This window comes from Streptomyces sp. NPDC054842, assembly GCF_053611025.1.
In genome coordinates this window covers 57,672-112,311 of sequence record NZ_JBSGZN010000027.1, presented here as the reverse complement: position 1 = coordinate 112,311, position 54,640 = coordinate 57,672, and the positions used below count along the sequence as shown (strand labels likewise).

Annotated in this window: 55 protein-coding genes and 1 pseudogene (2 of these 56 only partly in view); 25 read left to right on the top strand and 31 right to left on the bottom strand. The window is 73.0% G+C overall.

The window, feature by feature from the left end:
- The 11 genes from ACWGIS_RS21935 to ACWGIS_RS21885 form a co-directional block, all read right to left on the bottom strand.
- A protein-coding gene (locus ACWGIS_RS21935) for a GvpL/GvpF family gas vesicle protein (protein WP_453364125.1) crosses the window boundary here: on the bottom strand, positions 1 to 558 show its 5' end (the start). It extends 606 nt beyond the left edge of the window; 558 of the gene's 1,164 nt are visible here — the first part of the coding sequence; the start codon lies at positions 556 to 558; its stop codon lies off the left edge, out of view.
- On the bottom strand, positions 555 to 908 hold the full coding sequence (locus ACWGIS_RS21930) for a gas vesicle protein (protein WP_453364124.1): 354 nt from the start codon (positions 906 to 908) through the stop codon (positions 555 to 557). The genes ACWGIS_RS21935 and ACWGIS_RS21930 overlap by 4 nt, the downstream gene beginning before the upstream one ends.
- Positions 909 to 923: 15 nt before the next feature.
- A complete protein-coding gene (locus ACWGIS_RS21925) occupies positions 924 to 2,042 on the bottom strand; it encodes an SRPBCC family protein (protein WP_453364123.1) in 1,119 nt (372 codons plus the stop codon).
- A 6-nt stretch (positions 2,043 to 2,048) separates the two neighbouring features.
- Positions 2,049 to 3,365, bottom strand: a complete 1,317-nt coding sequence (locus ACWGIS_RS21920) for a histone H1-like repetitive region-containing protein (RefSeq protein WP_453364122.1) — start codon at positions 3,363 to 3,365, stop codon at positions 2,049 to 2,051.
- On the bottom strand, positions 3,362 to 3,643 hold the full coding sequence (locus tag ACWGIS_RS21915) for a gas vesicle protein GvpG (RefSeq protein WP_453364121.1): 282 nt from the start codon (positions 3,641 to 3,643) through the stop codon (positions 3,362 to 3,364). The genes ACWGIS_RS21920 and ACWGIS_RS21915 overlap by 4 nt, the downstream gene beginning before the upstream one ends.
- A gap of 4 nt (positions 3,644 to 3,647) precedes the next feature.
- Positions 3,648 to 4,397: a GvpL/GvpF family gas vesicle protein gene (locus tag ACWGIS_RS21910; protein WP_453364120.1), complete on the bottom strand. Its 750-nt coding sequence runs from the start codon at positions 4,395 to 4,397 to the stop codon at positions 3,648 to 3,650.
- Positions 4,398 to 4,399: 2 nt separating this feature from the next.
- The gene (locus ACWGIS_RS21905) at positions 4,400 to 4,918 is read right to left on the bottom strand and encodes a gas vesicle structural protein GvpA (protein ID WP_453364119.1); all 519 of its coding nucleotides are present in this window, start codon (positions 4,916 to 4,918) and stop codon (positions 4,400 to 4,402) included.
- A 37-nt stretch (positions 4,919 to 4,955) separates the two neighbouring features.
- Entirely contained in the window at positions 4,956 to 5,282 is a 327-nt protein-coding gene (locus ACWGIS_RS21900) for a gas vesicle protein GvpO (RefSeq protein ID WP_453364118.1), read from the bottom strand.
- Between the two features lie 369 nt (positions 5,283 to 5,651).
- Entirely contained in the window at positions 5,652 to 6,131 is a 480-nt protein-coding gene (locus ACWGIS_RS21895) for a hypothetical protein (protein WP_453364117.1), read from the bottom strand.
- 50 nt (positions 6,132 to 6,181) lie between these two features.
- Positions 6,182 to 6,880 (bottom strand): pyridoxamine 5'-phosphate oxidase family protein, encoded by a 699-nt coding sequence (locus ACWGIS_RS21890; RefSeq protein WP_453364116.1) that lies wholly within the window; start codon positions 6,878 to 6,880, stop codon positions 6,182 to 6,184.
- A 463-nt stretch (positions 6,881 to 7,343) separates the two neighbouring features.
- Positions 7,344 to 8,309 (bottom strand): pirin family protein, encoded by a 966-nt coding sequence (locus ACWGIS_RS21885; RefSeq protein WP_453364115.1) that lies wholly within the window; start codon positions 8,307 to 8,309, stop codon positions 7,344 to 7,346.
- A gap of 151 nt (positions 8,310 to 8,460) precedes the next feature.
- On the opposite strand from ACWGIS_RS21885, the gene ACWGIS_RS21880 reads away from it, so the two are divergent.
- On the top strand, positions 8,461 to 8,808 hold the full coding sequence (locus ACWGIS_RS21880; RefSeq protein WP_453364114.1) for a tetratricopeptide repeat protein: 348 nt from the start codon (positions 8,461 to 8,463) through the stop codon (positions 8,806 to 8,808).
- A 256-nt stretch (positions 8,809 to 9,064) separates the two neighbouring features.
- The gene (locus tag ACWGIS_RS21875; RefSeq protein WP_453364113.1) at positions 9,065 to 9,721 is read left to right on the top strand and encodes a peptide deformylase; all 657 of its coding nucleotides are present in this window, start codon (positions 9,065 to 9,067) and stop codon (positions 9,719 to 9,721) included.
- 236 nt (positions 9,722 to 9,957) lie between these two features.
- Here the strand turns inward: ACWGIS_RS21875 and ACWGIS_RS21870 are convergent, their stop codons facing one another.
- Positions 9,958 to 11,391 (bottom strand): dihydrolipoyl dehydrogenase family protein, encoded by a 1,434-nt coding sequence (locus tag ACWGIS_RS21870; protein WP_453364112.1) that lies wholly within the window; start codon positions 11,389 to 11,391, stop codon positions 9,958 to 9,960.
- A 152-nt stretch (positions 11,392 to 11,543) separates the two neighbouring features.
- Between ACWGIS_RS21870 and trxA the strand changes: the two genes are divergently transcribed.
- Complete coding sequence (trxA, locus tag ACWGIS_RS21865; RefSeq protein ID WP_453364111.1) at positions 11,544 to 11,942, top strand: thioredoxin; 399 nt, start codon at positions 11,544 to 11,546, stop codon at positions 11,940 to 11,942.
- Between the two features lie 24 nt (positions 11,943 to 11,966).
- On the opposite strand, the gene ACWGIS_RS21860 is transcribed toward trxA, so the two are convergent.
- Positions 11,967 to 13,145, bottom strand: a complete 1,179-nt coding sequence (locus tag ACWGIS_RS21860) for a 4-hydroxybenzoate 3-monooxygenase (protein ID WP_453364110.1) — start codon at positions 13,143 to 13,145, stop codon at positions 11,967 to 11,969.
- Between the two features lie 18 nt (positions 13,146 to 13,163).
- A complete protein-coding gene (locus ACWGIS_RS21855; RefSeq protein WP_453364109.1) occupies positions 13,164 to 14,210 on the bottom strand; it encodes a LacI family DNA-binding transcriptional regulator in 1,047 nt (348 codons plus the stop codon).
- Between the two features lie 176 nt (positions 14,211 to 14,386).
- Here ACWGIS_RS21855 and ACWGIS_RS21850 point away from each other — a divergent pair, with 176 nt between their 5' ends.
- The 4 genes from ACWGIS_RS21850 (at position 14,387) to ACWGIS_RS21835 (ending at position 18,283) form a co-directional block, all read left to right on the top strand.
- The gene (locus ACWGIS_RS21850; RefSeq protein ID WP_453364108.1) at positions 14,387 to 15,811 is read left to right on the top strand and encodes an amidase; all 1,425 of its coding nucleotides are present in this window, start codon (positions 14,387 to 14,389) and stop codon (positions 15,809 to 15,811) included.
- A gap of 55 nt (positions 15,812 to 15,866) precedes the next feature.
- Positions 15,867 to 16,085, top strand: a complete 219-nt coding sequence (locus ACWGIS_RS21845) for a hypothetical protein (RefSeq protein ID WP_453364107.1) — start codon at positions 15,867 to 15,869, stop codon at positions 16,083 to 16,085.
- A 135-nt stretch (positions 16,086 to 16,220) separates the two neighbouring features.
- Positions 16,221 to 17,708, top strand: coding sequence for an SPFH domain-containing protein (locus tag ACWGIS_RS21840; protein WP_453364106.1), 1,488 nt, complete (start codon positions 16,221 to 16,223; stop codon positions 17,706 to 17,708).
- A 131-nt stretch (positions 17,709 to 17,839) separates the two neighbouring features.
- Positions 17,840 to 18,283: a type II toxin-antitoxin system PemK/MazF family toxin gene (locus ACWGIS_RS21835; protein ID WP_453364105.1), complete on the top strand. Its 444-nt coding sequence runs from the start codon at positions 17,840 to 17,842 to the stop codon at positions 18,281 to 18,283.
- Positions 18,284 to 18,326: 43 nt separating this feature from the next.
- On the opposite strand, the gene ACWGIS_RS21830 is transcribed toward ACWGIS_RS21835, so the two are convergent.
- Positions 18,327 to 19,157 carry a TIGR02452 family protein gene (locus tag ACWGIS_RS21830; protein WP_453364104.1) on the bottom strand — a complete coding sequence of 277 codons (831 nt, stop codon included), beginning with the start codon at positions 19,155 to 19,157 and terminating at the stop codon, positions 18,327 to 18,329.
- A 257-nt stretch (positions 19,158 to 19,414) separates the two neighbouring features.
- On the opposite strand from ACWGIS_RS21830, the gene egtA reads away from it, so the two are divergent.
- Genes egtA through egtD form a run of 4 tightly spaced genes read left to right on the top strand, consistent with a single transcriptional unit; the run spans position 19,415 to position 23,776 of the window.
- Positions 19,415 to 20,689, top strand: a complete 1,275-nt coding sequence (egtA, locus tag ACWGIS_RS21825) for an ergothioneine biosynthesis glutamate--cysteine ligase EgtA (protein WP_453364103.1) — start codon at positions 19,415 to 19,417, stop codon at positions 20,687 to 20,689.
- Positions 20,686 to 22,008, top strand: a complete 1,323-nt coding sequence (gene egtB, locus ACWGIS_RS21820) for an ergothioneine biosynthesis protein EgtB (RefSeq protein ID WP_453364102.1) — start codon at positions 20,686 to 20,688, stop codon at positions 22,006 to 22,008. Before egtA ends, egtB begins: the two co-directional genes overlap by 4 nt.
- On the top strand, positions 22,008 to 22,817 hold the full coding sequence (egtC, locus tag ACWGIS_RS21815; RefSeq protein WP_453364101.1) for an ergothioneine biosynthesis protein EgtC: 810 nt from the start codon (positions 22,008 to 22,010) through the stop codon (positions 22,815 to 22,817). The genes egtB and egtC overlap by 1 nt, the downstream gene beginning before the upstream one ends.
- On the top strand, positions 22,814 to 23,776 hold the full coding sequence (gene egtD / locus ACWGIS_RS21810; protein WP_453364100.1) for an L-histidine N(alpha)-methyltransferase: 963 nt from the start codon (positions 22,814 to 22,816) through the stop codon (positions 23,774 to 23,776). Before egtC ends, egtD begins: the two co-directional genes overlap by 4 nt.
- Positions 23,777 to 23,956: 180 nt before the next feature.
- Here egtD and ACWGIS_RS21805 read toward each other — a convergent pair whose 3' ends face one another.
- A complete protein-coding gene (locus tag ACWGIS_RS21805) occupies positions 23,957 to 25,228 on the bottom strand; it encodes an extracellular solute-binding protein (RefSeq protein ID WP_453364099.1) in 1,272 nt (423 codons plus the stop codon).
- 173 nt (positions 25,229 to 25,401) lie between these two features.
- A complete protein-coding gene (locus tag ACWGIS_RS21800) occupies positions 25,402 to 26,817 on the bottom strand; it encodes a cellulose binding domain-containing protein (protein ID WP_453364098.1) in 1,416 nt (471 codons plus the stop codon).
- A 208-nt stretch (positions 26,818 to 27,025) separates the two neighbouring features.
- Here ACWGIS_RS21800 and ACWGIS_RS21795 point away from each other — a divergent pair, with 208 nt between their 5' ends.
- The gene (locus ACWGIS_RS21795) at positions 27,026 to 27,844 is read left to right on the top strand and encodes a GntR family transcriptional regulator (RefSeq protein WP_453364097.1); all 819 of its coding nucleotides are present in this window, start codon (positions 27,026 to 27,028) and stop codon (positions 27,842 to 27,844) included.
- A 38-nt stretch (positions 27,845 to 27,882) separates the two neighbouring features.
- Complete coding sequence (locus ACWGIS_RS21790; RefSeq protein WP_121407380.1) at positions 27,883 to 28,098, top strand: dodecin; 216 nt, start codon at positions 27,883 to 27,885, stop codon at positions 28,096 to 28,098.
- Between the two features lie 48 nt (positions 28,099 to 28,146).
- Here the strand turns inward: ACWGIS_RS21790 and ACWGIS_RS21785 are convergent, their stop codons facing one another.
- Genes ACWGIS_RS21785 through ACWGIS_RS21775 form a run of 3 tightly spaced genes read right to left on the bottom strand, consistent with a single transcriptional unit; the run spans position 28,147 to position 30,450 of the window.
- The gene (locus tag ACWGIS_RS21785; RefSeq protein ID WP_453364096.1) at positions 28,147 to 28,635 is read right to left on the bottom strand and encodes a phosphatase domain-containing protein; all 489 of its coding nucleotides are present in this window, start codon (positions 28,633 to 28,635) and stop codon (positions 28,147 to 28,149) included.
- Between the two features lie 37 nt (positions 28,636 to 28,672).
- Complete coding sequence (locus ACWGIS_RS21780) at positions 28,673 to 29,443, bottom strand: TIGR03943 family putative permease subunit (protein ID WP_453364095.1); 771 nt, start codon at positions 29,441 to 29,443, stop codon at positions 28,673 to 28,675.
- A complete protein-coding gene (locus ACWGIS_RS21775; RefSeq protein ID WP_453364094.1) occupies positions 29,440 to 30,450 on the bottom strand; it encodes a permease in 1,011 nt (336 codons plus the stop codon). Before ACWGIS_RS21775 ends, ACWGIS_RS21780 begins: the two co-directional genes overlap by 4 nt.
- 226 nt (positions 30,451 to 30,676) lie before the next feature.
- On the opposite strand from ACWGIS_RS21775, the gene ACWGIS_RS21770 reads away from it, so the two are divergent.
- Complete coding sequence (locus ACWGIS_RS21770; RefSeq protein WP_453364093.1) at positions 30,677 to 31,696, top strand: LLM class flavin-dependent oxidoreductase; 1,020 nt, start codon at positions 30,677 to 30,679, stop codon at positions 31,694 to 31,696.
- A 40-nt stretch (positions 31,697 to 31,736) separates the two neighbouring features.
- Positions 31,737 to 34,097 carry an ATP-binding cassette domain-containing protein gene (locus ACWGIS_RS21765; RefSeq protein WP_453364092.1) on the top strand — a complete coding sequence of 787 codons (2,361 nt, stop codon included), beginning with the start codon at positions 31,737 to 31,739 and terminating at the stop codon, positions 34,095 to 34,097.
- Positions 34,098 to 34,246: 149 nt separating this feature from the next.
- Here the strand turns inward: ACWGIS_RS21765 and ACWGIS_RS21760 are convergent, their stop codons facing one another.
- The 5 genes from ACWGIS_RS21760 to ACWGIS_RS21740 all read right to left on the bottom strand — a co-directional run bounded on the left by ACWGIS_RS21760 (position 34,247) and on the right by ACWGIS_RS21740 (position 39,724).
- Positions 34,247 to 35,266 (bottom strand): lysophospholipid acyltransferase family protein, encoded by a 1,020-nt coding sequence (locus ACWGIS_RS21760; protein ID WP_453364133.1) that lies wholly within the window; start codon positions 35,264 to 35,266, stop codon positions 34,247 to 34,249.
- Positions 35,266 to 36,057 (bottom strand): GNAT family N-acetyltransferase, encoded by a 792-nt coding sequence (locus ACWGIS_RS21755; RefSeq protein WP_453364091.1) that lies wholly within the window; start codon positions 36,055 to 36,057, stop codon positions 35,266 to 35,268. Before ACWGIS_RS21755 ends, ACWGIS_RS21760 begins: the two co-directional genes overlap by 1 nt.
- A gap of 262 nt (positions 36,058 to 36,319) precedes the next feature.
- Positions 36,320 to 37,069, bottom strand: coding sequence for a succinate dehydrogenase/fumarate reductase iron-sulfur subunit (locus ACWGIS_RS21750; protein ID WP_402375162.1), 750 nt, complete (start codon positions 37,067 to 37,069; stop codon positions 36,320 to 36,322).
- Complete coding sequence (locus ACWGIS_RS21745) at positions 37,066 to 39,015, bottom strand: fumarate reductase/succinate dehydrogenase flavoprotein subunit (protein WP_453364090.1); 1,950 nt, start codon at positions 39,013 to 39,015, stop codon at positions 37,066 to 37,068. Before ACWGIS_RS21745 ends, ACWGIS_RS21750 begins: the two co-directional genes overlap by 4 nt.
- Position 39,016: 1 nt before the next feature.
- A complete protein-coding gene (locus ACWGIS_RS21740) occupies positions 39,017 to 39,724 on the bottom strand; it encodes a succinate dehydrogenase (protein WP_453364089.1) in 708 nt (235 codons plus the stop codon).
- 85 nt (positions 39,725 to 39,809) lie between these two features.
- On the opposite strand from ACWGIS_RS21740, the gene ACWGIS_RS21735 reads away from it, so the two are divergent.
- Entirely contained in the window at positions 39,810 to 40,691 is an 882-nt protein-coding gene (locus tag ACWGIS_RS21735) for a LysR family transcriptional regulator (protein WP_453364088.1), read from the top strand.
- Between the two features lie 201 nt (positions 40,692 to 40,892).
- Here ACWGIS_RS21735 and ACWGIS_RS21730 read toward each other — a convergent pair whose 3' ends face one another.
- From ACWGIS_RS21730 to ACWGIS_RS21720, 3 genes are all read right to left on the bottom strand, one after another.
- Positions 40,893 to 43,028: a putative bifunctional diguanylate cyclase/phosphodiesterase gene (locus ACWGIS_RS21730; protein ID WP_453364087.1), complete on the bottom strand. Its 2,136-nt coding sequence runs from the start codon at positions 43,026 to 43,028 to the stop codon at positions 40,893 to 40,895.
- Complete coding sequence (locus ACWGIS_RS21725; protein WP_453364086.1) at positions 43,025 to 43,837, bottom strand: SAM-dependent methyltransferase; 813 nt, start codon at positions 43,835 to 43,837, stop codon at positions 43,025 to 43,027. Before ACWGIS_RS21725 ends, ACWGIS_RS21730 begins: the two co-directional genes overlap by 4 nt.
- A gap of 358 nt (positions 43,838 to 44,195) precedes the next feature.
- Positions 44,196 to 45,134 (bottom strand): SCO0930 family lipoprotein, encoded by a 939-nt coding sequence (locus tag ACWGIS_RS21720; protein ID WP_453364085.1) that lies wholly within the window; start codon positions 45,132 to 45,134, stop codon positions 44,196 to 44,198.
- 674 nt (positions 45,135 to 45,808) lie between these two features.
- Between ACWGIS_RS21720 and ACWGIS_RS21715 the strand changes: the two genes are divergently transcribed.
- The 3 genes from ACWGIS_RS21715 to ACWGIS_RS21705 all read left to right on the top strand — a co-directional run bounded on the left by ACWGIS_RS21715 (position 45,809) and on the right by ACWGIS_RS21705 (position 47,579).
- The gene (locus ACWGIS_RS21715; RefSeq protein ID WP_453364084.1) at positions 45,809 to 46,003 is read left to right on the top strand and encodes a hypothetical protein; all 195 of its coding nucleotides are present in this window, start codon (positions 45,809 to 45,811) and stop codon (positions 46,001 to 46,003) included.
- A 15-nt stretch (positions 46,004 to 46,018) separates the two neighbouring features.
- Positions 46,019 to 46,783, top strand: a complete 765-nt coding sequence (locus tag ACWGIS_RS21710) for a bestrophin-like domain (RefSeq protein WP_453364083.1) — start codon at positions 46,019 to 46,021, stop codon at positions 46,781 to 46,783.
- A gap of 262 nt (positions 46,784 to 47,045) precedes the next feature.
- A complete protein-coding gene (locus tag ACWGIS_RS21705) occupies positions 47,046 to 47,579 on the top strand; it encodes a hypothetical protein (RefSeq protein ID WP_453364082.1) in 534 nt (177 codons plus the stop codon).
- Positions 47,580 to 47,668: 89 nt separating this feature from the next.
- Here ACWGIS_RS21705 and ACWGIS_RS21700 read toward each other — a convergent pair whose 3' ends face one another.
- Positions 47,669 to 48,160: a hypothetical protein gene (locus ACWGIS_RS21700; protein ID WP_453364081.1), complete on the bottom strand. Its 492-nt coding sequence runs from the start codon at positions 48,158 to 48,160 to the stop codon at positions 47,669 to 47,671.
- Positions 48,161 to 48,492: 332 nt separating this feature from the next.
- On the opposite strand from ACWGIS_RS21700, the gene ACWGIS_RS21695 reads away from it, so the two are divergent.
- Entirely contained in the window at positions 48,493 to 49,161 is a 669-nt protein-coding gene (locus tag ACWGIS_RS21695; RefSeq protein WP_453364080.1) for a class F sortase, read from the top strand.
- Between the two features lie 66 nt (positions 49,162 to 49,227).
- On the opposite strand, the gene ACWGIS_RS21690 is transcribed toward ACWGIS_RS21695, so the two are convergent.
- Positions 49,228 to 50,073, bottom strand: coding sequence for a polysaccharide deacetylase family protein (locus ACWGIS_RS21690; RefSeq protein WP_453364079.1), 846 nt, complete (start codon positions 50,071 to 50,073; stop codon positions 49,228 to 49,230).
- Between the two features lie 176 nt (positions 50,074 to 50,249).
- Here ACWGIS_RS21690 and ACWGIS_RS21685 point away from each other — a divergent pair, with 176 nt between their 5' ends.
- Both ACWGIS_RS21685 and ACWGIS_RS21680 read left to right on the top strand, forming a co-directional pair.
- Positions 50,250 to 50,714 carry a universal stress protein gene (locus tag ACWGIS_RS21685; protein ID WP_453364078.1) on the top strand — a complete coding sequence of 155 codons (465 nt, stop codon included), beginning with the start codon at positions 50,250 to 50,252 and terminating at the stop codon, positions 50,712 to 50,714.
- Positions 50,715 to 50,968: 254 nt separating this feature from the next.
- Positions 50,969 to 51,556, top strand: a pseudogene (locus tag ACWGIS_RS21680) (APC family permease); the annotation flags it as partial.
- On the opposite strand, the gene ACWGIS_RS21675 reads toward ACWGIS_RS21680, so the two are convergent.
- Positions 51,543 to 52,697, bottom strand: coding sequence for a CapA family protein (locus tag ACWGIS_RS21675; RefSeq protein WP_453364077.1), 1,155 nt, complete (start codon positions 52,695 to 52,697; stop codon positions 51,543 to 51,545). The pseudogene ACWGIS_RS21680 and the gene ACWGIS_RS21675 overlap by 14 nt on opposite strands.
- A gap of 311 nt (positions 52,698 to 53,008) precedes the next feature.
- Between ACWGIS_RS21675 and ACWGIS_RS21670 the strand changes: the two genes are divergently transcribed.
- The 3 genes from ACWGIS_RS21670 to ACWGIS_RS21660 all read left to right on the top strand — a co-directional run.
- A complete protein-coding gene (locus ACWGIS_RS21670) occupies positions 53,009 to 53,557 on the top strand; it encodes a sigma-70 family RNA polymerase sigma factor (protein ID WP_453364076.1) in 549 nt (182 codons plus the stop codon).
- 136 nt (positions 53,558 to 53,693) lie between these two features.
- Positions 53,694 to 54,209: a hypothetical protein gene (locus ACWGIS_RS21665; protein ID WP_453364075.1), complete on the top strand. Its 516-nt coding sequence runs from the start codon at positions 53,694 to 53,696 to the stop codon at positions 54,207 to 54,209.
- Positions 54,210 to 54,366: 157 nt separating this feature from the next.
- Positions 54,367 to 54,640 carry the start of a zf-HC2 domain-containing protein gene (locus tag ACWGIS_RS21660; RefSeq protein WP_453364074.1) on the top strand. It continues 377 nt past the right edge of the window, so 274 of the gene's 651 nt are visible here — the first part of the coding sequence; the start codon lies at positions 54,367 to 54,369; its stop codon lies beyond the right edge, outside the window.

Below are 54,640 nucleotides of genomic sequence, written 5' to 3'. Positions count from 1 at the left end.
GTGGGCCCTGGCACAGCGTTCGAGCTGGTAGGGGTCGTTGAACCGGTCCGTCAGGGCTTCCTCGCCGAACGACTCGGCGGGTACGTCCTGGACGACCAGGGCGAGGGCCCCGGCCCGCAGGACGCGCAGCGGACCGCCGCCCTCGTGCCCGGCGGCCTCCGGCGGCAGGGTGTCGGACGAGGGCGTGCGGGTCACGGCGAAGACGTAGGTGACGGTCGCCTCGGGCGGCCGACGTCCGGCGACCGCGCGGGAAACCGGGCCGGTGACGACGGGCTCCACCCGGGCCTGCCCGGTGACCGCGCGCGCAGCGGGACCGAGGACGCCGGGGGCAATCCCGGCCGGTCCGGCGACCGTGCGGAGAGCCGGGCCGGTGACGCCGGGCTCCACCCCGGCCTGTCCGGCGACGGCGTGCGGGGTCCCGTCCAGGGCGGCGGGCGCTTCCGAGGGCCGGCCGGCGGGGCCGGGCCCGGGGGTACGGCACGGTGGCGTGCCGGTCCCCGGTCCCGTCTCCGGAAGCGGCCGCCGGGGAGCGGGGCGCGGGTGGGGAGGCCGGCTCATCGGGTGCGCTCCTCTTCCGGTTCCGTGTCGTCGTCGCCGCTCTCCAGCGCCTCCAGCCGCTCGCGCAGCCGCGCGTTCTCCTCCGCGAGGGCGTCGCGGTAGGCCCGGGAGGAGAGGGCCGGGTCGGTCTCCCACCAGTCGATGCCCGCCTTCTTGGCGGTGTCCACCGAGGCGATGAACAACCGCAGCCGGATGGTGAGCAGTTCGATGTCGAGCAGGTCGATCTTGATGTCGCCCGCGATGACGATGCCCTTGTCGAGGACACGTTCGAGAAGGTCGGCGAGGTTGCCGGTCGTGGGCCCGGTGGACTGCAGGCCCGGGCCCGTGCTCCAGCTGCTGACGTCGGTCACAGTGCTCCCAGGTGATCAGCGGCGCGCGCGGGACCGGGGACGGGCCTGGTCCTCCTCGTCCTCTTCGTCCTCGTCGTACTCGGCGTACTCGTCCTCGTCGGCCCCGCCGGCGTCCTCTGCCTCCTCGTCGTAAGGTTCCTCGTCCTCGTCGTACTCGGCGTCCTCGTCGTAGCCGGCGGCCTCGGTGTCCTCGCCGCCTTCCTCGTCCTCGTCCTCGTCGTAGGCGCCCTCTTCGTCCTCGGCGCCCTCTTCGTCCTCGTCCTCGTACGCGTCCTCGGCGCCCTCTTCGCCTTCCTCGCCTTCCTCTTCCTCCCGGCGGCGCTCTTCCTCCTCCACGGCGTCCTCGTGCGAGGTGACGACCTCGCCCTCGCGGATCTCGCCGCGCCAGCCCTCCAGCTCGTCGTCGCCGTGCAGGGTGACGTGGCGGGCGAAGTGCTTGAGGTCCAGCCGGATCCGGCGGCCCACGGCGCGCCAGATGTTGCCCGTCTTCTCGAAGAAGCCGGCCGGGTAGTACTCGATGACCAGGACGATCCGCGTCAGGCTGGGCGCCAGTTCGTGGAAGGTCACGGCACCGCGGGTGCTGCCCTTGGCTCCGTCGGACGTCCAGACGATCCGGTCGTCGGCGACCTGCTCCTGGACGGTCGCCTTCCAGCCGCGGCTGGACGGGCCGATCTTGGCCTTCCAGTTCGACTCCGTGTCACCGGACTTGCTGACGCTGCGGACACCCTTGGTGAAGCTGCTGAAGTCCTCGAACTGCGTCCAGTGGTCGTAGGCGGTGCGCAATGGGACACCGACGTCCACGGCCTCCACGATGTTCGTGGCCTTGATGCTGCTGCCCTTCTTGGAGCCGCCGCCGCCCTTCTTGCCGGTGAACTTCTCGACGATGTTGTCCTTGACGCTCTTGCCCTTCTCCATCACCAGGGCCTTCACCGGCGATTCGCCGCTCATGACCCGTTTGGCGACCCCGCCCAGCAGACCGGCGCCCGATCCCTGCGCGGAGTCCGAGAGGTGGCCGGTCAGTTCACCGACCTTGTCCTGCGCCTTGTCCGCGAGCTTGCCGCCCATCGCGCCGAGATAGCCCGTCAGGGCGTCCTTCAGATCGTCGACGGGTGTCTTCTCCTGCGTTTCAGCCATCTCCGCTCACCTCCCCCGCCGCGCGCCGGAACCCCGGCCGCCGCCGGCGGATCTGCTCGTCTGACGCGACTGGTTGCTTCCGGACGGGCGTGCGGACTTCTTCGCCGCGCCTCGCCCGCTGGTCTTCTTCGCCGGCGCCGTCTTCTTGGCGGCGGACTTCCTGGCGGGCGCCTTCTTCGCGGGCGCCTTCTTGGCCGCGGCCTTCTTGGCGGGCGCCTTCTTCGCGGGCGCCTTCTTCGCCGCGGTCTTCTTCGCGGGCGCCTTCTTCGCAGGCGCCTTCTTCGCCGCGCTCTTCGCGGGCGCGGCCTTCTTGGCCGGTGCCTTCTTGGCGGGCGCCTTCTTCGCCGGCGCCTTCTTGGCCGCGGCCTCCTTGGCCGGTGCCTTCTTGGCGGCCTTCTTGCCCGCCGTCTTCTTCGCCGGGGCCGAGCCGGAGGACTTCTTGGCCGCCTGCCCTGACGACGTCTTGCGGGCAGCGGCCTTCTTGGCCGGAGCCTCCTTGGCCGGGGTCCTGCCGGCCGCCCTCTTGCGCGGGGGCGGAGGCGCCGCCTTGCGGCTCACGGAGCGCTTCTCGGTCCGCGACCTCCTGCGCTCCTCACGCCCGGGCCGCCGCTCCGCGCCGCGCTTCCTGGCGGGCGTCTCCTCCTCGTCCCGCTCCGCGCCCTCGTCCTCTTCCGCCGCGGCCGGCTCGCCCTCGTCCTCTTCCTCTTCCTCGTCCTCGTCCTCGTCGGGACCCTCTTCCTCTTCCTCCAGGTCCGCGTCCTCGTCGGGGCCCTCTTCCTCCTCGTCGGGCTCCTCGTCCTCGGCCCGGCCCCGCCCTTCGCGCTTCCGGGCGCCCTCGTCCTCGTCCTCGTCCTCTACGTCTTCTTCGTCCGCGCCCTCTTCGTCTTCTTCGTCTTCTTCGTCCTCTTCAGCTTCGTCGGCTTCGCCGGTTTCGTCCTCGTCGTACTCGTCGGATTCGTCGTACTCGTCGCCCTCCTGACCGTCTTCGTCGTCCCGGCCCTTGCCGGTGGAGTCGAGGAGTGCGTCCGTACGGTCGCGCAGCATGTCGGTGAACGTCGACAGGCGGCGGTTGGCGGCGGCCGAGACCGCCGAGCGTCCGACGTTCAGCAGCTCTCCGCGCACCTGCTCGCTGAGACCCTGGAACTGCGGCGTCTCCTGGAGCTTCGACAGTCCCTGGGAGAGCAGTTGGCCCGGCGAGAGGCTGAAGCGGCGTCCCGCGAGATAGGTGCCGATGGCGAACGCCACCTTGGCCTTCTTGGTCCGTCCCAGGACGTATCCACCGGCGACGGCGGCCGCCACGGCCACTTTGCAGCTGTCGTTCATGCGTGCCTTCCAAGCGATGAGGTCGTGGTGGGGGGTGCGCAGCCCATGTAGCGAACCGGGTGTTCGAGGAGTTCGAGAAGCCGCTCCTCCTCCTGCTCGAAGGTCGCCTCGTCGATGACGCCCTCGTCCAGGTCGCGATTGAGCGCGGCCAGGCGGGCCTGCACGGCACGTGGGTCGTGAGCCTGCCGTTCGGCCTCCTGGAGGAGGTGGTCGGCGACCCAGAGGGTGGCGCGCACCGGTGCCAGCGGAAGCAGCAGGACGCCGCTCACGAGCCCCACGGCGTCACACTCCGGCCGCGGCGGGCGCGGTGTCGACGAAGCTGTAGCAGGGCAGCGGGCCGGTGACGCTGAGCGCCAACCGGTCCCCGAAGCGGTGCGCCTGCTCGGCGACCGCCTCCCGGAAGCGCTTCTCGTCGGCGGCGCGCAGCAGGAACGACGTGCTCAGCACATGGGTGTCGTCCAGCGTGCCCTGGACGGTCCGTTCGGCGAACGGCGACAGCCGGGCCAGCACCTCGCGTGCCGCGCGCTGCGCCTCCAGGTGTACCGCGCGGGCGATCGCCTCGCCCAGCCGCACGTTGGCGTCGTAGTCCGGTCTGCGCCGGGTCCGCCGGGCCAGGTTGCGGAGCCCCTCGTCCTGGTGGACGAGCCGCTCGAAGTAGCCGGGTACGGTCGCGCCCTTGACGTTCATCTCGACGCGTCCTCTGAGGCCGTCGAGCTGCGCCGACAAGTTGGCCTCACCGGAACGGAGTTGGTCCCGGACCGCGTCCGCGTCACGGGTGAGGACGGCGAACTGCATGGGGATCACGGGGCCCTGCGCCGACAGTTCGGCGAGTACGGCCTGGTGGGCCATCAAGTCCCGTCTCCGAGCCCGAAGTTGCGTGGGGGCCGCCGAAACGGCCGCGCACAGTCCGGACTCGGTCAGCAGCTCGACCGGGGCGCCGCCGACACCCGGCGTACGCGGTGTCTTCAGGGGCGCGGGGGCGATGCCGTAGACGTACAGCGCGTCGAGCGCCGCGGAGGTCGTCGCGGTCACGGTCAGTCCTCCTCGTCCGTGTGACGGCGCGAGCGGGAGCGGGGACGTTCCTCGTCCCGGGCACGGCCGGCGCCGGTCTTGCGGCGCTCACCGGCGGGGCGGCGGCGCGGGCGCTCGTGCCGCTGCCCGCGCTCGTCCTCGTCGTCATCGTCGGAGTAGGCGTGCCCGTCGTCCTCGTCACCGGGGCTCAGCGCGCCCTTCACGCGGTCGGTGAGCGAGCGCGCCGTCTTCTTCGCGCCCGCCTTGCCGACGGCGCCGCCGATGCCGCCGAGCAGGTCGGGCACGGTCTTGCTGCGGGCGTCGTACTCCAGGTCGAGGCGGTTGCACGCCTCGGCGAACCGGAGATAAGTGTCGACACTGGCCACGACGATCCGGGCGTCGATCTTGAGGATCTCGATGCCGACCAGGGAGACACGGACGAAGACGTCGATGACCATGCCGCGGTCGAGAATGAGTTCCAGCACGTCGTAGAGGGTCCCGGCGCGCGGCGCGCACACGACCTCGTCGCTGTAGGTGGTCATGCGGCGGTCCTTCCGAGTTGCGGGGCCGGCTGGCCGGTCACTGGTCTTGAGCGCCGCGCCGGTAGCGGGCGATCCGTCGGTACTGCAGCAGTTCTCCCGACGGGTCCAGTTCGACCTCGTAGGTGGCGAGCAGGCTGGTGGTGTCGGGGATGCGCTCCACCTCCAGCACGTCGACGTTGACGATCCAGCCGTCGTCCTCGGCGCGGGAGACCGCGGACACGCCTTCGAGGCGGTGACGGATGAGTTCGGTCAGCGCCTCGGCGGCGCGGTGCGCGGCGTCCTGCGCACCGCGCACCTTGCGTCCGCGGGATTCACGTGTCGTGGAGGAGGCCGTGCTGCGCCGCCGCTCGCCGGTTTCTGCCATGCCTCCACTGTTGACGCAGGGACGCCGTCGGCGCGTGCTCAGTTAGTCCATCCGGGCAGGCGGGCGCACGGAGGAGTCGTCGCCGCGGTGCGTCGCGCAGGGGTTGCGGGCGCCGGGAAGCCACGGTCGGGGCGGGCGCGGGCGGCGCGGCGGAAACGGACGGCGGCGGGGCAACAGCCGTCATTCGAACGGGCGTTGAGGGCAGTCGCGAGGGCAGCGAAGGCGGGGAACCAGGGGCAGGGCCCGGCACGCCGGACACCGAGACCGCCACGTCATGCGGCCGTTCTCCCCCGGGACCCCCTGCGTACACAGCCGGTCAGTGCGCGGCTTCCGCGTTGCCGCCCCGGACAGCGATGTGGGCCTGGTCGGTCAGTGTGCGGCTCCGACACCGCTGACCCAGACGGCGATGGGCCTGGACTCCGGCTCGGGCCCGGTCTGCTCCTGGAGGTCGCGCACGTCGTCCAGATCGGACCGGGCGACGAAACCCGGCTCGCTGTCGGCCAGATACCCCTCGACGACCCGGCCGAGGTCGTCGCATGCCGCGTAGGGCCCGCCGAACGGCAACGCGTCCGGGGGCACGGAGCCGGTCGAGCACCGGAGCTGTCCTGCCTGTTCGTCGTGCCACACGTAGAACGTCGCCACCCCGGAGAAGCCGAGCCGGCGCAGGCGTTGCCGGATGACGGCGGCGGTCCGCTCGAAGGCGGCCACCACCTCGGCGACGGACAGCGAACGCCTGTCCTCGTCGGACGCACTCAGCCACCAGGTGTTGGTGTCCCACTCCACCGGCCGGTCGGCCGGCTCCAGCACCAGGGGCTCGTCCGCCACTTCGGCGATCCACGTCAACAGCACTGCGGCAGTATGACCGCACGGCCCGGGCCGAGGACACCGGATGAGGACGCCTACCGGGCGCGGGTGTTGCCCCGGGCGGCGATGTGCGCGGGAGGCGCGATGTCCGCGGGGAGGTGCGGGTCGGCCTCCGGCTCGCCCCAGGTCGTCGTGAGCGGCAGGACACCCGCCCAGAGGCCGAGGGCCGCGTCGGGTCCGTCACCGTCCTCCGGGCCCCCGGTGCGGATCTTGACCGACGCCTCCGCCAGGGAGAGGGCGAGCAGCGTGGTGGCCGCCAGCTCCTTGCGGTTGGGCCGCCGGGCGTAGTCCCACTGCCCCGGTGCCGCGTGCTCGGTCAGTCGGCGCAGGCCCGCCAGCTTCTCGTCCGGGTCGGTGACGAGGCGCGGGACGCCGTAGATCATCGCACTGCGGTAGTTCACGCCGTGCTCGAACACCGAGCGGGCGAGCACGAGGCCGTCGACGTGGGTGACGGTCACGCATATCGCCGCACCCGGTGAGGTTGCCATGCTGCGGCTGGCGACCGAACCGTGCAGGTAGAGGTGCCGGCCGTCGCTTCCGTAGACGGTGGGCACGACCATCGGGACCCCGTCGACGACCACCCCGAGGTGGCAGACGAAGCCTGCGGCGAGCACGGCGTCCAGGTCCGCGCGAGCCGCGCTTCCCTGCTCGCGCAGGCGCCGGTGACGCGTGCGGTCCGTCTCGGGGAGCGTGGCGGGAAGCTGCTGGTCGGTCACATCGGCCCTGTCGGTCACATCGGCTCTTTCGCAGGCGGGACGTCACGGACGCCGCGACGCGACGGGCGCGTCAGCGGCGCCGTCGCACGCGGACGCGGGAGCGTCGGCCCCGGTCGCCCGGCGGCACAGGACCCGCGCCGCGACCGGGCACGGCGGCAGGTACGACCGGGTCACCGGCCACACCTCCACCGCGTGCACACTAGCGATATCCACCGCGCGAACACCAGTGGTTTATGGAATTCGTTCCGCAGCTGACCTCACGCAACGAAATCCGTGCCGGGTGTCGGGCGTCGACAGAACGAGAACCGTGCCGAGCCCCGGGCGTCGCCAGGATGAAAGGCGCGCCAAGTCCCGGGCGTCGACAGAACGAGAACCGTGCCGAGTCCCGGGCGTCGCCAGGACGGAAAGCGCGCCGAGTCCCGGGCGGCGGCAGAACGAGAACCGTGTCTGTTCCGGGCGCCGGCAGTCCGGCCCGCGCGGGTCAGCGCACCCTGCCTCGCGGCTTCAGTGCCACCGGCGGGAGCGCGGGCGCGGCCAGCGGGTCGCCGTCGTACCCCTTGACCTCGCCGAAGCGGGAGCCGGTCATCCAGTCCTCGCGCGCTTGCTCGATCTCCTGTTGCGTACGGCCGATGAAGTTCCACCACATGACGAGCTCCTCCTCGAAGGGCTCGCCGCCGAGGAGCATCAGACCCGCGTCCGACTCGGCGCGGAGCGGGAGTTCGGTGCGGCCGCAGCCGAGGTAGAGCATCGAGCCGGGGAGCAGCGGTACGCCGTCGACGTGTGCCTCTCCGGACATGGACAGTACGGCGTACTCGAAGTCGGGTTCGAGGGGGAGCCGCAGGTCGGCGCCGCGGGCCAGGCTCAGGTCGGCGCCGACGATCGGGGTGTACGTCGTTCCGGGCGAGGTCGCGCCGTCGAGGCCGCCCAGGATGAGGGTGGCGGTGAGGCCGGGCGCGGTGACCGTGGGCAGTTCGGCGTGGTGCTCGAAGTGCGGGTCGGTGTGCCGGTGCCCGTCCGGGAGGGCCACCCAGAGCTGCGCGCCGTGCAGGAGGCGGGCGTGCGAGCGGGGGCTCTCCTCGGAGTGGCTGATGGCGCTGCCCGAGGTCATCAGGCCCAGTTCGCGCGGGCGGATGGTCTGCAGGCTGCCGGTGGAGTCGCGGTGCAACACCTCGCCCTCGTGCAGCCAGCTGACCGTCTGCAGGCCGATGTGCGGGTGCGGCGGGACCTGCATGCCGGGCTCGTCGGCGATGTCGTCGGGGCCGTAGTGGTCGACGAAGCACCAGGCACCGACCATGCGGCGGCCCAGGTTGGGCAGCAGGCGGCGGACTTCGGTGGTCTCGCCGAGGCGGACCTGGCGGGGGCTGAGGAGTTCCCGCACCGGCTCCGCCACCACGAAGCCGCGGCCGCCGCACGGGGCGGGGACCGCCTCGCGGTCAAGATTGCTCATGCTGCCCAACCTAGCCTCGTCCGGACCCGCCGTCAGTCCGTCGTCCGGCCCCTTCCGGGGCGCGCGCACCGGTGACCGGCGACCACGCACGGCGATAGTAGTGGAATATTCAACCAACACGCGCCGTTGACGCCCCCGAAGGAGGTCAGCAGTGGACATGACGTACTACGACCACGGGACGGCCGCGGAGCGCTGGGAGCGGGCGCGGATGTTCTTCGAGGCCAAGGACTTCGCGGCGGCCGCGCGGGTTCTGGGCGGGCTGGTCGACGAGGTGCCGGAGCAGGTGGGTCCCCGGCTGCTGCTGGCGCGCTCGTACTACCACTCGGCCCAGCTGCGGCGTGCGGAGGCCGAGTTGCGGATCCTCGTCGAGCGCGACCCGGTCGAGCACTACGCCCGGCTGATGCTGGGCCGCACGCTCGAACGCCAGGGCCGGCACGAGGAGGCGGAGTCCCACCTGAGGATCGCCTCGGCGCTCGCGGGCGACTTCGAGCGCGCGTGACCCGGTGGCCCGGTGTGGTCACGCGAGGTCTTGAGGGGTCACACCGACTCCTGACGAGTCACACCGACTCCTGAGGAGTCACACGAGAGGCCGGGTGCGTGGCGCGCCGGCCGGTCACCGACACGACCGGCCGAACCGCCGCACCCGGCCTCTTCCGTGTCCGGGGGTACGACCGCCGCTCACCCGCGCCCGGGACACCTGACTCACGCCAGCCTGCCGCCTCGCGTCGCGGCCGCCGGCTTGGCATCCTGGCCCGATGGCTTCCGCACACGAGATCGACAGCTCCCGCCCGTTGAGCGACCAGGTGGAGGAACTCCTCTCCCGCGAGGGCCCGTTGCCGATCGTGGCCGCCGGGGACCCGGTGCTGCGGCGCCGCACGGAGCCCTTCGACGGCCAGTTGGAGCCCGGACTGCTGCACCGCTTCGTGGCGGCGCTGCGCGCGACGATGCACGCGGCGCCGGGCGTGGGCCTCGCCGCCCCGCAAGTCGGCGTACCGCTGCGGATCGCGGTGGTGGAGGACCCGGCGCCGGTGCCGGAGGAGGTGCGGATGGCGCGCGGCCGGGTGCCGCTGCCCTTCCGGGTGCTGGTGAACCCGTCGTACGAGCCCGTCGGCGCCGAGCGGGCCGCGTTCTTCGAGGGCTGCCTCAGCGTGCCGGGCTGGCAGGCGGTCGTGGCCCGCGCGGCCCGGGTGCGGCTGACGGCGCGGGACGAGCACGGCCGCGCGGTGGACGAGGTCCTCACCGGCTGGCCCGCACGCATCGTGCAGCACGAGACGGACCACCTGGACGGCACGCTCTACCTCGACCGCGCGGAACTCCGCTCGCTGTCGTCGAACGAGGCGGTGGCCCTGCGCTGGGCACGGCCGACACCGCGGGAGGCCGCCACCGCCCTGGGGTTCGACCTGCCGACGTGAAAAACGGGGGGCGTCGGCTGTCACCGTTCACCGTGCCGGAGTGCGCGTCGACGCCCGTCCGCTGCCGGCCGACCCTTCCCTCCACGTCTCCCCCGGTGACCGCAATCCGCGTAGGAGTACCTGAACCTCGTCTCCCCCCGCCTGGCGCAACCCGGGGGATGCCACCGCCCGGTGACACCCCCCGAACCCCCCGAACCCTGCGGACGCCCGTCGGTGCCGGCGTCCGCTCGGGTCGATCAGGCGTCCCGGTACGCCTCCAGGAGCCGTAGCCACACCTCGCTCACCGTCGGGTACGACGGCACCGCGTGCCACAGGCGGGAGACCGGGACCTCGCCGGCGACCGCGACGGTCGCCGAGTGGATCAGTTCGCCCACGCCGGGGCCGACGAGGGTGACGCCCAGGACCGTCTCGCGGCTGATGTCGACGACCATGCGGGCCCGGCCGCGGTAGCCGTCGGCGTACAGGCCGGCGCCCGCGACCGAGGAGAGGTCGACATCGACGGCGCGGACGCGCAGGCCCGCCTGCTCCGCCTCGGCGAGGGAGAGACCGACGGCCGCGGCCTCCGGGTCGGTGAAGACGACCTGCGGGACGGCCCCGTGATCGGCGGTCGCCGCGTGGGCGCCCCAGGGGTCCGTCTCCAGCAGGGGGACGCCGGAGGCGCGGGCGGCGATGGCGGCGCCCGCGATCCGGGCCTGGTACTTGCCCTGATGGGTGAGGAGCGCGCGGTGGTTCACGTCGCCGACCGCGTACAGCCAGGTGCTGCCGGTCACCCGGAGGGTGTCGTCGACCGGCAGCCACGCGCCGGGCTCCAGCCCGACGGTCTCCAGGCCCAGGTCGTCGGTGCGCGGGGCCCGGCCGGTGGCGAACAGGATTTCGTCGGCCTCGACGCGCTCGCCGGCCCCCGTCACGGCCGTCACGGCCGTGCCCTCGCGCGTCACCTCGGCGACCGACGTGCCGGTGCGCACGTCCACGCCGGCCTCCCGCAGGGACTCGGCGACCAGCTCCCCGGCGAAGGGCTCCATGCGGGGCAGCAGCGCCTCGCCGCGGACGAGGAGGGTCACCCGGGAGCCCAGGGCCTGCCAGGCCGTGGCCATCTCGACGGCGACCACACCGCCGCCCACCACGATCAGGCGCCCCGGCACGGCCTGCGCGCTGGTGGCCTCGCGGCTGGTCCAGGGCCGGACCCGGTCGAGGCCCGGCAGGTCGGGAAGAGCCGCGCGGGTGCCGGTGCACACGGCGACGGCGTGCCGGGCCCTGAGCACCCGCCGCTCGCCGTCCGGGCCCTCGACCGTCACCTCACGGGGCCCGGAGAGCCGGCCGTGCCCCCGGTGGAGGTCGGCCCCGATGCCCTCCAGCCAGCCGACCTGGCCGTCGTCCTTCCAGTTCGAGGTGTAGTAGTCCCGGTGGGCGAGGACCGCGGCGGCGTCGAGGGGGCCCTGCACCGACTGGCGCAGTCCCGGGACGCGGCGGGCGTCGGCGCGCGCGATGACCGGGCGCAGCAGGGCCTTGCTGGGCATGCACGCCCAGTACGAGCACTCGCCGCCGACCAGTTCGCTCTCCACGACCGCGGTGGAGAGTCCGGCCGCGCGGGTGCGGTCGGCCACGTTCTCCCCCACGGGCCCGGCACCCAGCACCACGACGTCGTACTCGATGGTTTCCGTTTCCGTCATGGGGTCAGTCTGGTAGGTGGCGTGGGCCGTGACCATACGGGGGTGTGCGCCCCGGCCGCACGGGTACGTGCGCGGAATACGTCACCGTGGGGCAGCGTTGTCGACAGCGGCTTGCCCCGAGCCGCGAAGTCCAGGGAAGAGGGAAACACGCCATGAGCAGCACCGTGGAGCTCACCAAGGAGAACTTCGACCAGACGGTCACGGACAACGAATTCGTCCTGATCGACTTCTGGGCGGCCTGGTGCGGGCCGTGCCGTCAGTTCGCCCCGGTCTACGAGAAGGCCGCGGAGGCCAACCCCGACCTGGTGTTCGCCAAGGTGGACACCGAGGCGCAGCCCGAGCTGGCGCAGGCGTTCGGCATCCAGTCGATCCCGACGCTGATGATCGTCCGCGACCAGGTCGCGGTGTTCGCGCAGCCCGGCGCGCTTCCGGAGGCCGCCCTGGAGGACGTCATCGGCCAGGCCAGGAAGCTGGACATGGACGAGGTGCGCAAGGCCGTCGCCGAGCAGCAGGCACAGCAGGCTCAGCAGCCCGGGCAGGCCGACGCGTAGGCACCGGCGGGAGCCGTCCGGGGCTCAGAGCGGGATGGGCAGCCCCGTGTAGTTCGCGGCCAGTTCCGCCGCCGCCGGGCGGGACGCGGTGATGCGGCGCAGCCGGGCGAGCTGGAGGCGTTCCTCGAAGGCGTCCCGGTCCGGCCGTGTGTGCAGCATCCGTGTCATGTCGTACGAGAAGCGGGTCGCCTGCCACACCCGGTCGAGGCACAACTCGCTGTACCTGTCCAGGAGTTGCGTCGATCCGGTCAGGTGGAGCTGGGTGAACCCGCGGGCCATGACGCGGACGTCGGACACCGCGAGGTTGAGCCCCTTCGCCCCGGTCGGCGGCACGATGTGGGCGGCGTCCCCGGCGAGCAGGAGCCGCCCGTGGCGCATCGGTTCGTGGACGTGACTGCGCATGCCGGTCACGGACTTGGCCGTGACGGGGCCGCGTTCCAGGGTCCAGTCGCCGTCGATCGCGAGGCGGGCGTCGAGTTCGTCCCAGACGCGGTCGTCGGGCCAGTCGCCGGGGTCCGTGCCGTTGGGGACCTGGAGGTAGAGCCGGGAGACGCGGGGCGAGCGCATGCTGTGCAGCGCGAAGCCGTTCTCCCCGCGGGCGTAGATCAACTCCTCGCAGGAGGGCGCCACATCGGCCAGGACGCCGAGCCAGGAGTACGGGTACCGGTGTTCGTAGGTACGGCTCAGCGCGGCGGGGAAGGTGCCCCGCGCGATGCCGTGGAACCCGTCGCAGCCGACCACGTAGTCACAGTGCAGGGACTCCTCCCGGCCCGCGTGCGTGAAGCGTACGAGGGGGCGCTCGCTCTCCGGCCGCTCGATCACCAGGGCTTCCGCCTCGAACAACAGCGGTGGCCCCTCCGCGAGTTGGAGGGCGATGAGGTCCTTCACGATCTCGGTCTGGGCGTAGATGGTGACCGTGCGGCCGCCGGTGAGGACCGGGAAGTCGATGTGGTGCCGCTCGCGGTCGAAGCGGAGCTCGATGCCGTGGTGCACCATGCCCTCGATGTCGAGGCGTTCGGCGGCGCCGCACTCGCGCAGTGCGTCGACCGTGCCCTGTTCCAGCATGCCGGCGCGCTGTCGCCGTTCCGCGTGGGCGCGGGTCCGCCGTTCCAGGACGACGCAGTCGATCCCCGTCCGGTGCAGCAGCCGGGCCAGGAGCAGCCCGGCGGGTCCGCCTCCGATGATGCCGACCGTCGTCCGCATGACGCGCCTCCCCGGTTGTCAGCTCGATTCGCGGTGCACGACCCTCGCTCCCAGCACATCGTGCGCCTCCGGTGGGGCGGCCGGTTCACGCACCGCCCGGTCGACCAGCTCGGCGAGGTCGCGTCCGGCCGGCAGCTCGATGTGGACGGTGCTCAGCCGCGGGCGGAGCAGCCGGCCGAGCATCAGGTCGTCGGCGCCGATCACGGCCGTCTCCTCGGGGACGATGATGCCCTCGTCCTGGAGGGCCCGCATCAGCAGCATGGCGTACTCGTCGTTGTACGCGTACACCGCGTCCAGGCCCAGTGCACGCCAATTCCCGGCCAGCCGGGCCGCGGACTCCTCGTCGTAGGCGAGCGGCAGCTCGGTGACGTCGGCGTCCGTGCCGTGCGCGGCCCGGCGCACTCCTTCGAGCCGGGGCCGGGAGAAGACCTCCAGGCCGGGCTCCTCGGGGACGACGACTCCGATGCGGCGGCGTCCGCGGGCGAGGAGGTGCTCGCCGGCGCGGCGTCCGACCTCGGCGTGGTCCATGAGCAGCGCGTGCGCGCCCTCGACGCGTTCGGTGCCGACGGTGACGACGGCCCGGGCGCCGGAGCGCTTGAGGACGGCCACGCCCTGGGGGCCGAGTTCGCCGCCCGGCACCAGGACGGCGACGGGGCGCAGCTCCGCCCAGGCGCGGGCGGCCTCGTCGCCGCGCAGGCCGACGCTGCCGTACTGCACGACGGTGTAGTCGAGGCGGCCCAGCGCCCCTTGGAGGTCGTTGAGGAACTGGCTGTAGAGCGGGCCGACCGGCACGTTCGGGGCGGGCATCAGCACCATGCGGCTGTGTCCGGCGCGCAGGCTGCGGGCCGCGGCGTGCGGGACGTAGCCGAGCTCCTCGGCCGCCTCGCGGACGCGGCGGCGGGTGGGCTCGCTGATGCGGACGGCGCTGGTGTTGTTCAGGACGTACGAGACGGTCGCGCGGGACACCCCCGCGAGGCGGGCCACGTCCGCGCTCGTCGGCACGGAGAGTGGTGCGGGCGACGCGGGGGCGGGGTCGTTCGGTATCTGCACCATGACGACCCGCATCCTCGCAGAAGCCCGGCGCGCCGCTTTGCGCCGGGGGCCCTCATGTGCGCGCACCCCCGTCGGCGGTGGCCGGCGGCAGGAACTCCCGCGCGTGGTACGGAAGTTCGGCGTCCCGTACTGCTGCGGGCGCCCGCAGGTTACCGTTCGGTAGACGCCGTGCATCGGGAGGTGCCCGTATGGCCGACGACCGTGCCCCCGGTCTGGCGGAGTGCGCCCGCGCGCTGGCCGGCGGGGAGCTGAGTTCGCGTGAGGCGGTGGAGCGGTCGCTGGCCGGGATCGAGGCGACCCAGCCGTCCCTGAACGCCTTCCGGCGGCTGCGCGCCGAGGAGGCGCTGGCCGAGGCCGACGCCGCCGACCGGGAGCTGGCGGCGGGCGGCCGGCGCCCGTTGCTGGGGGTGCCGGTGGCGGTGAAGGACGACATGGACGTGGCGGGACTGCCGACGGCGTTCGGCTGCCGGGGCGAGTTCCCGCCCCGGGAGCGGGACGGCGAGGCGGTGCGGCGACTGCGCGCGGCGGGTGCCGTGGTCGTCGGCAAGACGAACACCTGCGAGCTGGGCCAGTGGCCCTTCACCGAGGGGCCCGCCTTCGGTGCCACCCGCAATCCCTGGCACACCGGGCACACCCCGGGCGGTTCGTCCGGCGGTTCGGCGGCGGCGGTCGCGGCCGGTCTGGTGCCGGCCGCGCTGGGCTCCGACGGCGCGGGCTCGGTCCGCATCCCGGCCGCCTGGACGCACCTCGTCGGCATCAAGCCGCAGCGGGGGCGGATCTCGACCTGGCCGCGCGCCGAGTCGTTCCAGGGGATCACCGTCAACGGGACGCTGGCGCGTACGGTCGCCGACGCGGCCCTGCTGCTGGACTCCGCGAGCGGTCAGCACAGCGGTGACCTGCACCGTCCGCCGCGGCTGCGGGTGTCCGACGCGGTCGGCCGCGATCCGGGGCGGCTGCGGATCGCGCTCTCGCTGCGGCCGCCGTTCACGGCGCTGCCGGCCCGGCTCGATCCGCGCGTACGCGCGGCGGTCGTCGCGCTCGCGGAGCGTCTGGCCGCGCTCGGGCACGTCGTGGAGGAGGCCGAGCCGCGTTACGGGCGGATCGGGCTCACGTTCGTCCCGCGCGCGACGGCGGGCATCGCCGAGTGGGTGCGCGAGGCTCCCTTCCCCGACCTCCTGGACCGCCGCACCCGGGAGGCGGCTCGGCTGGGCCGGCTGCTCGGCGGCACGCCGCTGCGGTTCGCGCGCCGGGCGGAGGCCGCGCTGCACCGGCGGATCGGCGCCCTCTTCGACTCCTACGACGTCCTCCTCGCGCCGACGACCGCCGCTCCCCCGCCCCGGATCGGCGCCATGCTGGACCTCAGCGGTCTCGGCACCGACCGCGCCATGATCGCCGCCTGCCCCTACGCCTGGCCGTGGAACGTGCTGGGCTGGCCGGGCGTCAACGTCCCCGCCGGGTTCGTGGGCGACGGGCTGCCGGCCGGCGCGCAGCTCCTCGGCCCGGCGCACAGCGAACCCCTCCTGGTGTCACTGGCCGCGCAGTTGGAGGACGACCGTCGCTGGCACGAGCACTGGCCGCCGCCCGCGGAGGCCGCGGACTCCCGGGCCGCTTAGGCGAGTTCGGTACGCGCACACCGTGACCAGCGGCTCCCGGCCGTACGCTGGGGCCATGGACGATGCGTCGATGGTCGGTTTGATGGGGCGGGTCACCGGCACGGTCGGGCCCGGGCTCGTCGGCGAGGTGATCGTCCGGGTGCGGGGCGGGGCCGAGCACTTCCTCGCGTACCCGGCCGCCGCGAAGGAGCGCATCGAGCGGGGCACGGTCGTGATGGTGGTGGAGTACCTGGCGCCGAGGACGGTCTACGTGTCGGCGGCGTACGACAGTTGAGCCGGCCACGGCCCAGGTGAGGGCCGTAGTTCGTCAGAACGGCAACAAGGAACGCCGGCGTATGTACCCGGGCCCGGCCGAGGAGCACACTCCCTCTCGTTCGGTGCCGACAGGGCACCATGCACAGGGGGGCGTATGCCGATGATCGTCGGCGTCGTGGCGGGGGCGGTTGTCCTCGCACTGATCTTCATCTTCGTGGTCTTCAAGCTGATGTGGCGCGTCGCGGAGCCCAACGAAGCACTGATCATCTCGGGTTCGAAGCACCGGACCGAGGGCCTTGAAGAGGGCATGGGATTCCGCATCGTGACGGGCCGCGGCACGCTGGTGATGCCGGGCGTGCAGGCGGTGCGCAAGCTGTCGCTGGATCTGAACGAGACCGAGCTGTCCGTGGACTGCGTGACCCACCAGGGCATTCCCCTGAAGGTGCGGGGCGTGGTCATCTTCAAGGTGGGCGACGACTTCGTGTCGATCGCCAACGCGGGCCGCCGCTTCCTCGACCAGCAGAAGCTGATGGCGGAGCGGGTGCACAACGTGTTCGCCGGTCATCTGCGGTCCATCGTGGGCGGGTTGACCGTCGAGGACATGATCCGCGACCGGGAGAAGCTCACCGGGCAGACCCGGGCCGCCTGCGGCACGGAGATGGAGAAACTGGGACTGATCGTCGACTCGCTGCAGATCCACGAGATCGAGGACCCGACCGGCTACATCAAGAACCTGGCGATGCCGCACGCGGCCGCCGTCCAGCGGGACGCGCGGATCGCCCAGGCCGAGGCCAACCGGCTGGCCACCGAGGCCGAGCAGCAGGCCGCGGCCCGGATGTCGGAGGCCACCCGGGACAGCGAGATCCTCCAGGCCGGCTACCAGGCCGAGCGCGACAAGGCGGCGGCGAAGTCCCGCCAGGCGGGGCCGCTCGCCGACGCCGCGTCGCGGCAGGAGGTCGTGGTGCAGGAGACCCGGGTCGCCGAACTGGAGGCGCAGCGGCGGGAGCAGCAGCTCCAGGCGGACGTCCGCAAGCCGGCGGACGCGAAGGCGTACGAGAAGCGCACGCTGGCCGAGGCCGAGCGTGATGTGCGGATCTCCGCGGCGCAGGCCAAGGCGAAGGAGACGGAACTCGCCGCCGCGGCGGAGGCGACGCGGGTGAAGACGGCCGCGGGCGCCGAGGCGGAGGCGACGAAGGCCCGGGGCGCGGCCGCCGCGACGGCGACCCGTGCCACGGGTGAGGCCGAGGCGGCCGCCGCTCAGGCGCGGGGGCTCGCGGCCGCCGAGGCGACGCGCGCGCAGGGTCTCGCGGAGGCGGAGGCCATCAAGGCGAGGGCGGCCGCCCTGGCCGAGAACCAGGAGGCCGTGGTCGCCCAGCAGCTCGCGGAGAACTGGCCGGAGATCGTCCAGGCGGGCGCGAGCGCGTTCAACAACGTCGAGCACATGGTGCTGCTCAACGGCGCCGACGGGATGTCCGACATGTTCGCCAAGGCGCTCACGATGGGCGGTACGGGGCTGGGCCTGGCGCGTCAGCTGCTCTCCTCGATGAACCAGAACGGGACGGCGGCCGACGGTGCCGCCGGGGTCAGCGGGGTCCCGGCCCCGCGCACCGAGAAGGTGCCGGTGGAGAAGGACGACGCATGAGCCGGGTCCGGCTGCCGGGCGCCTGACGTCCCGGTGCGGTGTCGCGGCCGTGGGCCCTCCCGGGGGACCACGGCCGCGAGGCCGCCGACCCGCGAGGCGGGCGGGGGCCGGCGACCTCTAACGTGCTCCCTGTGACTACCGACATCGACGAAGTCCCCGGCCGCTTCGGGCCGTCGGCGACCACGGAGGCCGCCGCCCGCGAGGTGGGCCCGGTGCGGACCGAGTACTCGCCCGCGCACGACGGCGACCCGGACCCGGGCGAGATCGTCTGGACCTGGGTGCCCTACGAGGAGAACGACGGGCGGGGCAAGGACCGGCCGGTGCTCGTCGTCGCCCGGGAGGCCACGGGCACGTTCCTCGCCGTGCAGCTGTCGAGCCGACGGCACGACGGCGACCGCGACTGGGTGCCGATCGGCAGCGGGCCGTGGGACCGCTCGGGGCGCGACTCGTGGGTGGCCGTGGACCGCGTGCTGCGGCTGCACGAGGACGGCATGCGCCGGGAGGCCTGCGCGCTGGACCGTATGCGGTTCAACCTGGTGGTGCACCGGCTGCGGGAACGCTACGGCTGGCGCTGACCGCGCCCCAGGCATCGGGCGAGTGCCCGCGGGCACGGTGCGTTCAGGGCCGTCGGACGCCCTCGGCGAGGGCGAACGCCTCCTCGAACGCCGCCCGGGTCACCGCGCCCCGGGTCCGGTCGAGCACCCCGAAGACGACGTGGTCGAACGCCCCGGTGAAACGGCCGCCGCCGGTCAGCAGGGCCCGGAAGGCGCCCGCCACCTGCGCGGGGTCGTTCTGGAAGACGCCGCAGCCCCAGGCGCCCAGGACGAGCCGCCGGTAGCCCTGGGCCACCGCCGTCTCCAGCACGCGCCCGGCGCGGACCGCGAGGGCGCGCGGCAGCTCGGCCGCGCGCTCGGGCGCCGTGCGCAGGACGACTCCGGCGTTGGGCGCGGCGGCGGTCAGGAATCCGGCGGTGTACGGCTCGTCCAGCAGCCGGCCGCGGTCGTCGCGGAAGACGGGCACGCCCGGTGAGTGGATGACACGGTCCGTGTAGAACGGGTCGCGGTGGGCGCGGTGGTGGTCGTAGAACGCGCGGGCGCGCAGCACGCAGGTGTAGAGCGCGGACGCCCGGCAGAGGGCCTCCTCCTGGGCCTGCGCGCCGTTCAGATAGCCGCCGCCGGGATTGCGGGCGGAGGCGAAGTTCAGCACGGCCACGGGGCCCGCCAGGCGCCGCGCGGCCTCCAGGCTGCTCTCGCCGGTCACCTCGATCACCGTATCGGCCGGTTCGGCCCGCGGTGCCTCCACGGGGCCCGGCCCGTACACGCGGGTGCCGGCGCGGGCGGTGTCGACCGCCGCGGCGATCGACACCGTGCGTCCGTCGGACGCGCGGTACCGGCCCGCCGCGACGATCTCCTCCGTCTGATGCGCGATCCCGCGCAGCCGTGCGCTCACCGCGCGACCCCCGTACGCGCTGCGAGCGTCTGCCGCCCGGTCTCCCCCGTCGTGCTCATGAACGCATCGTGAGCGATGCTGGTCATGCGACGCAACGGAGTTTTCCGGGCGCTCGAACACCGTTCCTCCGACCCGAAAGCGATGATCTGCACTCTTGTGCGAACCCGCTCGCGTGGTCTTGGGTGGTACGAGCGATGCCGGTCCGGCCCCTCAGAAGCCGGGTCGGCGGCATGATGGAATCTCAGGAGGATCCCGACATGTCCGATTCGGTGAGTGACTGTACGGAGCACCGCTCCCTGGTCACCGAAGCCGAGGTGGAGGCGTTGGTCCGAGGCATCTGCTTCAAGACCGGACCGCCCCGACTCCTCGGCGTGGAAGTGGAATGGCTCGTCCACGAGCTGCGTGAACCGCGGCTCCCCGTAACACCCGCACGACTCGCAGCGGCTTACACCGCCCTGCGGACCCTGCCCCTCCGTTCGGCGCTCACCGTCGAACCGGGCGGCCAGCTGGAGCTCAGCTCCCTTCCCGCCGCCTCCCTGATGGAGTGCATCGAGTCCGTGTCCGCCGACCTCGCCGCCGTACGCGGGGTCCTGCGCGAGACGGGCCTCGGCCTCAGCGGATACGGCCAGGACCCCTGGAACCCCCCGAGCCGCTTTCTGCGGGAACCGCGCTACGAAGCCATGGAGCGCTGCCTCGGCCGCACCGGTCCCGAGGGCAGCGCCATGATGTGCTCCTCCGCCTCCGTCCAGGTGTGTCTGGACGCCGGGCACGAGGAGCCGGGGCCGCTCGGGCACGGGCGGCGCTGGTGGCTCGCGCACCAGCTCGGCGCCGTCCTGGTGGCGGCGTTCGCCAACTCGCCGATGGCCGCCGGACGGCCGACCGGCTGGCGCTCCACCCGCCAGTCGCTGTGGGCGGCGATGGACCCCGGGCGCTCCTGCGCACCCTCGCTCGCGGGCGACCCGCGCGCCGCCTGGGCCCGGCACGTCCTGGACGCCCCGGTGATGTGCGTACGGAACGCGGACGGGCCGTGGTCCGTGCCCGAGGGGCTCACCTTCCGGGCCTGGACGCGGTCCGGCAGCCCGCCGGACCGGACCGACCTGGAGTACCACCTGACCACCCTGTTCCCGCCGGTGCGCCCGCGCGGGCATCTCGAACTGCGCATGATCGACGCCCAGCCGGGCGACGACGGGTGGATGGTGCCGCTCGCCGTCACGACCGCCCTCTTCGACGACGCGGAGGCCGCCGAGACCGCCTACCGGACGGTGAAACCGCTGGCCGAACGGGCGGGCTCGCGGGCCGCCCCGCGCAATCCGCTGTGGACCGAGGCCGCGCGCGACGGCCTCGGCGATCCCGAGCTGCGGGAGGCGGCCGCCGTCTGCTTCGCGGCCGCCGCCGAGGCGCTGCCACGCCTCGGCGCCTCCCCCGCGGTGCGGGAGGCGGTGGCCCGGTTCACCGACGGCTACGTGGCCCGGGGGCGCTGTCCCGCCGACGATCTGCTCGATCAGTTCCACGGGAAGGACATCCGCACATGACCGCCCCCGAATCCCTCACCGACCCGGAGTCGCTCAGGGAGCGCGCCCTGGACGCGCTGGTGACGGCCCGCGACCGTACCGCGCTCCTGACCTCCTGTGTGGAGGAGCCCGAACTGACCGCGCAGCACTCGCCGCTGATGTCGCCGCTGGTGTGGGACCTCGCCCACATCGGCAACCAGGAAGAGCTGTGGCTGCTGCGCGCGGTCGCCGGACGGGAGCCGATGCGCCCGGAGATCGACGGCCTGTACGACGCCTTCGAGCATCCGCGCGCCGAGCGGCCCTCCCTTCCGCTGCTGCCGCCCGAGGAGGCCCGCCGCTACGCCGCCGACGTGCGGGGGCGGGCGCTGGACGTGCTGGAGAGCAGCACCTTCCAGGGCACCCGGCTGACCGAGGCCGGTTTCGCCTTCGGCATGATCGCGCAGCACGAACAGCAGCACGACGAGACCATGCTGATCACCCATCAGCTGCGCCGGGGTCCCGCCGCGCTGACCGCGCCGGACCCGGTGGCCGGACCGCCGTTCACGGGTCCGGCCGAAGTCCTGGTGCCCGGCGGCCCGTTCACCATGGGCACCTCGGCCGAGCCCTGGTCGCTCGACAACGAACGCCCGGCGCACCAGCGCCACATACCGGCGTTCCACATCGACACCACCCCGGTCACCAACGCCGCCTACCAGGCCTTCATGGCGGACGGCGGCTACGAGGACGAGCGCTGGTGGGCGCCCGAGGGCTGGGACCACATCCGCCGGCACTCGATCGGGGCGCCGCTGTACTGGCGCCGTGACGGCGGGCAGTGGCTGCGCCGGCGCTTCGGTGTCACCGAGGTCGTGCCGCCCGACGAGCCCGTGCTGCACGTGTGCTGGTACGAGGCCGACGCGTACGCCCGCTGGGCGGGGCGCCGGCTGCCCACCGAGGCCGAGTGGGAGAAGGCCGCCCGCCACGACCCGGTCTCCGGCCGCTCCCGGCGCTACCCGTGGGGCGACGAGGACCCGACCCCGGACCACGCCAACCTGGGCCAGCGCCACCTGCGCCCGGCACCGGCCGGCGGCTATCCGGCGGGCGAGTCCCCGCTCGGCGTACGGCAGTTGATCGGCGACGTGTGGGAGTGGACGGCGAGCGACTTCACGGCGTACCCGGGCTTCACCCCGTTCCCGTACAAGGAGTACTCGGAGGTGTTCTTCGGCCCGGAGCACAAGGTGCTGCGCGGCGGTTCGTTCGCCGTGGACGCGGTGGCCTGCCGGGGCACGTTCCGCAACTGGGACTACCCCATCCGGCGGCAGATCTTCTCCGGCTTCCGCACCGCCCGCGACGGGGCCGCCTGATGTGCCGTCATGTGGCGTACCTGGGGCCCGAGGAGCCGCTCGGCGCCCTGCTCGTGGCACCGCCGCACGCCCTGTACCGCCAGTCGTGGGCGCCCCGGCGACAGCGCTACGGCACGGTCAACGCCGACGGGTTCGGTGTCGGCTGGTACGCGGCGGGGGACGCCGTGCCCGCCCGTTACCGCCGCCCCGGCCCCATCTGGGGCGACCAGTCCTTCGCGGACCTGGCCCGCGTGGTGCGCTCCGGGGCGCTGCTCGCGGCGGTCCGGGACGCCACCGTGGGCGGCGCCGACGGGGAGGCCGCGGCGGCCCCGTTCGCCGCGGGACGCTGGCTGTTCAGCCACAACGGCGCCATCACGGGCTGGCCCGGCTCGCTGGCCCCGCTCGCGACGACGCTGCCGCCCGCCGCCCTGCTGTCGATGGAGGCCCGCTGCGACTCGGCGCTCGTGTGGGCGCTGGTCCTGGAACGGCTGCGCGGCGGTGACGACGAGAGCCAGGCGCTCTCCGACACGGTCCTGGAGGTCGCCGCGGCGGCCCCCGGATCGCGGCTCAACCTGCTGCTCACCAACGGCGAGACGATCACGGCCACCGCCTGGGGCGACACCCTGTGGTACCTCGCCGAACCGGGCCGCCGCACCGTCGTGGCCTCCGAACCGTACGACGACGATCCGCACTGGCAGGAGGTGCCGGACCGCACGCTGCTCGCGGCGAGCCGCACCGACGTCCTGCTCACTCCCCTCAAGGACCCGCAGGAACAGAGCGCGCCGCAAGGACACCTGGCATCCGCCCCACCCGAGGAGCCCCGCACGTGAGCCCGTTCCTTCTCACCCGCACCCTGCCCGAGGACGCCACGGAGGCGGCGCTGCGCGCCGACGTCCTGCACGGCCTCACCCGTACGCCCAAGACGCTGCCGCCCAAGTGGTTCTACGACGCACACGGCAGCGAGCTCTTCGAGAAGATCACCGAACTGCCGGAGTACTACCCGACCCGGGCCGAGCGCGAGATCCTCCGGGCCCGGGCGGGCGAGATCGCCGCGGCGGCCGGCGCCCGTACCGTCGTCGAGCTGGGTTCCGGTTCCAGCGAGAAGACCCGGTACCTGCTCGACGCCCTGCCGGGGCTGCACACGTACGTGCCGGTCGACGTGAGCGAGAGCGCCCTGAGCCTGGCCGGGCGGGCGCTGGCCGACGAGCGCCCGGACCTCGACGTGCACGCGCTGATCGCCGACTTCACGGCGGACCTCACCCTGCCGGACACGCCGGGCCCGCGGCTCGTCGCGTTCCTCGGCGGCACGATCGGCAATCTGCTGCCCGCCGAACGCGCGGCGTTCCTGTCGTCCGTACGCTCCCTGCTGGCGCCCGGGGACACGCTGCTGCTGGGCACGGACCTGGTGAAGGACCCGGCGGTGCTGGTGGCCGCGTACGACGACGCGGCGGGGGTGACGGCCGCGTTCGACAAGAACGTGCTGTCCGTCGTCAACCGGGAACTCGGCGCCGACTTCGACCTCGGCGGGTTCGAGCACGTCGCGCTCTGGGACGCCGAGAACGAGTGGATCGAGATGCGGCTGCGCTCGCGCACCGCGCAGACCGTGAAGATCCCGGCACTGGAACTCGCCGTCGACTTCGAGGAGGGGGAGGAGCTGCGCACCGAGATCTCCGCGAAGTTCCGGAAGGAGAAGGTGCGCGGTGAGCTGGCCGCCGCGGGGCTGGAGTTGGCGCACTGGTGGACGGACGGCGAGGCGCGCTTCGCGCTCTCGCTGAGCGTCGCCCGGTAGGCGTGTGCCGGTGCGGCGCGGGTGCCGGTGACGTGCCGGTGCGGGTGCCGGACGCGTCGTCCGCGGCGCGTACCCCGGGCCGCGCGTGACGCCCGGCGGGCGCGCGTGCGGCGGGCGCGCGTGCGGTGCGGTTGGCCGGGAGGCCGGGCCCCCGCGTCGGGCCCGGACCGCCCCCGCACGTCACTCCTCGGCCACCGCGAGCGTCTCCGTGATCCGGCGTGAGGCACGGGCGGCCTCGGCCGCGGGGTCGGAGCCGGTGAGGACCTTGGTCATGTAGTCCTTGATCGGGTTGTCCGCCTCCACGGCCGCCCACTCGGGCGAGGAGGGGGTCGCCCGGCCCTGCGCGGCGCCCGCCGCCATGGCCGCGACCCCCTCCTTGTCCGCGACCACACCCGCGAGCGTGGTCTTGTTGGGCACGTAGTCCATCGTCCGGGCCAGTTCCTTCTGCCACTTGGTGCCGGCCAGCGCGGCGATGACGGCGGTCGCCCCGAGCCGGTTGTCGGTGTTCCTGGGCACCACCAGGTCCGAGCCGCCGGTGAAGACGGCGCCGGGCCGGGCCGCCGTCCTGCCCGGCACCGGGAAGTAACCGAGCTTGTCCTCCAGTTCGGGGTTCGCCTGCACGACGGCCCGGGCGAGGCCGGGCACGGCGACGATCTGCGCCACCTGTCCCTTGGCGAACACCCCCGCCTGCGGCGGGTGTTCCTCGTCGGCGTCGACCGGGCCCTCGCCGAGCGCCTGGAGGCGCCGGTAGAAGTCCATGCCGCGCAGCGCGGCCGGCGTGTGCAGGGCTCCTTCCCAGGTCCCGTCGGACTCCGTCGCCAGCTCCCCGCCCTCCTCCCAGACGAATCCGGCGAGGGTGTACCAGTCCTGCCCGGCGAGGTAGATGCCCTGGGTGCCGCCCGAGTCGAGCTTGCGCGTGTCGGCGAGCCACTGTTCGCGGGTCTTCGGGGGCTTCTTGATCCCGGCCCGCGCGAAGAGGTCCTTGCGGTAGATCACCACGCGGTTGGCGGCGTACCAGGGGATGCCGTACTGCCGGAAGACGTACTTGCCCGGTTCGGCGAGTCCGGGGAGCCAGTCGTCCCTGCCCCAGTCGCGCATCGACTCGAGCGTCAGGTCGAGCAGCCCGTCCCCCGCGACGTACTGGGGGACCTGGGTGTTGCCGACCTCGATCACGTCGGGGGCGTTCTCGGCCGGCCCTTTGAGCGCGGCCTGCACCTTGTCGCCGATCCCCGTCCACTGCTGGATGCGGATGTCGAGCTCGATGTCGCCGTGGGTCCGCTCGAACTCGTCGGTGAAGCGGGCGATGAAGTCCTTGGACGCGCTGTCCTTCATCAGCCACACCGTCACGGTCCGCCGGTCGGGGCCCGTGTCGGGCAGGGCTCCGCAGGCGGTCAGCAGGGACGCGGAGGCCAGGGTCGAGGCGAGGAGTGCGACAGCGGTTCGACGTCTCACGAGGGGTCCTGTTCTGTCTTGCGGACAGGGGGAGGGAGCCCGACATGGGGGGACGAGCGGGTGCGCTCGCACGGGTGTGCAGGATTTTGGTATGGACCAATCGAGCCGTCAAGAGCGGAACCGGCCACCGAAGGTGCGGCACCGGTCCCCCTCGGACCGGTGCCGCCGTCCGTTCAGCTTCCCGGCACGGTGTCCTGGAAGGTCGTCCCGGCACTGCGGAACGCGGCGACCTTGGCGGCCACCTGCGCCGGGGTGAGGACCTGGTCCTTGACGTGCAGGACGTAGTCCACCTGCTGGTCGTAGGCGCGCGGGGTGGTGCTCGTCTGGCCCGCCAGGTCGATCAGCCACTGGTTGAAGTTGATCGACATGGGCCGCTCGGGCAGGTAGGCGGCGCCGTGCGTCCCGAAGGGCTGCCCGTCGACGTAGTACGTGATGCCGCTTCCGTCGATGGTCACCACCAGGTCGTGCCAGCCGGCGTAGCTCTGCCGGGCCTCGCTGTGCTGGTTGACCGCCTCCCAGGGGTCGGGCCGGTAGGTCTCCCAGGACGTCGTGTAGAGGATGTTCGACGGCTCGCCCCAGCCGCCGTTGGGGAGGTACTCGAAGTCGTACTCCGCGTAGTCGTCGGCCATCGGGGCGGTCAGGTCGTTGATGGTGAAGAACGTCTGGACGAGGTGGTCGCCGTCCGGTCCGGACCGCGGGGCGTCGGAGAACCGGACGCGCGCCGCGTACGTCCCGTTCTTGAACTTCAGCGCCTTGGTGAGGACTTCGGTCTGCTCGGTCGACGCCCCGGTGCCCGCGGTCGACGTCTCCAGGTTCATCACGGAGTTGCCGTTGGCGTTCACGAAGGTGACGTTCTCCGGGGCCCAGGTGGCTCCGGGCACGCCGGGTCCGCCGGAGTTGGAGCGCACGTTCCAGCCGTGCTCGGAGATCTTCGGGTCGGTGTGGCCGCCGTAGTTGAAGTCGTCGAAGAGCGCGGCCCCGTTCGGGGGCGGGTCCGTGGGGTCCGTGGGCCCGGGACCGGGCTCGTTGCCCGCGGGCGCGGTCCCCCAGACGAGTGCGTCGGCGCGGGTCGCCGTGACCTGGCTCCAACTCGCGTACGAGGTCTGGGCGGCGCCGAACGAGTAGTCGTCGCTCTGCTTGAGCGTCTGCCAGTCGGTGCGGTGGAAGCGCAGCTGCATGTCCCCGGTGTCGGCGCCCGGGGCGAGCGAGCCGGCGCCGGAGGTGAAGCCGATCTCCAGGTAGCGGTCGGCGGTCGCCGTCGGCGAGGCGAGCGTGCCGAAGGTGCCGGTGATGTTGGAGCAGCCCTTCACGGCCCAGGAGCAGGCGAACCGGTAGGTCGTGCCCGGGCTGTCGGCCTTGAAGTAGTACCGGAGCCGCACCTGGCTCAGCGGTACGGACGTGCCCGAGGTGTTGGTCACCTTGAGCCAGGGTTCGCTCTGGTCGGCGCTCGCGCCGGTCGCACTGGTGCGGTACTGGACGCTCAGTCCGTCGCCGGCCGCGTTCGCGGGCAGTGCGGTCAGCCCGGCGAACGCCAGTCCCGCCGCTGCGACGCCGACGGCGATGCGAAGTCTGGTGCCTTGTCGGTTCATGGATGAATCTCCTTTCGGAGTTCCGGAAGCCGCGGCCTTACCAATTGGTCAGCTGACCACTTACGCGTGGTTGAAGGTGGCATAGACCAATGGGCGCGTCAAGGGCCCGCGCTGCAAGGGGAGTTGACGGCTCCTCCTCGTCAAGTGGTCAGGTGACTGGTTACGATCGGCGTGACCGGCCGGGCCGGCGACGGGGAGGGTCGAGCGCATGGACGGAATGCTGAAGCGGGAGCGGGTACGCGATGTCCTGCTCGGCCTGGTCGAGGAGCGCGGTCCCGGGGCCGCGATCCCCTCCGAGCGCACCCTCTGCTCCCAACTCGGGGTTTCCCGGCCCACGTTGCGGGCCGCCGTGGACGAACTCGTCGCCACGGGGCTGCTGGTGCGCGAGCACGGCCGGGGCATGTTCGTGGCTCCCGAGAAGATCACCCAGGAGATCGTCGCCGGGCACCGGCCGGCCCGCGTGCCGCCCGCCGCCGGCACCTGGTCGAGCCGCATCCTGGAACTGACGAGGATCCGCGCGGGCGCCCGGGTCGGCCGGAAACTGCGCATGTCACCCGCCTCCGAGCTGCTCTACGTCGCGCGCCAGCGACTGGTCGACGGCGTGCCCATGGCCATCGAGCATCTGCACATCCCGGCGGAACTGGTGCCCACGCTGACCGCCGCCGAGCTGGAGGCGGGCGACCTCTACGAGCATCTGCGGGACCACCACGGGATCTCCGTCCACGAGGCGACCCAGTCGATCGAGCCGACCGTCGTCAGCGAGGCCGAGGCGAAGATCCTCGGCGTTCCCGTCCTCTCCCCGGCGCTCCTCATCGAGCGCCTGACCACGGACACCGCCGACCGTCCCGTCGAGTACGTCCACTCCCTCTACCGGGGCGACCGCTACCGCATCGTCTCGCGGCTGTCGCTGGCGCCGCCCCGCCCGGGCTCCGGCGCGGGGGCGGACGGCGGGGAGACCGCGGGCGACTTCGCCCACGGGGTGCCCGACATCTCGCGCACGGCCGCGCTCTGGGGCACCGTGGAGTGACGCGTGGCACAGGCGCCACGGCGAGAGGAGCTACCCGCATGTCCAACCACACCTATCGGGTCACCGAGATCGTCGGCACCTCGACGGAGGGCGTCGACCAGGCCGTCCGCAACGGGATCGCCCGGGCCTCGCAGACCCTGCGCAACCTCGACTGGTTCGAGGTCACGCAGGTCAGGGGCCAGATCGAGAACGGGCAGATCGAGCACTACCAGGTCGGTCTCAAGGTCGGCTTCCGTCTGGAGGACGGCGACTGACCCGCCGCGCGCCCGTACCGCGGTCCCTCGCGGGAGGTGTCGGCCCGGTCAGGTCCGGCCCTCCCGTTCCTGCGCGTCCTTCAGCGCGGCGGAGGTGGCCGCCCAGCGGGCCCGTACGACGGTGAAGCCGGCCCGCTCGGCGTCCGCGCAGACGAGCTCGTCGTCGTCCACGAACACGCGGATCTCACGCTCCCGGGCCAGCCGGCGCAGGATCTCCAGCTTGGTGCGGCGGGCGGGCCTGCGGTCGTCGTCGCGGCGCATCCGCAGCGTCCCCTCGGGCAGCCCCTGCGCGGCGAGCCAGGCGAGCGTGTCGCGGCGGCAGCGCTCGGGACGGCCGGTGAGGTAGAGGACTTCGCACTCCCCGGCGCTGTCGCGCGCCAGCGCCACGCCCTCCTCCAGCGGCGGGTCGTGCGGGGCCGCCGCGAAGAACGCGTCCCAGTCCCGGGGCTTCCGCTCCAGGAACCGCTGGCGGTGCGCGGTGTCGGCGAGCGTTCCGTCGAGATCGAATACGGCCAGGGGCCTGCTGTTCCTCGTCACGCCGACCACCTTAGGAGCACGGCGTGCGGGCGGGCCGTCAGCTGTTCCAGCTCTCGTCGTACGGGTCGCGCGGGGCCGGGACGGGCTCGGCCCGGTCGACGTCGATGAACGGGATCCGGCCGCCGTTCACCGGGTCCGTCGTCCGCCGGCCGGTGTAGTGGCCGACGACGACCAGCCAGGTGTCGGGCTGGAGGACGGGCGGGACCCGTCCGGACAGACCGACCTTGACGGGCTGCGCGTCGGCGGCGCAGCAGTTGAGCGCCATGCGGACCAGGTAGGGCGTGCCGTCCCGGCCGAGAGCGACGAACCCGGTGATCTCGACACGCCGTCCGCCGAGCGAGCGCCCGTGGTCGTAGGCGGCGCGCCCCGCGTAGTCGACGAGGCTGAGGCGCAGGGGGTCGCCGGCGGGCAGGCCGGGGTAGCCGAAGGGCTGCTGGAGGGCCGTACCGGCGTGCATGGCGCTGTAGGAGCCCAGCGCGGGCGGGGCGACCAGGATCAGCGCGAGCAGCGGCAGGACCAGCAGCCAGGCGACGCGCGGCTCCCGGTGGGCGTGCCCGTGCCCGTCCGCCTCCTCGGGGCCGTCGCCGCTTCCGTCGACGGCTTCCCGTCCCGGACCGTCCTTCGGCGCGGGCGGCCGCAGTTCGTAGCGGACGGTGGCGACGGCGGTGGCGATCAGGACGACGCCGGCCGCGATCAGCAGCGGACGCAGACCGGCCTTGACGTACCGCAGGTAGAGGTCGGTGAAGGAGGCGTGCAGCACCGCGGCGCCGGTGAGGAAGAGCACGGCCGCCTGCGCCTGCCGGTTCACAGGAGCACCGCCCCGACGAGGGCCGACACGAGGACGGCGAGGGTGAAGGTCGCCGGGGCGAACCGCAGGGCGAACCCACGCCCGAACGTGGCGGTCTGCATGGCGAACAGCTTCAGGTCGATCATGGGCCCGACGACCAGGAAGGCCAGCCGGGCGGTGAGCGAGAACTGGGACAGGGACGCCACCACGAACGCGTCGGCCTCCGAGCAGATCGACAGCAGCACGGCCAGCACCGCCAGGGCGAGAACCGCGACCACGGGGTTGCCGGCCGCCGTCCGCAGCCAGCCCGCCGGCACCACGGCCTTGAGCGTCGCCGCCGCCATCGCCCCGACCACGAGGAACCCGCCCGCGTGCATCACGTCGTGCCGCACGGACCCCCAGAACGCCGCTCCCCTGCCGTGGCCCCCGGGCGACGGAGGGGCGGGCGGGCGCAGCCAGTCGGCGCGCCCCAGCCGCTGCCACAGCCAGCCCATCAGACAGGCCACCAGCAGACTCGCCAGGAAGCGGGCCAGGACCATCCGGGGTTCGCGCGGGAACGCGACGGCGGTCGCGGTCAGCACGATCGGGTTGATCGCCGGGGCGGACAGCAGGAAGGCCAGCGCGGCCGCGGGAGTGACACCACGGCGCACCAGCGCGCCCGCCACCGGTACGGACGCGCACTCGCAGCCGGGCAGCACGGCCCCCGCCATCCCGGCCACCGGGACGGCGAGGGCGGGGCGCGCGGGCAGCGCACGGGCGAAGAACGACGGCGGGACGAACACGGCGATGGCCGCCGACAGCAGGACGCCGAGGACGAGGAAGGGCAGCGCCTGCACGACCACCGCGACGAACACGGTCGTCCAGCTCTGCATCACCGGCTCGGCCAGCGCCCTGCGGACCGGCCCCTGGAACGCGACCACCACGAGCAGCACCATGGTGAGCACGAGGGGCGAGCTGAACTGCCAGCCCTGCGGATCGCCGGACTCCTGCCGCCCGGCACGCGGCGGGGCTTCCTTGATGGTCGTCACGGGTGAGGTACCTCCGGCGTGGCACGGCTGCGTGGGCTGATGCCCTCCCCTTCAGTACGCCGGTCGGGGCGCACCTGCTCAGGCGGATGCGCCCCGTCCTGGAAGTCGCGGGCCGTCAGCGGTGTTGTACCGGGCAGATCGACAGCGGCGCAGCCGAACGCACGGAACCGGTCGGCGAGAACGCCGAACGGACCGGCGTACCGGCCTTCGGGCGAAGGGACCCCGCGTGGAAGCCACACGTTTCTCCGTACTCGACCGTTCCCGCACCCGGGAGGGGCACGACGGGGCGGGGGCGCTGCGGGACACCGTGGCCCTGGCGCGGGAGCTGGAGACGCTCGGCTACCACCGGGTCTGGGTCTCGGAGCATCACGGCGTGCCCGGGATCGCGGGTTCGGCGCCGACGGTGCTGGCCGCGGCGGTCGCGGCCGCGACCCGCCGCATCCGGGTGGGCACCGGCGGCGTGATGCTGCCGAACCACCGTCCGCTGGTGGTGGCCGAGCAGTTCGGCGTGCTGGAGTCCCTCTTCCCGGGCCGGATCGACATGGGGCTCGGGCGCTCCGTGGGCTTCACGGACGGGGTGCGCAGGGCGCTGGGCCGGGACAAGGAGGACGCCGAGGACTTCGCGGCCCAGCTCGACGAACTGCTCGGGTGGTTCCGGGGCACGTCCCCGACCGGGGTCCACGCACGCCCGGCGGAGGGGCTGCGGGTGCCGCCCTTCGTCCTGGCCCTCGGCGAGGGCGCCGACGTCGCGGCGCGGGCCGGGCTGCCCCTGGTCATCGGCGGCCTCGGGGGTGACAGGACGCGGCGCGGCATCGACCGCTACCGGGAGGCGTTCCGTCCCTCCCCGTGGGCGCGGGAACCGTACGTGGTGGTGTCCGGCACGGTGGCGGTCGCCGCCGGCGAGGAGGAGGCACGCCGGATCCTCGTCCCCGAGGCCTGGTCGATGGCGTACTCCCGCACCCACGGCACGTTCCCGCCGCTCCCGCCCGCCGAACGGGTGGAGGCGCTCGCCATGACCGCCCGGGAGCGGGAGTTCTACGAGTCCGGGCTGACCGGCCACATCGCCGGCACCGAGGACCAGGTGGCCGACGCCCTGCGGACGCTGGTCGCGGAGACCGGCGCCCAGGAGGTGCTCGTCACCACCAGTACGTACGACCGCGACGCGCTGCTGGACTCCTACCGGCGGCTCGCCCGGGTCGCCGGACTGGCGGCCACCCACCGGGGTGCCCTCGCGCGCACCCCGTAGGATCGTGGGGTTTTGTCCCCCGTCCCCGGGAGCCCGGCCCATGCACAGCCCCCACGACCCGTACGTCCGCGTGCGCGGTGCCCGCGAGCACAATCTCCAGGGCGTCGACGTCGACATCCCGCGGGACGCGCTGGTGGCGTTCACCGGGGTGTCCGGGTCGGGGAAGTCCTCCCTCGCCTTCGGGACGGTCTACGCGGAGGCGCAGCGGCGCTACTTCGAGTCGGTCGCCCCCTACGCCCGCAGGCTGATCCACCAGATCGGGGCTCCGAAGGTCGGGGAGATCACCGGGCTGCCGCCCGCGGTGTCGCTCCAGCAGCGGCGCTCGACGCCCGGTTCGCGGTCCTCGGTCGGCACGGTCACCACCCTCTCGAACTCGCTGCGAATGCTGTTCTCGCGCGCCGGTGACTACCCCGCCGGCGCGGAGCGGCTGGACTCGGACGCCTTCTCGCCGAACACGGCCGCCGGGGCCTGCCCGGAGTGCCACGGGCTCGGCCGTGTGCACCGGACGACCGAGGAGTCCCTGGTCCCGGACCCCTCGCTGTCGATCCGCGAGGGCGCGATCGCCGCCTGGCCGGGAGCCTGGCAGGGCAAGAACCTGCGCGACGTCCTCGCCGCGCTGGGACACGACGTGGACCGGCCCTGGCGCGAACTGCCCGCCGAACAGCGGGAGTGGATCCTGTTCACGGACGAGCAGCCCGTCGTCACCGTGCATCCCGTGCGCGACGCCGACCGCATCCAACGCCCCTACCAGGGCACGTACATGAGCGCCCGGCGCTACGTCATGAAGACGTTCGCCGACTCCAGGAGCGCGACGCTGCGCGCCAGGGCCGAGCGGTTCCTGGAGAGTGCGCCCTGCCCGGTCTGCGAGGGCCGGCGGCTGCGTCCCGAGGCGCTGGCGGTGACGTTCGGCGGGCGGACGATCGCCGAGCTGGCCGCACTGCCGCTGACCGAGCTGGCCGGGTCGCTGGAGCCGCGGGGAGAGACGGCGCGGGTCCTGACGGACGACCTGAGGGCGCGGATCGCACCCGTCGTCGAGCTGGGTCTCGGCTATCTCAGCCTGGACCGCGCGACCCCCACCCTGTCCGCGGGCGAGCTGCAACGGCTGCGCCTGGCCACGCAGTTGCGCTCCGGGCTGTTCGGTGTCGTCTACGTCCTGGACGAGCCGTCGGCGGGGCTGCACCCGGCGGACACCGAGGCCCTGCTCACGGTGCTGGAGCGGCTGAAGGCGGCGGGCAACTCGGTGTTCGTGGTGGAGCACCAGCTCGACGTGGTGCGCGGCGCGGACTGGGTGGTCGACGTCGGCCCGCACGCGGGCGAGCGCGGCGGACGCGTGCTGTACAGCGGTCCGGTCGCCGGCCTGGCCGACGTGGCGGAGTCGGCGACGGCCCGCCACCTCTTCCACCGCCCGCCCGGGCCGGCGCGGGAGGTGCGCGCCGCGCGCGGCCGGGTGAAGGTCGGGCCGGTCGGCAGGCACAACCTGCGCGGGGTGACCGCCGAGTTCCCGCTCGGGGTGTTCACGGCGGTCACCGGCGTCTCCGGGTCGGGGAAGTCCACCCTGGTCGGGGAGCTGAGCGATGAACTGCCGGGCGTGGAGCGGCTCGTGGCCGTCGACCAGAAGCCCATCGGCCGGACGCCGCGCTCCAACCTGGCCACCTACACGGGGCTGTTCGACGTCGTGCGCAAGGTGTTCGCGGCAACCGACGAGGCGAAGCGGCGCCGGTACGGTGTGGGGCGCTTCTCCTTCAACGTCGCGGGCGGGCGCTGCGAGACCTGCCAGGGCGAGGGGTTCGTCAGCGTGGAGCTGCTCTTCCTGCCGAGCACGTACGCCCCGTGCCCCGACTGCGGCGGGGCCCGCTACAACCCCGAGACGCTCGAAGTGACGTACCGCAGGCGGAACATCGCGGAGGTGCTCGACCTGACGGTGGAGGCCGCCGCCGGGTTCTTCGCGGACACTCCGGCCGTCGCCCGCAGCCTCTCCGCGCTGCTCGACGTGGGACTCGGCTATCTGCGGCTCGGGCAGCCCGCGACGGAGCTGTCCGGCGGGGAGGCCCAGCGCATCAAGCTGGCCGGTGAGTTGCAGCGGGTGCGGCGCGGCTCCACGCTCTACCTCCTCGACGAGCCGACGACGGGACTGCACCCGGCCGACGTCGAGCTCCTGACGCGCCGGCTGCACGAGCTGGTCGACGCGGGCCACACCGTGGTGGTCGTCGAGCACGACATGGCGGTGGTGGCGGGGGCGGACTGGGTGATCGACCTCGGACCGGGCGGGGGCGACGCGGGCGGACGGATCGTGGCGGCGGGGCCTCCGGCGGAGGTGGCGGCCGTACGGGAGAGCAGCACGGCCCGCCATCTCGCCGCGCACCTCGCCCGCACCCCGCCCGCGGGGCCGCCCACCGGCTGAGGGACAGCGCCCGCAGGACACCCCGGACGGCCGTGCCCCGCGCGAGCACGGCCCGCCATCTCGCGGCGCACCCTCGCCCGCACCCCGCCCGCGGGCCCGCGTACCGCCGTTGCGGCGGCCGGGTCGTCAGGACCAGGGCCGGCGGAACCTCACCCGCCGTGGACGGAGGAGTGCCGAACCGCCGGAGCGCCACCGGACGGCAGTCGCCGTGCCTTCCGCTCCGGCACCGTGGTCCGCCCGGACGCGCCCGCCCGCAGCGGCCCCGGTGACACCGCGCCGCCCCACTCCACGGCCCGCTGGGCCGCACGGGCCAGGCCCCGCCGGTCGGTGTGGGTCCCCGGGGCGAGCGGCGCGCGTACCTCCACCTCGGCGACCAGGCCGCGTGCCGTGGCCACGCGCCACAGCGACGCCGGCAGCGAGTCGTCGCCGACGAAGGCGGGCGCGGTGGTGGCCGCTCCCCCGGCGAGCCGGTAGCGGACGCGCACCGGCTGGACGGGTACACCGGCGTCGAGCGCGGCCTGGAAGACGGCCCGCCGGAAGCGGCCCTGGGCCCGGCCGCACCAGGTGCTGCCCTCGGGGAAGGCCACCACCGCGGCGCCCGCGCGAAGGGCCTCCGTGATCCGCGCGACGGTGTGCGGCAGCGCCCGCAGCCGGTCGCGCTCGATGAACAGGGTGCCGCCGCGCGCGGCGAGCCCGCCCGCCACCGGCCACCGCCCGACCTCCGACTTGGCCAGCATGCGGCCCGGCCGGACGGCGGCGAGGAGCGGTATGTCGAGCCAGGAGATGTGGTTGGCGACGAGCAGCAGGCCACCGGCCGGCGCGGCCGTGCCGGTGATGCGCACGCGGACGCCCGAGGCCCGGACCACGGCCCGGCACATGTGCCGGACCAGCCGGTCCCGTGTCCCCGCCGGTGTCCTGGCGAGGACGGGGATCAGCGCGATCCCCGTGATGGTCAGCGCCAGCACCGCCGCCAGCCGGAGGGCGGCCAGCGGCACCGCGGCCATGCCGCCCGGGTCCGGCACGCAGGAGGGCGGGGAGCAGGGCGCGCTGGGCAGCCAGGCGCTCGGGGCCGCGGGAGTCCCGGCCGGGCGGACGGCCGGGACCAGGGGCGTCGGACGCGGCGCGCGCGGGTGCGGCAGGCGCACCGCGGCGGGCGTGGGGAGCCGCATCACGCCGGGACGAGCGAGAGGAAGTGCCGCAGGTAGCGCGGGTCGACGCGGCGCATCGACAGCAGCACGTACAGGTCGGCGACGCCGAAGTCCGGGTCGTGCGCGGGCTCCCCGCAGACCCAGGCGCCGAGGCGCAGGTAGCCGCGCAGCAGCGGGGGCAGGTCACGGCGCGCGGCTCCCGGGACCGGGGTGCGGTCGGGCCCGGCGGTGTCCGGCGACCACGGGAGCAGCGGCCGTACGCGGTACTCCTCGGGCGCCAGGTGCTTGGTCCGCACCCGCTCCCAGGTGCTCGCGGCGAGCGCGCCGCCGTCGCCGAGCGGGAGGGAGCAGCAGCCGGCGAGCCACTCGTGGCCGCCGTCCACCATGTAGCGGGCGATGCCCGCCCAGATGAGTCCGATGACCGCGCCGTCCCGGTGGTCGGGGTGCACGCAGGAGCGCCCGACCTCGACGAGGCCGGGGCGGATCGCGGCGAGCGGTCCGAGGTCGAACTCGGACTCGGAGTAGAGCCGTCCGGCGATCGCCGCCCGCTCCGGGGGCAGCAGCCGGTAGGTGCCGACGACCTGGTCCGTGAGGGTGTCGCGAACCAGCAGGTGGTCGCAGTAGGCGTCGAAGGGGTCGATGTCGAGGCCGGGCTGCGGGGAGGCGAGCAGGGCGCCCATCTCCCCGGCGAAGACCTCGTGGCGCAGCCGCTGCGCGGCCCGCACGTCGGCCTCGTCGCGGGCCAGGGTGACGGTGTAGCGGGCGGGGGACGTCGGCTGCGGCGGGCTGGCGAGGGTGGAAACGCCGGTCATGGCACTCTCCTGGTCACGGGCCGGTTCGGCGGAGCGGCGCAGACCGGATCGGTGCGGTCTGTGCGCTCCTGTTCTTCCGATGCCGATTGGCGTGCGCGTGACCTGTGCCAGGAGCCGGGATGTGGGGATGCTGAATGCCCGGGGGCGCCCCGTGCCGCGTCCGGGCGCCGGGCCCGGGGAGTGCGAGACGGGACCGGGGATGAGCACCACTCCCGGTCCCGCCCGTCCGCACCCTGTCGGCGAACGTCCTGTGAAGAGAGGGCTACCGCCTGCCCGCCTTGCGGGTCGCGCGCAGCCACTCCTTGTTCATGCCGGTGATGGAGACCAGCGGGATGCCCTTGGGGCAGGCGGTGGCGCACTCACCGGCGAGGGTGCAGCCGCCGAAGCCCTCCTCGTCCATCTGCGCCACCATGTCGAGCACGCGGGTCTCCCGCTCGGGGGCGCCCTGCGGCAGCACATTGAGGTGGTTGACCTTCGCCGAGGTGAACAGCATCGCCGAACCGTTCGGGCAGGCGGCCACGCAGGCGCCGCAGCCGATGCACTCCGCGTGCTCGAAGGCGAAGTCGGCGTCGGGCTTGGGCACGGGCGTCGCGTGGGCCTCGGGCGCGGCGCCGGTCGGGGCGGTGACGTAGCCGCCGGACTGGATGATCCGGTCGAACGCCGACCGGTCGACCACGAGGTCCTTCACGACCGGGAAGGCCGAGGCGCGCCACGGCTCGACGTCGATCGTGTCGCCGTCCTGGAAGGACCGCATGTGCAGCTGGCAGGACGTGGTGCGCTCGGGGCCGTGCGCCTCGCCGTTGATGACGAGCGAGCAGGCGCCGCAGATGCCCTCGCGGCAGTCGTGGTCGAAGGCGACGGGGTCCTCGCCCTTGAGGATGAGTTCCTCGTTGAGGGTGTCGAGCATCTCCAGGAAGGACATGTCGGCCGAGATGCCGTCCACCTCGTACGTGGACATCGCTCCGTCGGCGTCGGCGGCGCGCTGGCGCCAGACGCGCAGGGTGAGCTTCATGCGTAGCTCCGCTGGGTGGGGTGGACGTACTCGAAGACGAGGTCTTCCTTGTGCAGGACGGGGGCCTCGCCGGTGCCGGTGAACTCCCAGGCGGCGGCGTAGGAGAACGTGTCGTCCTTGCGGGCGGCCTCGCCGTCCGGGGTCTGGGACTCCTCGCGGAAGTGGCCGCCGCAGGACTCGGACCGGTGCAGTGCGTCGAGGCACATGAGTTCGGCGAGTTCCAGGTAGTCGACGACGCGGTTGGCCTTCTCCAGCGACTGGTTGAACTCCTCGCCGGTGCCGGGCACCTTGATGCGCCGCCAGAACTCCTCGCGGATCTGCGGGATGCGCTCCAGCGCCTTGCGCAGTCCGCTCTCGCTGCGGGCCATGCCGCAGAACTCCCACATCAGCTCGCCGACTTCGCGGTGGAAGGAGTCCGGGGTGCGGTCGCCGTCGACGGCGAGGAGCAGCCGCAGCCGGTCCTCGGTCTCCGCCAGCACCTCCTGGACGACGGGGTGTTCGTCGGTGACCGCCTCGTGGTGGGGGTGGCGCGCGAGGTAGTCGTTGATGGTGGACGGCAGCACGAAGTAGCCGTCGGCGAGGCCCTGCATCAGGGCGGAGGCGCCGAGCCGGTTCGCGCCGTGGTCGGAGAAGTTGGCCTCGCCGATCGCGAAGAGGCCCGGGATGGTGGTCTGGAGGTCGTAGTCGACCCACAGTCCGCCCATCGTGTAGTGCACGGCGGGATAGATCCGCATGGGCACCGTGTACGGGTCCTCGGCGGTGATCCGGGCGTACATGTCGAAGAGGTTGCCGTACTTCTCCTCGACCTTCCCGCGGCCCATGCGGGCGATGGCGTCGGCGAAGTCGAGGTAGACGCCCTGGCCGCCGGGGCCGACCCCGCGGCCCTCGTCGCAGACGTTCTTCGCGGCCCGGGACGCGATGTCGCGCGGCACGAGGTTGCCGAAGGAGGGGTAGACGCGCTCCAGGTAGTAGTCGCGCTCGTCCTCGGGGATCTCGTTCGGCGGCCGGGTGTCGCCCTTGGCCTTCGGGACCCAGATGCGTCCGTCGTTGCGCAGCGACTCGCTCATCAGGGTGAGCTTCGACTGGTGCTCGCCGGTGCGCGGGATGCACGTGGGGTGGATCTGGGTGAAGCAGGGGTTGGCGAACCAGGCGCCGCGCCGGTGCGCCCGCCAGATCGCGGTCGCGTTGGAGTTCATGGCGTTCGTCGACAGGTAGAAGACGTTGCCGTAGCCGCCGCTGGCGAGGACGACGGCGTCCGCGTAGTGGGTGTCGACGCGGCCGGTGATCAGGTCGCGGGCGACGATGCCGCGCGCCCGTCCGTCGACCACGATCAGGTCGAGCATCTCGGTACGCGGGTGCATCTCGACGTTGCCCGCGGCGATCTGCCGGGACAGTGCCTGGTAGGCGCCGAGCAGGAGCTGCTGGCCCGTCTGGCCGCGGGCGTAGAAGGTGCGGGAGACCTGGACGCCGCCGAAGGAGCGGGTGTCGAGGAGGCCGCCGTACTCGCGGGCGAAGGGGACGCCCTGCGCGACGCACTGGTCGATGATCTCGACGGAGATCTGGGCGAGGCGGTGGACGTTGGACTCGCGGGCCCTGAAGTCGCCGCCCTTGACGGTGTCGTAGAACAGCCGGTGGACGGAGTCGCCGTCGTTGCGGTAGTTCTTCGCCGCGTTGATGCCGCCCTGCGCGGCGATGGAGTGCGCCCGGCGGGGCGAGTCCTGATAGCAGAACTGCACGACGTGGTAGCCCTGTTCGGCGAGCGTGGCGCCGGCCGAACCGCCGGCCAGGCCCGTGCCGACGACGATCACGGTGTGCTTGCGGCGGTTGGCGGGGTTGACCAGCCGGGCCTCGAAGCGCCGGGTGTCCCAGCGCTGGTCGACCGGGCCCGCCGGGGCCTTGGTGTCGACGGCCGGTTCACCTGTCGTGTATTCGGCATAGGAGGTCATGTCAGCTCACCACTCCGGTCATCACGGCCACGGGTACGGAGACGAAGCCCAGGGTCAGCACCAGCGCGAGGGCGTTGGCGGTGGCCTTGAGGGCCCGGTCGCGGGTGCGGCTCCCGGCACCCAGGGTCTGTGCCGCGCTCCAGAAGCCGTGCCGGACGTGCAGGCCGAGCGCGAGCATCGCGACGATGTAGACGACGTCGCCGTACCAGGTCGAGAAGGTGTCGATGACGTTCTGGTAGGGGTGCCCGGACTGGAAGCCGCCGGGGTGCGCGGTGCCGGTGGTCAGGTCGAGTATGTGCCAGACGATGAAGAGGCCGAGGATGATGCCGCCCCATCGCATGGTGCGCGTCGCGTAGCTCGCCCGCGGCTTCCGGTGGACGTACTGGGTGGGGCGCGCCCTGATGTCGCGGCGGCTGAGCTGGTACGCGGCGGCGGCGTGGGCGACGACCGCGGCGACGAGGACGACGCGGACCAGCCAGAGCGTCCACTCGTAGTGCATGAAGGGCTCGCCGACCGTGCGCAGCCAGTGCGCGTAGTGGTCGAACTCCCCCTCGCCGAAGAAGATCTTCAGGTTGCCGATCATGTGGACGACCAGGTAGAGCAGCATGATCAGGCCGCTGACGGCCATCACCGTCTTCTTCCCGACGGAGCTGTCCCACACGGTGCGTGCGAGGGACGGCCGTCGGTCCGTCCGCGTTCCCAGAGCCATGTCACGGAACGCTAGGCCCCCCGACCCCGATCGGTCCAAGACATGGTTCGGCTCGTTTCCATAGGCGTGGCCTATCATCGGTTCCGTGCAGTTCCATCAGCTCCAGTACTTCGTCGCGGTCGCCGAGACCCGGCACTTCACGCGGGCCGCCGACCTCGTCCACGTCGCCCAGCCCTCCCTGTCCCAGCAGATCAAGGCGCTGGAGCGGGAGCTGGGGGCGGACCTCTTCCAGCGGGCGCGCGGCAACATCACGCTGACGGACGCCGGCGAGGCGCTGCTGCCGCTCGCGCGCCGCATCCTGGCCGACGCGGACACCGCCCGGCACGAGGTGCAGGAGCTGGCCCAGCTGCGCAGCGGCCGGGTCCGGCTCGGGGCCACCCCGAGCCTGTGCACCGGGCTGCTCCCGGACGTGCTGCGGGCCTTCCACGACCGTTATCCGGGCATCCGGCTGCTGATCGAGGAGGGCGGCTCCCACGATCTCGTACGGGAGCTGGCGCGCGGCGCCCTGGACCTGGCGCTGGTCGTCCTGCCGCTGCCGACGCCGTCCCCGGCGCTGACCACCGTCGAGGTGCTGCGGGAGGACCTGGTGGTCGTGTCGTCGCCGGACGCGCCCGCGCCGGGCCGGGGCCGCACCGTACGGATCTCCGACCTGGAGGGCGAGCGTCTGGTGATGTTCCGGCACGGCTACGACCTGCGCGAGCTGACCGTCGCCGCCTGCCGGGCCGAGGGCTTCGAGCCGGACTTCGCCGTCGAGGGCGGCGAGATGGACGCGGTGCTGGGCTTCGTCGGGGCGGGTCTGGGCGTGGCCGTCGTCCCGCGCATGGTGGCCACCCGGTCCGGGCGCGGACTGCGGGTGACGCCGCTGGCCAGGCCGGGCCTGCACCGGACGATCGCCCTGGCCCACCGCAGCGACGTGGCTCCCCCGCGGGCGGCGCGCGAACTCCAGCGGATGCTGCTGGAACGCTGAGCGGAGGCCGGGGCCGGCCCTCGCACGGAGCCGGCCCCGAGGACCCCCGGCACCGACGCCCACCGGAAACGACCGCCGGAGCCCGGCACGGAGAGGGGCTCCCGCGCCCCCGCCCCGGCACGAGGAAGTGGCGTTTCAGCCCGGGCGCTGCACGAGGAAGGGACGCCCGGTCGGGCGTCCCCTTCGGGGGGCGTACGCCGGTCAGCCCGTGGCGTCGACCAGCGCCAGTTCGTGCAGCCGCTCCGGCGGGCCGGGGCGGGCGTAGTACCAGCCCTGGGCGGTGTCGCAGCCCAGTATCCGCAGCTGCTCGGCCTGGGCGCCCGTCTCGACGCCCTCCACGGTGACCGCGAGGTCGAGGCTGTGGGCGAGGGAGACGATCCCCTCGACGATCTTGAGATCGACGGGGTCGGCCGGGAACTGCTGCATGCCCTGGGTGAAGGAGCGGTCCAGCTTCAGGACACTCACCGGCAGGCGGCGCAGGTTGGCGAGGTTCGAGTACCCGGTGCCGAAGTCGTCGAGGGCGATGTCGACGCCCATCTCGGCCAGCCGGCGCAGTGGCTTGAGGAGGTCGTCGTCGGCGCCGATCAGCGCGGACTCGGTCACCTCCAGGCACAGGGCGTCCGGTTCGAGGCCCGCGCGCTCCAGGATGTCGACCGTGTCGGAGACGAGACCGGGATGGGTGAGCTGGCAGGGCGAGAGATTGACGTTGATCCGCAGCGGCCCCGCGTCGGCGTGCCGTTCCTGCCACTGCCGGGCCTGGCGCACCGACTGGTCGAGGACCCAGCGGCCGAGCGGCACGATCAGCCCGGTGTGCTCGGCGAGCGGGATGAACCGGTCGGGGCCGAGGACCCCGTGCTGCGGGTGCAGCCAGCGCACCAGCGCCTCGGCGCCCCGGACGCTGCCGTCGCCGAGGTGCACCAGCGGCTGGTACTCGATGAAGAACTCGTTCCTGTCCAGGGCCGCCGGCAGCGCGGTGGTCAGTCCGTGCCGGGTGATGGCGCGCAGGTCGGCCTCGGGGTCGGCGAGTTCGAAGCGGTTGCCGCCCGCGGACTTGGCCCGGTACATCGTGATGTCGGCGCTGCGCAGCACCTCGGCGGGCCCGCGCTCCCCGGCGGGCCCCTCCACCACGCCGATGCTGCCGCGCACGGTCAGCTCACGGCCGTCGATGCTGACCGGAGTGACCAGCGCGTTCATGATGCGTCCGGCGAGTTCGTCGACCTCGCGCTCGGTGTGCGGGCCGGTGGTCAGCGCCACGAACTCGTCGCCGCCCAGCCGCGCGACCATCTCGCCAGGAGCGGTCGCGCAGGCCTGGAGGCGGTCGGCGACCTCGACGAGCAGCCGGTCGCCGGCCGCGTGGCCGAGGCTGTCGTTGATGGTCTTGAAGCCGTCGAGGTCGAGGTAGCAGAGCCCGAAGCGCTGGCCCTCACCGGCGGACAGGGCCTTTTCCAGCCGTTCGAAGAACAGGGTCCGGTTGGGCAGACCGGTGAGCGCGTCGTGGGTGGCCTCGTACCGCAGGCGGAGGTTGAGCAGCCGGCGCTCGGTGGTGTCCTCCATGAGGGCGAGCTGGTACTGGGGCCGGCCGTCCGCGTCGCGCAGCAGGGAGACCGTCAGGTTCGTCCACAGGGCGGTGCCGTCGGGGCGGTAGAAGGCCTTTTCGACGTGGTAGTGCTCACGCTCGCCACTGACCAACTCGTCGTAGAGGCGCCAGACTTGGGGAGCGTCGTCCGGGTGGGTCCAGTCGCTGACCCGGCGGCCGCGCACCGTCTGCTCGGAGCCGCCGAACATCCGCAGCAGCGCGCCGTTGACCTGGAGGATGTTGCCTTCGAGGTCGGCGATGCCGATTCCTATGGCCGCGCCCTCGAACACGGCGCGGAAGCGCGCCTCGCTCGCGTGCAGCGCCTCGGCGACCACGCTGCGCGCGTTCAGGGCGGCGTGGGAGATGGCCTCCTGCTCGGTCAGCGTCCGGTCCCGCAGGGCCTGCGCGAAGCCGGCCGCGATCGCGTGCTGGAGCCGGGCGGAACGGGTCCGCAGGGCCTCCCGGTTCCCGTCCCCGCCGCAGTAGAGGACCAGGTAGGCGTCCACGCAGTCGAGGGAGCGGCTGAGCGCCTCGGGGTCGGTGCAGTGCGCGCCGACCAGCGCGGCGCCGACCGCCCTGCCCTCGGTCGCGTCGTAGGTCCTGGCCAGCAGCGCGTCGCTCAACCGGCGTGCGAGGGGCAGGAGTTGCGCCTCGAACTCGGGGCGGGTCAGCGACGTGGAGGTCACCGGGAAGACCGCCCGGCTCCAGATCGTCGCGAACCTGCGGAGTCTGTCCTCCGGTCCGTCCGGTTCCGCCGTCACGCCGCGCGCCCCACGCCGGCGAAACCGGAATAGGAGTACGGATCCTCTTCCTCGGGTGCCGTGTCGGGCCGCCAGTCCGGCATCGGCACCAGTCCGGGTTCCACCATGTCGTACCCCTCGAAGAACCGCGCGATGTCGTCGCGCGAGCGCATGATCAGCGGGTTGCGGGTCTTCCTGTACACGTCGACCGCGCCCTCGGCCCGCTCCGGCGGGAGCGGGATCCCCTCGTACGAGGCGTGCGTGAGGACGAGCAGGCTGCCCGGCGCCAGGGCGTCGCGCAGCTCGGCCACCGCACTGTACGGGTCGTCCGCGTCCTCCACGAAGTGAAGTATGGCAACGAGCAGGAGCGCCACCGGACGGTTCAGGTCGATCAGGCGCTGGACTTGGGGGTTCTGCAGGATGTCGCGGGGCTTGCGCAGATCGGCGGCGAGGACGTCGGCGTGCTCGTTGCCCTGGAGCACCGCCTGGCTGTGCGCGACGGCCACCGGGTCGTGGTCCACGTACATCACGTGCGCACCGGGGCTGGCCGCCTGCGCGACCTCGTGGACGTTGCCGAAGGTCGGGATGCCGGAGCCGATGTCGAGGAACTGCGTGATCCCCTCGCCCACGGCGTACCGGACGGCCCGGCGCATGAAGGCACGGTTCGCCTGCATGATCTTCGGGAGCCCCGGCATGTACTCCATCGCCTGGCGGGCCGCCGCCCGGTCGACCTCGAAGTTGTGCGAACCGCCCAGGTAGTAGTCGTAGATGCGGGACACGCTCGGCACCGAGATGTCGATGCTCCGGGGGGCCCAGGCGGGACGCTCCATCTATCTCTCCAGGCGTAGACGACACGTAGGCGATCCGGTGTTCGAGCTGAGGCTACTGATCGCCCGCCAAAGGAGCGAGCCAAAACGGAAATTGACCATCCGTTACCGGTCACTGCCTCCGGCACGTGCCGCATTGTGCCCTCCCGCGAAGGGGCGGACTTTCCCCGCCGAATCGGGCGCGCGCACGCGTACGGCGGCGCGCGCGCCGAAGCGGTCCGCCCCCTCCGTGCGGTGCGGAGGGGGCGGACCGTGGTCGCGCGCGTTGTTCCGTTCGTCGGGCACCCGGTGCCTGCTCGTCAACTCCCTTCCACGTTCCGTCGTTGTACGGGCGGGACGATCAACCCTGGGGAGGCGATCCTCACTTCGACGCGCCGACCGGCTTTCCGTCGGGCGAGACGGCGTACCAGGTGCCGCCGACGCCCTGACCGTTCGTGTCCCCGGGAGCCTTGTCACCGGAGAAGGTGTAGATGGGCCAGCAGTCCACCGTCATCTGCTTGACACCGTCCGGACGGGTGAAGGCCATCAGGCCCTTCTTCGTGACGCCCTTGGTGTCGTTGGCCTCGACCGGTGCGACCGCGGGCCACTTCTCCAGGCAGGCGCCCTTGCAGTTCGACACGGAGTCGGGCCACGCCTTGTCCTTCATGAAGCGGTAGACCGTCATGCCGTTCTTGTCGACGACGACCTCGCCGAGCTCGGGGTCGTTGCGGACGGACAGGCCCGGCAGGTCGGCGGCGGAGGCCTTCTTGCCGTCGGGGGCCGAGGCGTACCAAGTGCCGCCCACGCCTTGGCCGTTGGTGTCGCCGGCCTTCGTGTCCTTGGCGTAGCGGTACATCGGCCAGCCGGCGATCGTCAGCTGCTTGGTCCCGTCGGTGCGGGTGACCTCGCCGAGCAGCGACTTGTCGACGCCCGTGGCGGCCGTCGCTCCGTCCGCGGGGACGGGCGGCCATGCCTTGGCGCAGTCGCCGTCACAGGCGGACTTGGGCGGCTCGGCGGTGTCCTTGTCGAAGCGGTAGAGGGTGAGGCCGGCGCTGTCGGTGACGACCTTCCCGAGCTTCACGTTCTCCGTCACGGAGAGCTGGCCCGCCGTCTCCGCCTTGGCCGCCGTGCCCTGTTCGTCCTTGGTTCCGGCACCGTAGCCGTCACTGGAGCTGGACCCGTAACCGTCGGCGGCCGGTGCGGCGCCCACGTTCTGGCTTCCCGTCGACGGGGTGCCCTGTTCCTGACCGCACGCCGTCGTGAGCGCCAGTACCGCCGCAGCTGCCGCTACGAGTGAGGCGCTCCGCCAGGAGGTCTTCATGTCAACTCCCGCTGTTCGCTTGGGTGTTGCAGCGTCCTAGTGCGCCGCTCATGGCCCTAGGTACGAGCGGGGGCGGGTGAAGTGTTCAATCCGCTCACAGATTTCTTCGCGAAGATCGCGTCCCGCCCGTCACGGATCGCGCAGATGTACGCAGTCCGGGAGATCTCGCGCGCCGTCCGGCAAACCCGGCCAGAGCGGATGTCCCTCCTTCGGGGCAATTCCCCGCCGCTCCGGCGTGCCGGGCCCCCGGGAGACCCATGATCTCGGTCGTGCATCCCCCCCAACGGACCCGATCCGCCCTTGCCGTACGGGTATTGGCGCTGCTCGCGCTGACCTGGTTCCTCAGTGGCGCGCCGGCCGGGGAGGCGTCCGCCGACGCGTGCGCGTACGCCTCGATCGGTCCGGACGGCTCGGTGGACGCGGTCGCGGTCGCCGGTTCGGGCTGGTGCGGTCCGCCTCCGGTCGTTCCGCCGCCCTGCCCCAGTCCCACGCCGGAGCCTCCGCCGCCCCCGCCGCCCAAGCCGACGCCCCCGAAACCGACACCGCCGAAGCCCACGCCTCCCCCGCCGCCCAGGCCCACACCCCGGCCCGAGCCGCCGGCGCCGCCACCGCCACCGCCCCCGGCACCGGCCCCCCGACCGCACCTCGTGACCCCGCCGCCGAAGCCGCCGCCCGTGCCGAGACCGACGCCGCCGCCCACCCGCAAGCCCACCCCGCCGCCCAAGGCGTCGCTGTCCCCGGTGAGTTATCCGGAGTACCGCACCTCGCCGCGCAAGCACCCGCCGCGCAGCGGCCCGCCGCTGGTCTCGCTCACCCTGCTCATCACCGCGCCCGCCGTGCTGGCCGTCGCCGCGCTGCGTCCTCGCTGACCCCTGGAGACACTCTTGTCGGATTGGCTTGTTCTCACCCTCGCGATGGTGGCCGCGTGCGTGGTCGTCCTCGTCGTGACCCTCGTCCGGCACCGCAGAGCCCGGGAGGACGAGGACCCGTCCGAGACACCGGACGTGATCGAGTACATGACCATGATGATCGGCGTGGTGTACGCCATCGTCCTGGGTCTGGCCATCGCGGGCGTCTGGGAGGGCCGCGGCATCGCCCAGGACCACGTGCAGGCGGAGGCGCAGGCGCTGCACGAGATCTCGGAGCGGGTGCGGGTGTATCCGCCCGACGTCCGCGACCGCATCCGGGACGACGTCAACACCTATGTCGGTCATGTCGTCACAACCGAGTGGAAGTCGATGGCGGACGAGCAGAAGCTCAGCCGCGAGGGCGGCCGGCTCTTCGAGCGGATCCGTCAGGACGTCACCGACTACGAACCGCGCACGGACTTCGAGGCGCAGGCCTACCAGCCCCTCCTCGACCAGGTCACCGCCGCCGACGACGCCCGCAACGGGCGCGGCTCGTCCTCGGGGGCGACCATGCCGGGCGTGGTGTGGTTCGGTCTGATCACCGGCGCCGTGGTCACCGTGGGCATGATCTTCGCGCTGCAGATCAGACGCACCCCGCGCGAGCTGATCCTCGCGGGACTCTTCTCCGCCCTGATCGCGTTCCTGCTCTTCCTGATCTGGGACCTGGACGCGCCGTACAGCCGGGGCATCGCGGCCTCGGCGGAACCCTTCCGGACGCTGTTCCCGCACCTCCCCGGGTGAGGAGGCCGAACCCCGGGTCCCCCCGGTGGTTCGCGCTCTCCAAACCCGCACCGGGTGACGCCGCCGGGGGACGGACGCCACGCCGCGTCCGTCCCCCTTTCGCACGTACGGTCTCCCCTGGGCGGCCCACACCGTTGCCCCATTCGCGCGACACGGATCGCGCCCTCGCGCACACCTTTCTAGCGTTTCGGTCATCGAGGTGCATTTCTGGCGCAGGCGGAAAAAGTCCGCAGCAGGCTCCTCGGGGACCCGGAGGATCACCATGCGCGCGATAGGCGTCGCTTCGGCCGCACTGATGGGCGTGGCCGCCCTGACCCTGACCGCACCGGCCGCCGTCGCGGTCGGCGAGGAGGAAGGCAACATCACGCCCTTCGGCTTCAGCGTCCAGCCCACGACCGTCGCCCCCGGCGGCCAGGTGACACTGCTGCTGCGGCGGGACGGCGGGTGCAAGGGCAACGCCACGGTCACCTCGGGCGTCTTCGACACCGTCACCATCCCGCACCGCCAGTCCACGGCCACGGCCACCGTGGACTGGGACGCCAAGCCGGGCGCCGTGTACCAGGTGACGTTCACCTGCGACGGCGTGAGCGGTCACACCGACCTCGGCATCACCGCCGGGCGCCCGGCCGACCTGACCCGCCCGCCGGCCCCCGTGCACCGGGGCGTGAAGGCCGGCGTCGGCGGCAGCGTGGCCGGGTTCGACCTCCACGAGATCGGACTCGGGGCCGCGCTCATCACCGGTTCCGTCGGCGCGGCGTGGTACGTGTCCCGCCGTCGCGCCGCCGGCGACTCCTGACCGCACGCCGCACGGCCGCTCGCCCCGGACCCCTGCGGGAGGGTCCGGGGCGAGCGGCCGTCACGTGCGTGCTCCTGCGGGGCCGCCGGTCAGATCCGGTTCTCGGCCCTGCGGCGCATCCAGAACACCCCGCCGCCCAGGGCGGCCGCCGCCACGAGGGCGCCGCCGATCGCCATGTCGGTGGGCGTCGCCCCGCTGGAGCTGCTGCCGCCCAGACCACCGCGGACACCGCCGATGACGGTGAAGGCGGCAGGCCGGGTGAGCGTCTTGTTCTCCCCGCAGCGGGCCGTGATGTCGTACGACCCCGGCCGGGCGTGACGGTCGATGGTGACCGTCGCCGTGGAGGTCTTGCCGCTGACGTGGTGCAGCGGCGTGGTCGGGAAGACCGGCGAGGAGACGGTGCTGCCGGGCATCTGGCAGGACGAGCCGTCCACCGTGACGGTCAGCTGTCCGCCCCGGGCGATGACGCTGGGCATGGCGACGATGTTGCTGGGGCTGTCCCAGGCCGTGGCCGCGGGGGCGGCGAGCCCCACGACCGCGGCCGCGACGGCAGAGACCGCCAGGGCACGAGTAGTACGCATGTGTTCCTCCGCGGAAGGCGCCCCGGGAACCGTCCCCGGTCGATCGGCGAGAAAGCGCCTCCCAGACAGACCCTCAGATGCGCTGCTCAGGGCCGCATTTCGGGAATGGTCCGTCCTGGTGAGAGGACACGCCGAAGGAATTCCGCGCAGGGGGATGTTGCCGCAGGTCACGGACCGTCAGAAATTTTGTGCGCATGGCAACTCGGATGGCGCACGCCGATGTACGTCACCACCCGTTCGCACGTTCTCCCGTCGCCCGCCGAGCGCGCTGCGCTTAGCGTTCTCATATGCGCGACGGACGCGGCGACGGCTGCGTCGAGAGGGGATGGCGAATGCACTCGTCCGAGCTCGCCGAGGAGGAGGAGCGGCAGAAGAAGCGCGCGCCGTGGGGCGTGATAGCGCTTGTGCTGCTGACCGGCCTCGCTCTCATCCGCAACGGTTCCGGGGAGTTCGACGTCGGACCGCCGCAGCCCGCGACGGCGGCGGCCGCGGACACCCGCACCCAGAACGGCGGCACCTTCCGCAAGTCCACGCCCGACCCGCTGCCGTACTCCGAGGTCGACCGGGTCAGGATCCCCGGCATCCAGGTCGACGCCCCCGCCATGCCCGTCGGCCTCGACGCCGAGGGCTGGGTCGACGCGCCGCCCCCCGAGGACCCGAACCTCGCCGGCTGGTTCACCGGCGCGGTCTCGCCCGGCGAGAAGGGCACGGCCGTGGTCGTGGGCCACGTCGACAACCGGCTCGGACCCGCCGTCTTCTACGGGCTCGGCGCCCTGAAGAAGGGGAACCGCGTCGAGATCCAGCGCAAGGACGGAAAAACCGCCGTATTCGAGATCTACGGCATCGAGGTCTTCGAGAAGAGCAATTTCCCCGGCGACCGCGTCTACGGCAGCAAGGGAACTCCGGAATTGCGTGTCATCACCTGTGGAGGCGGTTTCTCCAAACAGCAGGGCTACGACGGGAACGTGGTCGTCTTCGCCCGCCTGACCGAGGTTCGCTGAGAATTCCCGGACCGGGCGGGCGAGGCCCTTCGGCGGTCCCGGGCGGAAGGTCCGCCCGGGCGCTTTTCATGTGTACTGCCTTCGCGGAACGGTGATGTGGTAGCCGGAGTCCAGCAGTTCCGGAAGATAGGCGCGCAGCGCCCGCACACTCTGCGACCGGTCGCCGCCCGCGTCGTGCGAGAGCACCACGACACCGGGCGCGGCGCCGCGCTCCACCCGCTCGGCGATCCTGCGGGTGCCCGGCGTCGTCCAGTCGAGGGTGTCGACCGTCCACGCCAGCGGCTCCATGCCCAGCTCGGCACCGAGCTGGAAGGCCGCCCGGTTCCAGGCACCGTAGGGGGCCCGGAACCACAGGGGCGGCTCCCCGTACGCCTTGTCGATGACCTCGCAGGTGCGCTCCATCTCCGAGCGGATCGCGGAGCGGGAGAGCCGGGTCAGCAGCGGATGCGTCCAGGTGTGGTTGCCGACGACGTGCCCGTCGTCGGCCATCTCGCGCAGCAGGTCCTTGTTGTCGGCGGCCATCTCGCCGCACACGAAGAACATCGCGCGGACGTCGTGGGTGCGCAGGGTGCGCAGGATGTCCGGGGTGTAGCGCGGGTCGGGGCCGTCGTCGAAGGTCAGCACCATGCTGCGGCCGCGCCCGGCCATGCGCAGGAACGGCTCGTGCCGGACGAGGGTACTGGCGGGGCCGCGGTGCGGCGTGCCGTATCCGGTGATGGGCTGGAGACGGTAGGCGGAGGGCTTCAGCGCGCGGCGCGCCTGAGGACCCGAGACCGGGGCGGGGCGTAGCACCGGGTGCACGCCCGGGTCGGCGGTGAGCAGCCGGGCCGTGCCCGCCGCCCCGGCCGCGCCCAGCACCGCGGCGCCGGCGAGCAACGCCGAGCGCCGCGTGAGCAGCTGATCCTTTTTCATGACTCATCAGTCGCCCATTTGACCGTCGGCGCGGCCCAGCAACACGGCTGGGGACCCCCGAAAGCACCCGTTGGGACCATTCACCGGCGGTCCGGCGGCCCGACGACGGGCACACCGGCGTCCCGCGGACGGTGCGGCCGGCCGCCGGCGAGCACGCTTCCGATAACCTCACCGCCGTGACGGAACAGCAGCACTCGCATCAGTTCGAGCGGGGCACGGACGGGCCCAAGGTCATCGTCGTCGGCGTGGACGGCTCCGACTCCTCGCTCCGTGCGGCCGCGTACGCCGGTGGCCTGGCGCGCCGGCAGCACGCGCTGCTCGCGGTGGTCTACGTCCAGCCGGTGATGGCGGCGGGCGCGGCGCTCGGGGTCCCGGTCGCCGACACGACCGACGAGATCGCGGAGGGCCTGATCGCGCAGATCCGCGAGGCCACCGAGCGGGTCAAGGACATATTCGCGGTGCGCTGGGAGTTCCACACGTTCCGCGGCGACCCCTACAACGGCCTCGTCAAGGCCGCCGACGAGCTCAAGGCGGACGCCGTGGTGGTCGGCGCGTCCGAGCAGGCCGGGCACCGGATCGTCGGATCGGTGGCGATCCGCCTGGTGAAGGCGGGGCGCTGGCCGGTGACGGTGGTGCCGTAGCCGCGGCGGCCGGGGCGGCCCGCGACGGGCGTGCGTGGCGTCTTCCGTCGCCGCCGCACCAGGAGCATCATGATCGGCCGTCAGCCGACTGCCGTCCGCGAAGAGGTGACGACCATGGCCGGGCTCCGCATGGGCGAGGGGATCCTCCGCCGCAAACCCATCGACACGATCGACGAGGCCGGGACCGGCGAGGGCGCGCGGCTCGAACGGTCGCTCGGCCTGTGGCAGCTGACGGCGATCGGCGTCGGCGGCACATGCAGAACTACCAGGACATCGACAAGGAGAGCGGGTTCTCGACGGCCTTCAAGTCGGTGGGCCTGAGCGGACTCGCGGACGTGATCGCGGTCGGCGCGATCATCGGCATCCTCACGGTCATGTTCACGTTCATGCTGGGCTGCACCCGTGTCTGGTTCTCGATGAGCCGGGACGGGCTGCTGCCCAAGTGGTTCGCGAAGACACATCCGACCCGGCACGTGCCGACCCGGGTGACCTGGATCGTGGGCTGCGCGTCGGCCGCCATCGCGGGGTTCCTGCCGATCGGCGAGGCGGCCGAACTGACCAACATCGGCATCCTGCTGGCGTTCGTCGTGGTGTGCGTCGCGGTGATCGTGCTGCGCTACCGGCGGCCGGACCTGCCGCGCACCTTCCGTACGCCGTGGATGCCGGTGGTCCCCGCGCTGGGCGTGGTCTTCTCGGTCTGGCTGATCACGTTCCTGGAGTGGCGGACGTGGGTGCGGTTCGCCGTCTGGTTCCTCGTCGGCTGCGTCATCTACTTCGGGTACTCCTACCGGCGCTCGGAGCTGGCGAAGGTCTCCTCCCCGGACTCCCCTACCGCCCCATGACGAGACCGTCCTGGGCCGCGCCCCGGCTCAGGACGACGTCGCGGATCCGGTCGCGCACGGCGGCGGCGTCCGGGGCCGGCCGGCCGGTGTGCAGCGGGACCACGCGTCCCGAGCGGACGTCGAACCACTGCGGAAGGAACTCGGCCCGCTTCACCTCCCAGCGGCCGCCCGGGCGCGCGGGCGGGGCGAAGGTGAACCGTCCGATGCTGCTCTGGTTGCCGCGCGGGTCCGGCGCGCCGTCGTGGCCGACCATCTCCCCGGCGATCTGGTCGCCCATGCCGTAGACGACCCAGGTGCCGTTGACCTTCTCGTAGGCCTGCGGGATGTGGGCGTGCGTCCCGAGGATCAGGTCGATGTCGGGGCGGCCGCCGGTCCGGGAGGCGGTGAGGTCCCGGGCCAGGGTCAGCTGCCGCTCGTCCGGCTCGTCCTGCCACTCGGTCCCCCAGTGCACCGACACGACGACCACGTCGGCGCCGGCCGCGCGGGCGGCGCGGGCGTCGGCGACGATCCGGTCCCGGTCGATGAGGTTCACGGCCCAGGGCCGCCCGTCCGGGAGCGGGTAGCCGTTGGTGTCGTACGTGTACGCGAGGTGGGCGACGTCGGCGCCGCCCGCCCTCATGACGGTCGGGGCGCTCGCCTCGGCGGCCGTCCGGGCGGATCCCGCGTGCCGTACGCCGGCCCGGTCGAGGGCGTCGAGGGTGCGGTGGATGCCGGCGGCGCCGTCGTCGAGACTGTGGTTCGAGGCGGTGGAGCAGCCGTCGTAGCCGGTGGCGGCGAGGCCCTTCGCCACCTCGGGCGGGGACTTGAAGGCGGGGTAGCCGCTGTAGTCGCCGTCGGCGCCGTAGACCGTCTCCATGTGGCAGATCGCCAGGTCGGCGCGCGCGACGACGGGCCGGGCCCCCGCGAGCATGGGGGCGAAGTCGTGGCCGGCGCCGCCCGCGTCGGTCCGCGCCCGTTCGATGATCGAGGTGTGCGGCAGGACGTCGCCGGAGGCGACGAGGGTGAAGCCGCGCGTCGCCCCGGGCGCCGCCGGGTGTCCCGCGCGCGGTGCGTGCGGCTTCTCGGCGGCCTGGCAGCCGGCGGCGACGGCGGCGAGCACCGCGGCGATTCCGATTCCGGCCAGTCGCGCACGTGTGGTCATATCGAGCCCCGATACGGTCGGATCATCATATTTATTGACACACATGCACATACAGGGGCGCACCGAAGTCAACGCGCCACCCCAGCCCTTGCTCCGAACGGAGGACCCCGGCGGGCGCCCCCGGTCACCCCCTCCGGACGCGACCGTGGCCCGGTCCGCAGGGGCCGGCGGGCCCGGTCACGTGAGGCGCGAGGACACCTCGCCGCCCGGCGGACCGTTCGTCGTACCGTTCACCGACGGCATCGACCGCCCACCGCACATCCGCGCCCGGCCCCTGTCCCCGCAGGGCGCCACCCGCTGGCATACAGGCCATGACGGCCGGAACCACCACCATCACCCGCGGCACGACCGCGGAGCACGAGCTGGCCGCGCTGCAGCGCGAACACGGGCGACCGCTGTTCGCGCTGCTGCTGCGGCTCTCCGACGGCGACCGGCAGCGCGCCGAGGACCTGCTCCAGGAGACGCTCGTCCGCGCCTGGCAGCACCCCGAGGCCCTGCGCGCGGACGACTTCACCTCCGTGCGCCCCTGGCTGCTCACCGTCGGGCGACGGCTCGCCATCGACGCGCGGCGGGCCCGGCGGGCGCGTCCGGACGAGGTCGGCGACGAGGTGCTGGAGAGCGCGCGGGTGTGCGCCGATCACGCCGAACGCTCCGCGGCGACGCTCGACGTGCGGGAGGCTGTGAAGACACTCACTCCGGAGCACCGTGAAGTCCTGGTGCAGGTGTACTTCCGTGGGGCGAGTGTGGCGGAGGCCGCGGAGGCGCTCGGGATTCCGCCCGGTACCGTGAAGTCCCGCGCGTACTACGCGCTGCGCGCCCTGCGCCGGGTTCTTCCGGGATACGCGGCCGACCTGCGGTGAAACCGAAGGATCAGTCAAGCCTCCGTAAAGCGCCTTGCTGACGACCATGGTTGGGCCATCAGCTGTCCTCATCCGTGTTTCCGGACTGGGACCCGGGGTCGGGCGACGCGCACGAACCGGAGGAGGGCAGGAAGGGATGCTGCACAGAGGTCAAGAGAGCACGGGCGGCACCGACGGCGGCGAACTGGCCGTCCCGATGGCCTGGTTGTACGCCGAATACATCGCCGACGAGCTGCTGAGAACCGGCGATCTGATGCCGCCTACGTCCTTCGAGTTCCGCGCCGGGCGCGACGCCCTGGCGCTGACCATCTTCCTGTCCGACACCGGCGGGGAGCTCGCCGGCATCCGCGTCGTCTCGCAGCTGGAGAACTGGCTGTCGCTCACCGCGTACGACCAGCCGTGGCAGGACTGGGTGCGCGAGCGGATGGCGCGCCTGGAGAAGGAGGCCGCCGAGGCGGGCGGCCCGGCACCGGACCTGGAGCTGGCGGCGGCGGCCCGGCGCTGGCTGGAGGAGACCGAGCTGCTCGCTCCCGATCTGGACGCGGTGCCGGGTGGCGGTCCGGTCCCCGGCGAGGACGACGGGCCCCAGGTGTGGACCCCGGCCTGGCAGCTGGGGCTGCCGCTCGGGCATCTGGCGATCCATCTCTTCTGATTCGGAAAGTTCTTCGGATCCGACCAATCCGCGGGCCGCTCCGCTCCGAACATCTTCCCCGTTTCCCCACGGGTCTTGAGTGATTCGGCGGTCCGGTGCGTACCGGTGGGCAACAGCAGCACCACCCCCACCCAGCCCCCCGGCACGAGGATTTGGTATGAGGTCCCTGGAACGCCATCGCGACGTCGGCGCCTACACGCTCGGCGTGCTGGACGAAGCGGATGCCTTCCGCTTCGAGGACCACCTCATGGGGTGTCCGAGCTGCACCGCGCAGGTGAGCGCGTTCGGCCCCGCCGCACGGCAGTTGCTGCTGTACCGCCGGGCGACCCCCCGTGCCGTGCATCCCTTCGCGGCACCCGGGCCGCGCTTCCTCGACCGGCTGCTGGGCGAGGTGGCCGCACGCCACCGGGCCGGGCGCAGGCGGCTGCTGT

Excerpts from the sequence above, each read along its gene's own strand:
- ACWGIS_RS21795 (WP_453364097.1), top strand. The coding sequence starts at position 27,026 with ATGGACGGAATGCTGAAGCGGGAGCGGGTACGCGATGTCCTGCTCGGC.
- ACWGIS_RS21840 (WP_453364106.1), top strand. The coding sequence starts at position 16,221 with ATGCCGATGATCGTCGGCGTCGTGGCGGGGGCGGTTGTCCTCGCACTG.
- ACWGIS_RS21665 (WP_453364075.1), top strand. The coding sequence starts at position 53,694 with ATGCTGCACAGAGGTCAAGAGAGCACGGGCGGCACCGACGGCGGCGAA.
- ACWGIS_RS21765 (WP_453364092.1), top strand. The coding sequence starts at position 31,737 with ATGCACAGCCCCCACGACCCGTACGTCCGCGTGCGCGGTGCCCGCGAG.
- ACWGIS_RS21760 (WP_453364133.1), bottom strand. The coding sequence starts at position 35,266 with ATGCGGCTCCCCACGCCCGCCGCGGTGCGCCTGCCGCACCCGCGCGCG.
- ACWGIS_RS21740 (WP_453364089.1), bottom strand. The coding sequence starts at position 39,724 with ATGGCTCTGGGAACGCGGACGGACCGACGGCCGTCCCTCGCACGCACC.
- ACWGIS_RS21700 (WP_453364081.1), bottom strand. The coding sequence starts at position 48,160 with ATGCGTACTACTCGTGCCCTGGCGGTCTCTGCCGTCGCGGCCGCGGTC.
- ACWGIS_RS21800 (WP_453364098.1), bottom strand. The coding sequence starts at position 26,817 with ATGAACCGACAAGGCACCAGACTTCGCATCGCCGTCGGCGTCGCAGCG.
- ACWGIS_RS21855 (WP_453364109.1), bottom strand. The coding sequence starts at position 14,210 with ATGCGGGTCGTCATGGTGCAGATACCGAACGACCCCGCCCCCGCGTCG.
- ACWGIS_RS21750 (WP_402375162.1), bottom strand. The coding sequence starts at position 37,069 with ATGAAGCTCACCCTGCGCGTCTGGCGCCAGCGCGCCGCCGACGCCGAC.
- ACWGIS_RS21905 (WP_453364119.1), bottom strand. The coding sequence starts at position 4,918 with ATGACCACCTACAGCGACGAGGTCGTGTGCGCGCCGCGCGCCGGGACC.
- ACWGIS_RS21885 (WP_453364115.1), bottom strand. The coding sequence starts at position 8,309 with ATGAGCAATCTTGACCGCGAGGCGGTCCCCGCCCCGTGCGGCGGCCGC.
- ACWGIS_RS21850 (WP_453364108.1), top strand. The coding sequence starts at position 14,387 with ATGGCCGACGACCGTGCCCCCGGTCTGGCGGAGTGCGCCCGCGCGCTG.
- ACWGIS_RS21705 (WP_453364082.1), top strand. The coding sequence starts at position 47,046 with ATGCGCGCGATAGGCGTCGCTTCGGCCGCACTGATGGGCGTGGCCGCC.
- ACWGIS_RS21920 (WP_453364122.1), bottom strand. The coding sequence starts at position 3,365 with ATGAACGACAGCTGCAAAGTGGCCGTGGCGGCCGCCGTCGCCGGTGGA.
- ACWGIS_RS21675 (WP_453364077.1), bottom strand. The coding sequence starts at position 52,697 with ATGACCACACGTGCGCGACTGGCCGGAATCGGAATCGCCGCGGTGCTC.
- ACWGIS_RS21925 (WP_453364123.1), bottom strand. The coding sequence starts at position 2,042 with ATGGCTGAAACGCAGGAGAAGACACCCGTCGACGATCTGAAGGACGCC.
- egtC (WP_453364101.1), top strand. The coding sequence starts at position 22,008 with ATGTGCCGTCATGTGGCGTACCTGGGGCCCGAGGAGCCGCTCGGCGCC.
- ACWGIS_RS21870 (WP_453364112.1), bottom strand. The coding sequence starts at position 11,391 with ATGACGGAAACGGAAACCATCGAGTACGACGTCGTGGTGCTGGGTGCC.
- ACWGIS_RS21755 (WP_453364091.1), bottom strand. The coding sequence starts at position 36,057 with ATGACCGGCGTTTCCACCCTCGCCAGCCCGCCGCAGCCGACGTCCCCC.
- ACWGIS_RS21860 (WP_453364110.1), bottom strand. The coding sequence starts at position 13,145 with ATGCGGACGACGGTCGGCATCATCGGAGGCGGACCCGCCGGGCTGCTC.
- ACWGIS_RS21695 (WP_453364080.1), top strand. The coding sequence starts at position 48,493 with ATGCACTCGTCCGAGCTCGCCGAGGAGGAGGAGCGGCAGAAGAAGCGC.
- ACWGIS_RS21875 (WP_453364113.1), top strand. The coding sequence starts at position 9,065 with ATGGCTTCCGCACACGAGATCGACAGCTCCCGCCCGTTGAGCGACCAG.
- egtA (WP_453364103.1), top strand. The coding sequence starts at position 19,415 with ATGTCCGATTCGGTGAGTGACTGTACGGAGCACCGCTCCCTGGTCACC.
- ACWGIS_RS21725 (WP_453364086.1), bottom strand. The coding sequence starts at position 43,837 with ATGGAGCGTCCCGCCTGGGCCCCCCGGAGCATCGACATCTCGGTGCCG.
- ACWGIS_RS21790 (WP_121407380.1), top strand. The coding sequence starts at position 27,883 with ATGTCCAACCACACCTATCGGGTCACCGAGATCGTCGGCACCTCGACG.
- ACWGIS_RS21745 (WP_453364090.1), bottom strand. The coding sequence starts at position 39,015 with ATGACCTCCTATGCCGAATACACGACAGGTGAACCGGCCGTCGACACC.
- ACWGIS_RS21720 (WP_453364085.1), bottom strand. The coding sequence starts at position 45,134 with ATGAAGACCTCCTGGCGGAGCGCCTCACTCGTAGCGGCAGCTGCGGCG.
- ACWGIS_RS21690 (WP_453364079.1), bottom strand. The coding sequence starts at position 50,073 with ATGAAAAAGGATCAGCTGCTCACGCGGCGCTCGGCGTTGCTCGCCGGC.
- ACWGIS_RS21845 (WP_453364107.1), top strand. The coding sequence starts at position 15,867 with ATGGACGATGCGTCGATGGTCGGTTTGATGGGGCGGGTCACCGGCACG.
- trxA (WP_453364111.1), top strand. The coding sequence starts at position 11,544 with ATGAGCAGCACCGTGGAGCTCACCAAGGAGAACTTCGACCAGACGGTC.
- ACWGIS_RS21670 (WP_453364076.1), top strand. The coding sequence starts at position 53,009 with ATGACGGCCGGAACCACCACCATCACCCGCGGCACGACCGCGGAGCAC.
- ACWGIS_RS21900 (WP_453364118.1), bottom strand. The coding sequence starts at position 5,282 with ATGGCAGAAACCGGCGAGCGGCGGCGCAGCACGGCCTCCTCCACGACA.
- egtB (WP_453364102.1), top strand. The coding sequence starts at position 20,686 with ATGACCGCCCCCGAATCCCTCACCGACCCGGAGTCGCTCAGGGAGCGC.